General features: G+C 55.3%; 44 protein-coding genes and 1 other RNA gene. 41 read left to right on the top strand and 4 right to left on the bottom strand.

Annotation, left to right across the window (positions count from 1 at the left end; genetic code table 11):
- Positions 1–124: 124 nt before the first annotated feature.
- From DWZ54_RS11085 to DWZ54_RS11015, 15 genes are all read left to right on the top strand, one after another.
- Complete coding sequence (locus DWZ54_RS11085; protein WP_118476341.1) at positions 125–3,271, top strand: glycoside hydrolase family 2 TIM barrel-domain containing protein; 3,147 nt, start codon at positions 125–127, stop codon at positions 3,269–3,271.
- Positions 3,272–3,319: 48 nt separating this feature from the next.
- A complete protein-coding gene (locus tag DWZ54_RS11080) occupies positions 3,320–5,569 on the top strand; it encodes an alpha-galactosidase (RefSeq protein WP_118476339.1) in 2,250 nt (749 codons plus the stop codon).
- A gap of 213 nt (positions 5,570–5,782) precedes the next feature.
- Positions 5,783–6,658, top strand: a complete 876-nt coding sequence (gene galU / locus DWZ54_RS11075; RefSeq protein WP_118476337.1) for a UTP--glucose-1-phosphate uridylyltransferase GalU — start codon at positions 5,783–5,785, stop codon at positions 6,656–6,658.
- A gap of 10 nt (positions 6,659–6,668) precedes the next feature.
- Positions 6,669–7,907: a DUF445 domain-containing protein gene (locus tag DWZ54_RS11070; RefSeq protein ID WP_118476335.1), complete on the top strand. Its 1,239-nt coding sequence runs from the start codon at positions 6,669–6,671 to the stop codon at positions 7,905–7,907.
- Positions 7,904–9,211, top strand: coding sequence for a DUF445 domain-containing protein (locus DWZ54_RS11065; protein ID WP_118476333.1), 1,308 nt, complete (start codon positions 7,904–7,906; stop codon positions 9,209–9,211). Before DWZ54_RS11070 ends, DWZ54_RS11065 begins: the two co-directional genes overlap by 4 nt.
- A 261-nt stretch (positions 9,212–9,472) precedes the next feature.
- Positions 9,473–9,810: a transfer-messenger RNA gene (gene ssrA, locus DWZ54_RS11060) on the top strand.
- A 105-nt stretch (positions 9,811–9,915) separates the two neighbouring features.
- Entirely contained in the window at positions 9,916–10,689 is a 774-nt protein-coding gene (locus DWZ54_RS11055) for a 5'-methylthioadenosine/S-adenosylhomocysteine nucleosidase (protein WP_118476331.1), read from the top strand.
- 115 nt (positions 10,690–10,804) lie between these two features.
- The gene (gene cbiM, locus DWZ54_RS11050; RefSeq protein WP_118014895.1) at positions 10,805–11,818 is read left to right on the top strand and encodes a cobalt transporter CbiM; all 1,014 of its coding nucleotides are present in this window, start codon (positions 10,805–10,807) and stop codon (positions 11,816–11,818) included.
- 46 nt (positions 11,819–11,864) lie between these two features.
- Positions 11,865–12,671: an energy-coupling factor transporter transmembrane protein EcfT gene (locus tag DWZ54_RS11045; RefSeq protein WP_199663365.1), complete on the top strand. Its 807-nt coding sequence runs from the start codon at positions 11,865–11,867 to the stop codon at positions 12,669–12,671.
- Positions 12,671–13,357, top strand: a complete 687-nt coding sequence (locus tag DWZ54_RS11040) for an energy-coupling factor ABC transporter ATP-binding protein (protein WP_233541698.1) — start codon at positions 12,671–12,673, stop codon at positions 13,355–13,357. The genes DWZ54_RS11045 and DWZ54_RS11040 overlap by 1 nt, the downstream gene beginning before the upstream one ends.
- Positions 13,358–13,617: 260 nt before the next feature.
- A complete protein-coding gene (locus DWZ54_RS11035; protein ID WP_118014894.1) occupies positions 13,618–14,571 on the top strand; it encodes a magnesium transporter CorA family protein in 954 nt (317 codons plus the stop codon).
- 9 nt (positions 14,572–14,580) lie between these two features.
- On the top strand, positions 14,581–14,808 hold the full coding sequence (locus tag DWZ54_RS11030; RefSeq protein ID WP_118476329.1) for a hypothetical protein: 228 nt from the start codon (positions 14,581–14,583) through the stop codon (positions 14,806–14,808).
- A 39-nt stretch (positions 14,809–14,847) separates the two neighbouring features.
- Positions 14,848–15,741, top strand: a complete 894-nt coding sequence (locus tag DWZ54_RS11025; RefSeq protein WP_118476327.1) for a LysR family transcriptional regulator — start codon at positions 14,848–14,850, stop codon at positions 15,739–15,741.
- Positions 15,742–15,877: 136 nt separating this feature from the next.
- Positions 15,878–17,017, top strand: a complete 1,140-nt coding sequence (locus DWZ54_RS11020) for an alpha/beta hydrolase (protein WP_118476325.1) — start codon at positions 15,878–15,880, stop codon at positions 17,015–17,017.
- A 165-nt stretch (positions 17,018–17,182) separates the two neighbouring features.
- Positions 17,183–17,845, top strand: a complete 663-nt coding sequence (locus DWZ54_RS11015; RefSeq protein ID WP_118476323.1) for a response regulator transcription factor — start codon at positions 17,183–17,185, stop codon at positions 17,843–17,845.
- Here DWZ54_RS11015 and DWZ54_RS11010 read toward each other — a convergent pair whose 3' ends face one another.
- Entirely contained in the window at positions 17,846–19,000 is a 1,155-nt protein-coding gene (locus DWZ54_RS11010) for a hypothetical protein (RefSeq protein ID WP_199663363.1), read from the bottom strand.
- Between the two features lie 146 nt (positions 19,001–19,146).
- Here DWZ54_RS11010 and DWZ54_RS11005 point away from each other — a divergent pair, with 146 nt between their 5' ends.
- From DWZ54_RS11005 to DWZ54_RS10960, 10 genes are all read left to right on the top strand, one after another.
- The gene (locus DWZ54_RS11005; protein WP_118476321.1) at positions 19,147–20,685 is read left to right on the top strand and encodes a hypothetical protein; all 1,539 of its coding nucleotides are present in this window, start codon (positions 19,147–19,149) and stop codon (positions 20,683–20,685) included.
- Positions 20,682–22,037, top strand: coding sequence for a sensor histidine kinase (locus DWZ54_RS11000; protein WP_158573656.1), 1,356 nt, complete (start codon positions 20,682–20,684; stop codon positions 22,035–22,037). Before DWZ54_RS11005 ends, DWZ54_RS11000 begins: the two co-directional genes overlap by 4 nt.
- 190 nt (positions 22,038–22,227) lie before the next feature.
- Complete coding sequence (locus DWZ54_RS10995; RefSeq protein ID WP_118476318.1) at positions 22,228–23,589, top strand: SPFH domain-containing protein; 1,362 nt, start codon at positions 22,228–22,230, stop codon at positions 23,587–23,589.
- Between the two features lie 17 nt (positions 23,590–23,606).
- Positions 23,607–24,716, top strand: coding sequence for a hypothetical protein (locus DWZ54_RS10990; RefSeq protein WP_118476316.1), 1,110 nt, complete (start codon positions 23,607–23,609; stop codon positions 24,714–24,716).
- A gap of 12 nt (positions 24,717–24,728) precedes the next feature.
- Entirely contained in the window at positions 24,729–24,941 is a 213-nt protein-coding gene (locus DWZ54_RS10985; RefSeq protein ID WP_118476315.1) for a hypothetical protein, read from the top strand.
- A 44-nt stretch (positions 24,942–24,985) separates the two neighbouring features.
- The gene (locus DWZ54_RS10980) at positions 24,986–25,990 is read left to right on the top strand and encodes a hypothetical protein (protein ID WP_147369919.1); all 1,005 of its coding nucleotides are present in this window, start codon (positions 24,986–24,988) and stop codon (positions 25,988–25,990) included.
- 14 nt (positions 25,991–26,004) lie between these two features.
- Entirely contained in the window at positions 26,005–26,712 is a 708-nt protein-coding gene (locus DWZ54_RS10975; protein ID WP_147369918.1) for a transmembrane domain-containing protein, read from the top strand.
- A gap of 139 nt (positions 26,713–26,851) precedes the next feature.
- The gene (locus DWZ54_RS10970; RefSeq protein WP_118476310.1) at positions 26,852–27,514 is read left to right on the top strand and encodes a Flp family type IVb pilin; all 663 of its coding nucleotides are present in this window, start codon (positions 26,852–26,854) and stop codon (positions 27,512–27,514) included.
- 391 nt (positions 27,515–27,905) lie between these two features.
- Positions 27,906–28,364 carry a DoxX family protein gene (locus tag DWZ54_RS10965; protein WP_118476308.1) on the top strand — a complete coding sequence of 153 codons (459 nt, stop codon included), beginning with the start codon at positions 27,906–27,908 and terminating at the stop codon, positions 28,362–28,364.
- A gap of 145 nt (positions 28,365–28,509) precedes the next feature.
- On the top strand, positions 28,510–29,619 hold the full coding sequence (locus DWZ54_RS10960; RefSeq protein WP_118476343.1) for an MBL fold metallo-hydrolase: 1,110 nt from the start codon (positions 28,510–28,512) through the stop codon (positions 29,617–29,619).
- Positions 29,620–29,641: 22 nt separating this feature from the next.
- Here DWZ54_RS10960 and DWZ54_RS10955 read toward each other — a convergent pair whose 3' ends face one another.
- Entirely contained in the window at positions 29,642–30,529 is an 888-nt protein-coding gene (locus DWZ54_RS10955) for a LysR family transcriptional regulator (protein WP_118476306.1), read from the bottom strand.
- A gap of 169 nt (positions 30,530–30,698) precedes the next feature.
- Here DWZ54_RS10955 and DWZ54_RS10950 point away from each other — a divergent pair, with 169 nt between their 5' ends.
- The 7 genes from DWZ54_RS10950 to DWZ54_RS10925 all read left to right on the top strand — a co-directional run bounded on the left by DWZ54_RS10950 (position 30,699) and on the right by DWZ54_RS10925 (position 35,756).
- Complete coding sequence (locus tag DWZ54_RS10950) at positions 30,699–31,691, top strand: aldo/keto reductase (protein WP_118476304.1); 993 nt, start codon at positions 30,699–30,701, stop codon at positions 31,689–31,691.
- Between the two features lie 43 nt (positions 31,692–31,734).
- Complete coding sequence (locus DWZ54_RS10945; RefSeq protein WP_118476302.1) at positions 31,735–32,562, top strand: SDR family oxidoreductase; 828 nt, start codon at positions 31,735–31,737, stop codon at positions 32,560–32,562.
- 26 nt (positions 32,563–32,588) lie between these two features.
- The gene (locus tag DWZ54_RS10940) at positions 32,589–33,533 is read left to right on the top strand and encodes an alpha/beta fold hydrolase (protein ID WP_233541697.1); all 945 of its coding nucleotides are present in this window, start codon (positions 32,589–32,591) and stop codon (positions 33,531–33,533) included.
- 15 nt (positions 33,534–33,548) lie between these two features.
- Positions 33,549–33,722 (top strand): hypothetical protein, encoded by a 174-nt coding sequence (locus tag DWZ54_RS12070; protein ID WP_233541696.1) that lies wholly within the window; start codon positions 33,549–33,551, stop codon positions 33,720–33,722.
- 59 nt (positions 33,723–33,781) lie between these two features.
- A complete protein-coding gene (locus DWZ54_RS10935) occupies positions 33,782–34,297 on the top strand; it encodes a flavodoxin (RefSeq protein ID WP_118476300.1) in 516 nt (171 codons plus the stop codon).
- 328 nt (positions 34,298–34,625) lie between these two features.
- Positions 34,626–35,363 carry a carboxymuconolactone decarboxylase family protein gene (locus DWZ54_RS10930; RefSeq protein ID WP_118476298.1) on the top strand — a complete coding sequence of 246 codons (738 nt, stop codon included), beginning with the start codon at positions 34,626–34,628 and terminating at the stop codon, positions 35,361–35,363.
- 45 nt (positions 35,364–35,408) lie between these two features.
- The gene (locus tag DWZ54_RS10925; RefSeq protein ID WP_118476296.1) at positions 35,409–35,756 is read left to right on the top strand and encodes a flavin reductase; all 348 of its coding nucleotides are present in this window, start codon (positions 35,409–35,411) and stop codon (positions 35,754–35,756) included.
- Positions 35,757–35,846: 90 nt separating this feature from the next.
- On the opposite strand, the gene DWZ54_RS10920 is transcribed toward DWZ54_RS10925, so the two are convergent.
- Positions 35,847–36,545 (bottom strand): TetR/AcrR family transcriptional regulator, encoded by a 699-nt coding sequence (locus DWZ54_RS10920; protein WP_233541695.1) that lies wholly within the window; start codon positions 36,543–36,545, stop codon positions 35,847–35,849.
- 29 nt (positions 36,546–36,574) lie between these two features.
- Here DWZ54_RS10920 and DWZ54_RS10915 point away from each other — a divergent pair, with 29 nt between their 5' ends.
- The 4 genes from DWZ54_RS10915 to DWZ54_RS10900 all read left to right on the top strand — a co-directional run bounded on the left by DWZ54_RS10915 (position 36,575) and on the right by DWZ54_RS10900 (position 39,560).
- Positions 36,575–37,267, top strand: a complete 693-nt coding sequence (locus DWZ54_RS10915) for a DsbA family protein (protein ID WP_118476292.1) — start codon at positions 36,575–36,577, stop codon at positions 37,265–37,267.
- Between the two features lie 14 nt (positions 37,268–37,281).
- Complete coding sequence (locus tag DWZ54_RS10910; RefSeq protein ID WP_118476290.1) at positions 37,282–37,920, top strand: MBL fold metallo-hydrolase; 639 nt, start codon at positions 37,282–37,284, stop codon at positions 37,918–37,920.
- 22 nt (positions 37,921–37,942) lie between these two features.
- Positions 37,943–38,953: an NADH:flavin oxidoreductase gene (locus DWZ54_RS10905; protein WP_233541694.1), complete on the top strand. Its 1,011-nt coding sequence runs from the start codon at positions 37,943–37,945 to the stop codon at positions 38,951–38,953.
- A 103-nt stretch (positions 38,954–39,056) separates the two neighbouring features.
- Entirely contained in the window at positions 39,057–39,560 is a 504-nt protein-coding gene (locus tag DWZ54_RS10900; RefSeq protein WP_199663361.1) for a recombinase, read from the top strand.
- Positions 39,561–39,567: 7 nt separating this feature from the next.
- Here the strand turns inward: DWZ54_RS10900 and DWZ54_RS10895 are convergent, their stop codons facing one another.
- On the bottom strand, positions 39,568–40,485 hold the full coding sequence (locus DWZ54_RS10895) for a LysR family transcriptional regulator (RefSeq protein ID WP_118476284.1): 918 nt from the start codon (positions 40,483–40,485) through the stop codon (positions 39,568–39,570).
- A 202-nt stretch (positions 40,486–40,687) separates the two neighbouring features.
- Here DWZ54_RS10895 and acgA point away from each other — a divergent pair, with 202 nt between their 5' ends.
- The 5 genes from acgA to DWZ54_RS10870 all read left to right on the top strand — a co-directional run.
- Positions 40,688–40,870, top strand: coding sequence for an ACGX-repeat peptide (gene acgA, locus DWZ54_RS10890; protein WP_158573655.1), 183 nt, complete (start codon positions 40,688–40,690; stop codon positions 40,868–40,870).
- A gap of 39 nt (positions 40,871–40,909) precedes the next feature.
- On the top strand, positions 40,910–41,944 hold the full coding sequence (gene acgM, locus DWZ54_RS10885) for a radical SAM/SPASM domain protein, ACGX system (protein WP_118476280.1): 1,035 nt from the start codon (positions 40,910–40,912) through the stop codon (positions 41,942–41,944).
- A gap of 5 nt (positions 41,945–41,949) precedes the next feature.
- Positions 41,950–42,528, top strand: coding sequence for a nitroreductase family protein (locus tag DWZ54_RS10880; RefSeq protein WP_118476278.1), 579 nt, complete (start codon positions 41,950–41,952; stop codon positions 42,526–42,528).
- Positions 42,529–42,548: 20 nt separating this feature from the next.
- Positions 42,549–42,944: a VOC family protein gene (locus tag DWZ54_RS10875; protein ID WP_118476276.1), complete on the top strand. Its 396-nt coding sequence runs from the start codon at positions 42,549–42,551 to the stop codon at positions 42,942–42,944.
- A gap of 12 nt (positions 42,945–42,956) precedes the next feature.
- On the top strand, positions 42,957–43,506 hold a 550-nt coding region (locus tag DWZ54_RS10870; protein ID WP_147369917.1), incomplete at its 3' end, for a radical SAM protein.

Genomic DNA, 43,506 nt, shown 5'->3' with positions numbered 1-43,506 from the left:
AAAAGGCCAATGCCTTGAAGTGCAGGCTTATCTGGAGATTCAATAAGATTTATTGGTTTAAATGTGCTTAATAGTTCATATTCGAGTACGTTTGTCTATATTTTTTAGAAGGAGGAGTTTTTTGATGTTTACTGTCGATCGTTTAGCAGACCCTTCGTTCTTTGCCGAAAATCGCCTGCCGGCACACAGCGACCACATCGCATATGCCGATGCCATGGAGATGGCCGATGGTGTTTCGAGCCTGCGCCGCAGTCTGAACGGACTCTGGTATTTCCACTATGCGCGCAATCTCGCCGCACGTCCCGAGGGTTTTGAACAGCCGTCGTACGATGTCAGCGGCTGGGAGACAATCCGCGTGCCGGCACATTGGCAGATGGAAGGCCACGGCGTGCCGCAGTACACGAACCAGACGTATCCGTGGGATGGCCATGAGGTCGTGCATCCTGGTGAGGTACCGCAGCGCGAGAACCCGGTCGGTTCCTACGTCAAGGATTTCATCCTGCCGCAGGGATGGGACAATGCCGTGCTTTCCCTGCAGGGTGTGGAGTCGGCTGTCGCCGTCTACCTCAATGGCCAGTACGTCGGCTACAGCGAGGATTCCTTCACGCCGTCGGACTTTGACCTGACGCCGTATCTCAAGCAGGGTACGAACCGCCTGGCCCTGCAGGTCTTCCGCTTCAGCTCGGGCAGCTGGCTCGAAGACCAGGATTTCTGGCGTTTTTCGGGCATCTTCCGCGAGGTCGTGCTCTATACGAAGCCGCAGGTGCATCTTGAAGACCTGCGCGTCACAGCCAAGCCCGTCCACGAGTACCAGGATGGCCAGCTGTTCTTTGACATGAAGTGGAACCGCGGCGATGCGCATACGGTACACGTCGAGCTCTTTGACCACGAAGGGAAAGCCGTTCTCGACGAGGTGCAGCAGGTCGAAGGCCAGACTTCGTCGTTCGAGGCAGAAATACAGGATGTCAGACTCTGGAGCGCGGAGAAGCCGCATCTCTACCGCGCCGTCATCACGGTCCGCGACGCGGCAGGCCATCTGCAGGAGGTCATCCCGCAGGACATCGGCTTCCGTGAATTCCGCATGGACGGCACGATCATGAAGCTCAACGGCAAGCGCATCGTCTTCAAGGGCGTGAACCGTCATGAATTCGACTGCTACAGCGGCCGCGCCATGGATCCGTCTCTCATCGAGCGCGATATCATCACCATGAAGCAGCACAACATCAATGCCCTGCGCTGCTCGCATTACCCCAATTCCAGTTATCTCTATGCGCTCTGTGACCGCTACGGGCTCTACGTCATCGATGAGACGAATCTGGAGACGCATGGCACCTGGATGCGCAACGGCAAATGTGACATCGTCGCCGAGACGCTGCCGAATGACCATGAGAAATGGCAGGACATCATCCTCGACCGTGCGAAATCCATGCTCGAGCGCGACAAGAATCACGCATCCATCCTGATCTGGTCCTGCGGCAACGAGTCGTGCGGCGGCAAGGATCTCTATGTGATGAGCGAGTATTTCCGCCAGGCAGACCCGACGCGTCTCGTGCATTATGAGAATATTTTCTGGGACCGCCGCTACAACGGGACGAGCGATATGGAGAGCCAGATGTATCCGCCTGTCGCTGACATCCGGAAATTCCTCGCCGAGCATCGCGACAAGCCGTTCATCTGCTGCGAGTACACGCATGCGATGGGCAACAGCATCGGCGGCATGCACAAGTATACGGAACTCACGGATGAGGATCCGCTCTATCAGGGCGGCTTCATCTGGGATTTCGTCGACCAGGCCATCTGGCACAAGGACCGTTATGGCAAGGATGCCTATGCATATGGCGGCGACTTCGGCGACCGCCCGAACGACGGCAATTTCAGCGGTGACGGTATCCTGTTTGCAAACCGCAGCCTGACGACGAAGATGCAGGATGTCAAGTTCAACTATCAGAACTTCGATCTCGCTGTTACGGCTGAAGGCGTGACCATCACGAACAAGAGCCTGTTCACGGATACGGCTGCTTACGAGCTGCATCTTGAGATCCTGCTCGATGGCCGCAAGGTCTGGGAGGAGACGATCACAGCACCTTCCATTGCACCGGGCAGCAAGGGGATGGTTTCCTTTGAGAACCTGCCGCTCACCAATGCCGGCGAGGAGACGATCACGGCCTCGCTCTGCCTCAAGGAGGATACGCTCTGGGCCAAGCGCGGCTTTGAAGTCGCCTTCGGTCAGGGAACCTGGCAGGTCGATGAGATCGAGGTGCCGGATGAGGAGGAGACGGTGGAAGCAACCGATTTTGCCCGCGCAGCGCGCTGCCGTCACTATCAGGCCGATATGGAACTGGAGACGAAGGCGGAGAAGCCATTGCACATTGTTCACGGCGACATCACGCTCGGCGTCCGCGGCGAAGGCTTCGAGATCCTGTTTTCCAGTGCCTCCGGCAATCTGAGTTCGTACAAATACAATGGCGTGGAACTCGTGGAAGAGATGCCAAAACCGTCGTTCTGGCGCGCGCCGGTCGACAATGATTACGGCAGCCGCCGCGACTTCATGACGGCGCAGTGGAAGCTTGCAAGCCTCTACCGCCGCTGCGTCAAGAAGGAACTGCTCGATGAGATGGGCAGCTGGCGGGAGTTCGACTGGTTCGGCCAGCTCGGCCAGCAGGAATACGAGGCGAAAAGCCTCTCTGTCCGCTTCACGTATGAACTGGCCACGCAGCCGCTTTCTTCCTGCTGCATCACGTACACGGTCGAAGAGGACGGCGCCATCAGGACAGCACTCGATTACGAGGCCGTCGAGGGCCTGTCGGAAATCCCGGATTTTGCCATGATCTTCACGCTGCCGGCTGATTACGATCAGATCCGCTTCTACGGTTACGGCCCGCTCGACAATTACGTCGACCGCAGTCAGGGAGCCAAGCTCGGCATCTACGAAACGACGGCAAAGGCAGAAGTGGAGCCGTACCTGCTGCCGCAGGAGACGGGCAATCACGGCGGCATTCGCTGGTTCGAAGCAGTCGACAAGCGCGGCCGCGGCGTGCGCCTCTCGATGGATGAGGAGCCGTTTGAAGCTTCGGCCCTGCCGTACACGGCACACGAGCTTGAGAATGCGCGCCATCCGTACGACCTGCCGGAGGTCCATCACACGTTCCTGCGCGCTTCGCTCGGCCAGTGCGGCGTGGGCGGCGACAATACCTGGGGGGCACCGGTTCTGCCGGAATACACGGTCAAGAATACGTCGAAGCATCTCTCCTTCTACTTCAAGGGAATCTGAGTGCCTCGTGTCCTTTGTTCGGATAGGAAATCCAGAAAGGAAATCAACATGATCCAATACGATGAAAAGACGGGCGTCTTTCACCTGCGCAACGAGCAGATGAGCTATGTGCTGCAGGTGGTGCGCGGCCGCTATCTCATGCACCGCTACTGGGGCAGACCTCTGCACGCCTTCCGCGACAGCCGCCCGTTCCAGCAGATTGACCGTTCCTTCTCGCCGCAGCCGGCGGCCTATGAGAATGATCGCACGTTCTCGCTCGACGTGCTGCCGCAGGAATATCCATCTTACGGCCACACGGACTACCGCATCCCGGCATATGAAGTGCGCCTCAAGGATGGCACGACGACGACGGAACTCTTCTACAAGAGTTACGAGATTCAGCAGGGCAAGCCGGCTCTTTCCGGCCTGCCGGCCTCGTATGCGGGGGACGACGAAGCCGAGACGCTTCTCATCCATCTCGAGGATTCCAAGGGCAAGCTGGCCATTTGTCTTTCGTATACGATTTTTGCCGGGGTGAACGTCATCGCGCGCAGTGCAAAGATAGAGAACAGCGGCACGGAAGCACTGGAGCTTCTGAATGCCGCGAGCTTTGCGCTCGATCTGCCTGATCACGATTACGACCGCATCAACCTCTGGGGCGGCCATGCGTCGGAACGCAATATGGAACGCGTGCCGCTCATGCATGGCATCGAGGAGAGCGCGAGCCGCCGCGGCGCGAGCTCGCATCAGACGTCGCCGTTCCTCGCTCTTTTGCGCAGGGATGCGGGGGAGACGCAGGGCGATGTGTATGGCTTTGCTCTCGTCTGGAGCGGCGAGTTCTCGCTGAAGACCGAGGTCGAGCAGTTCGGTACGACGCGTGTCGTCGGAGGCATCAATCCGTTTGAATTCCGCTGGCATCTGGAGCCCGGCGAATCCTTCCAGACGCCGGAAGCCCTGCTCGTCTACAGTCCGGAGGGCCTGAACGGCATGAGCCAGTCCTTCCATGAGATCGTGCGTCACCACATCGTGCGCGGCAAGTACCGCGACGCCGTGCGCCCGATCCTCGTCAACAACTGGGAGGCAACGTACTTCGACTTCGATGACGCCAAGATGGACAATCTCGCGGCCTGTGCCAAGGACCTCGGCATCGAGCTCCTCGTGCTCGACGACGGATGGTTTGGCAAGCGCGAGGATGACAATTCCTCGCTGGGCGACTGGGTTGTCAATACCGGGAAGCTCAAGAAAGGCCTGCAGGGGGTGGCCGAGAGCGCACACAAGCGCGGCCTCAAGTTCGGGCTCTGGTTTGAGCCGGAGATGGTATCGGTGGATTCCGACCTCTACCGCGCGCATCCGGACTGGGTGCTCAAGGCACCGTCGTATCCGGTCAGTTTCGGCCGTCATCAGCTCGTGCTCGACCTCTCGCGCGCGGATGTCCGCGATTACATCGTCGACTCCGTCTGCAAGATCCTCGACACGGCGCCCATTGATTACGTCAAATGGGATTTCAACCGCCATCTGACGGATGCCTTCTCGGCAAAACTGCCGCCGGAGCGTCAGGGGGAAGTCCGCACGCGCTTCGTGCTCGGCCTCTACGACGTCCTCGAGCGCATCACGCAGTCGCATCCCGATATCCTCTTTGAGAGCTGCTCGGGGGGCGGCGGCCGCTTCGATGCCGGCATGCTCCACTACATGCCGCAGACCTGGACGAGCGACGACACGGATGCCATCTGCCGCCTCTCCATCCAGAGCGGTACGAGCCTCGTCTTCCCGCCCATCACGATGGGCGCTCACGTCTCCGTGACGCCGAACCATCAGGTCGGCCGCGTCACGCCGATGCAGACGCGTGCATTTGCAGCCATGATGGGCTGCTACGGCTATGAGATGGACATCACGCGCATGAGCGAGGAGGAGAAGACAGAAGTACGCAGCCACATCGCCCTCTACAAGAAGATTCGTCCGACGATGCAGCTCGGCCGGTTCTACCGTCTGCTGACGCCGTTTTCCGGCACGGGCAATGAGACGGCCTGGGAGTTTGTCTCAAGGGATGGGCAGGAAATCGTGCTCATCTACTTCAAGACGCTAGCGACACCTGCTGCGGAACTGCGCACGCTGAAGCTTGAGCAGCTCGACGCGGCGGCAGAGTACGAAGTGACGTCGTACAGCCCCGCACGGGGACTCTCGCACGACGGCGCCGGCAATAAGAGTCTGAGCCTTGAGGGCAAGTCCTTCTACGGTGATGAACTCATGTATAGCGGCATCGAAGTGCCGAAGATCGACACGGACTTTGCCGCCTACATGTGGGTGCTTGAGCGCAAGTAAGAAGCGGCAGGCAAAGGATGATATACGGCTCCCGGATAAGGCAAGGAAAAACTCTGCCTTATCCGGGAGCCGCTTTTTCTGAGGAAAGCACGGGAATCTTTGTTCCCATGCAGAAATTGCAGCAGGAAAAATCATATTTCATGTATAATATAAGTATTGTGACTTTATGGCAGGCAGGGGACCTGCCAAATACAGATGTTAGGGGAATCCATCATGCAGAAAATCAGAAAAGCAGTCATACCGGCTGCAGGCTACGGGACGCGGTTCCTGCCGGCTACGAAGGCGACACCGAAGGAAATGCTGCCGATTGTCGACAAGCCGACCATCCAGTATATCGTCGAGGAGGCGCTCGCGAGCGGCATCGAAGAGATCCTCATCGTCAGTGGTCATGGCAAGCGCGCCATCGAGGACCATTTTGACTCGGCGCCGACGCTCGAGGCAGAGCTCAAGAAGAAGGGGAAGCTCGACCTCCTGAAGATGGTGCAGGATACGGCCAACATCCGTATCCATTACATCCGGCAGCGTTACATGCGCGGCCTTGGCGATGCCATACTTTGCGCCAAGGCATTCATGGGGGATGAGCCCTTTGCCGTGCTCCTCGGCGATGATGTCGTCTACAGCCCGGAGAAGCCAGCGCTCAAGCAGCTCATCGATGTGTATGACAAGACCGGCGGCTCGGTACTCGGCTGCCAGATTGTGCCGGCCGAGAAGGTTTCTTCTTATGGTATTGTCGCAGGGGATGAAACGGAGAATCCGCGGCTGATGCGCGTGCGCGATATGATCGAGAAGCCGAGTCTCGAGGAGGCGCCGAGCCGCATGGCGGTGCTCGGCCGCTATATCATCCGTCCGGAAATCTTTGGCATCCTGGAGCATACGGCACCTGGCAAGGGCGGCGAGATCCAGCTCACGGATGCGCTGAAGGAGCTTGCCCGCCAGCAGGCCGTTTATGCGTATGACTTTGAAGGCAAGCGCTACGACCTCGGCGACAAGCTCGGCTTCCTCAAGGCGACGGTGGAGTTTGCGCTGCGCCGTGAGGATCTGGGCGGGCCGTTCCGGAACTATCTCAAGGATCTCGTTGCCAGAATCTGAGGTGTAAAGGTTGCAGAAGAAAAATAAGGCAAATCTGGCGCTGGGCATCAGTGCCGCGGGCTTCCTCGGCACGTTTGCAGCGGGCGGCTCCAGCTTTGCCGTGGGACTCTTTCATCATGGCTTCCTGGCCGCCACGATTGGCGGCCTGGCCGACTGGTTTGCCGTTACGGCACTCTTTCACAAGCCGCTCGGCATTTCCTATCGTACGGATGTCCTGCGCCGCAATCGTCAGCGGCTCATGGATGCCATCGTGACGTTTGCGAGCGAGGATCTCCTGAGCACGCAGAATATCATGAGCGTCATCCGCACACAGGATACGGCCGGGCTGCTCGTCGATTATCTGGAGCATCGCGGCGGGCGCGAGGGCGTCGTCGAGGTGGTCGATGCCGTTGTCCTCAAGATCGTCAATGATCTTGACAGCAAGAGCATCGCGAAAGAACTGGCACCGGCTGTGCGGGAAGGCCTCGGCGGCCTCGCCCTTGAAAACATCCTGCTGGAACTCGTGCGCATGCTCGGCGAGGAACGTCATGCCAAAAGGATTCTGCACAGTGTCCTGAGCATCGGGGAACAGGTCCTGGCATCCCCGGCCATGCAGCAGGTCCTGCTCGATAACATCAAAGTCCTGCGCAAGGAATACGAAGGGGAATCCGCCGGCCGTGCGTTCGTGCTTTCGGCCCTGGGCCTTGACGACAAGGAACTCCTGAACATCTTCAATGAAAAGGCCCGTCAGGGCCTTTCGGGCCTCTTGAGCGAGCAGACGGAAAGCTATGGGCGGCTCAAGGCGGGCTTCGAGAGCATGGCCGTGGCGTTCAGCCGGGATGAATCTCTGCGCCATGTCCTTGCGGCATGGAAGGAGCATTGTCTGCAGGAAGTCAATATCGAAGGCCTGTTGGAGCGGTGGATCGATACGAGCCTCAAGGGAGAAAATCCCTTCTGGCTCCCGAGCCTTCACGCCTTCGTGGAAAAGCGCATTGATGATTTTGTTGCTTCAAAAGCTTGGCAGCATCGTTTTGACAAGCTCATGAAGGACTTTCTCGAAAGCGAGCTCACGAAGCACCATGAGCTCATCCCGGGACTCATCCGCGAACGGCTCGATGAGTTCAGCGATGATGATCTCGTGCACTTCGTGGAGGACAAGGTGCAGGATGATCTGCAGATGATCCGCATCAACGGTTCCATCGTCGGCTCGCTCGTCGGCATGGGGCTCTATCTCCTGGTCTGGGCTGCAGAAAGGGTGTGGGGCATATGATCGAGCGCATCAAATCGTGGAATCAGGCGGACCGCGTGCTGCTGATGGCTTTTGTGGTCTTTCTCATCGCCCTGTATTGTCATTTGCAGCAGCCGTCTTCCATAGTCGTGTCCGGCTTCCTCTTCTGTGCGGAAGCGGCGCTGGTGGGCGGCATTGCCGACTGGTTTGCCGTCACGGCACTTTTCCGCAAGCCCCTGGGCTTTCCGTATCATACGGCCATCCTGCCGCGCCGCCGCCAGTCCTTCATCAAGGCGTCGGTGACGATGGTGCAGAAAGAATTCTTTTCGCGCCGCAAGGTGTTTCATCATCTGGAACGCCTGCATCTGATGCCGATGCTCATGAAGTGGCTCGGCGAGCCCGATACGCGTGCGAAGGTATCGCATCATCTCTATCATTATGCGCGGGGCTTCCTGCTCCGCAAGGACAGTGAGCAGAAGGCAGCGGAATTCGCTCAGCACATCCGCGCGCATCTTAGTACGATGGAGCCGGAGGACCTTTTTGCCAATGTCGGGCGTTGGCTTCAGAAGAGCGGCCGCGATAAGGAATTCCTGGCGAAAGTAGCCGCATACCTGCGGGAAAAGGCTATGCAGCCGGAAACGGCTCAGGCCATCGAGAAGATGCTGGAGCGCTACGAGAAGGAAAAGGCCAAGAGCACGCTGGCTCTGTTTTTGACGGGACTGGCCGAAGCCATGGATCTCGTCAATCTCGAGGACGCGGCCAAGATCATGCAGAAGCAGCTTGTGGCGATGCTGACTGAGCTCGGTACGAAGGACTCTGACCTGCAGAAGGACATGCTGGACCTTTTCTATGAGAAGGCCGCTGTTCTCAATGCGGAACCGGAATTCCATCAGCTCGTGCATGAGCTGCGCGACAGCCTCGTGGCGGAACTGCCGATTGAAGAGGTCGTGAGCCGTGCTGCTGCGCATATGCGGGAGCATTTCGATGCCGATGCCGCGCGTCAGGTCGATGCCGTTGAGGAGCATCTGCCGGTCCTGCGCAGCCGCCTGGCCATGATCATCGAGGAAGAGTATGACAGGGGCCTGCATCTGATGCAGGAAGATGAGGAGCTGCGCCGCACGGTCGGCCGCTTCCTCTATGATCTCATCGCCCGCTCTGCCCTGCATGCCCAGACGCTTGTCGGCGTCATCGTTCAGAGCGTACTGTCGCGCCTGACGGATGAGCAGCTCAATCATCTCGTTTACGATAAGGTCGAGCCGGATCTCCTGTGGATCCGCATGAACGGCTCCATCGTCGGTGCGGGCATCGGTCTGGTTCTTTATTGTCTTTTGCAGCTTGTTTCGTAAAAAATCCTATCTCTTGGGAGCGAAATCGTGCTATACTGAAAGCATGATGTACGTGTCTTACTTACGGCTCCCGTGAGTATGTGGATTGAAATTGTAACATTGAATAGTATCTGGCGTAAAAGAGGCTGTGGATAAAAAGATTTTATCTTTTGTTCACAGCCTCTTTTCGATGATTGACGGGATGGCAAAGCTGTGGTATCATAAAGAATACCGAATGTGGAGCAGTCCACACTGGCGCATCCTGCGGGATGTGATGCATGTGGGGATGTAAAGGTTTCGACGGGGTATTGAAGCCACGAAGTTCGCAGGCCAATGGTCATGAATGCCTGAAGCTTGACCGCTAAATTCAACTGACGAAGCTGAATACGCATACGCTGCCTGAGCCTAGCTCAGATAGCCCCTCTGGAAGTACGAACCGTCAGCCAACCCGGAGGCTTTAAATAAAGACGGCAGTTTCCTGTTTTGTACAAAACAGGTGGTGGAGAACTCTGAATCCCAGAGTTCCGCTCCTATGATGCCCGCATTCTCGGGCTATTGCGATAATGCTTTGTGATGTGGATGTATTTCGGACAGGAGTTCGATTCTCCTCATCTCCACCATTTAGAACCCATTGCCGCATGGCGGCTTAGATAAGGCTCGGAGTCACTGGCTTCCGGGCCTTTTTTATATCGTGGACCTCGCTTTTTTAGAAGGAGTGTTTTGTTATGGAGGAGCAGCGGCCCGTCGTCATACAGGGGGCCATGGAAGTGGAAACACAGCACATCATCGAGCAGATGACGGAGGTGCGGGAGGAGCCCTTCGGGCCGTTCCGCTGCGTGCGGGGCCTCTATGAGGGGCGGCCGCTCGTCATCAGCGAGACACAGTGGGGCATGGCCAATGCGTCGGCGCTGGCAGCGCTCGCCATTGCGCGGTACAAGCCGAAGGCCGTCATCAGCCAGGGGACGGCGGGCGCGCATGATCCGTCGCTCGATGTTTACGATATCGTGCTCGGTGCGCGCACGGCCAATTCCTCGGCCTGGCAGAGCCATTACCGGGCGGCGGGTTCGGGCGTGGATTACCGCGGCTTGAAGAAGCTCGGCGTCTTTGCCTGGGACGAGCGGAAGCAGGCCTTTACGCAGGAGGTCTACCATTTCGGTGATGCTGCGCTGCTCGCGGCTGCGCGTCAGGCTGCTGCTTCCTACCGGCATGGCCGCGTGGTCGAAGGGACGATTACGACCTGTGACAGCTGGAACTGTGAGGTGGACCGCATTGCCTTCCTGCGGGAATTCTACGGTTCCCTGGCGGAGGAGATGGAGGGGGATGCCGTGGCGCAGATCTGCCAGTCCTTTGCCGTGCCGTTCCTGGCCGTGCGCATCATCTCCAACAGCATCCTGCGGAACCAGGACCCCTGGGATCTCGGCACGGGGCCTGCCTGCCAGGACTTCGTGCTCGCCCTTTTGCGCGCCTATTGGCAGCAGGACTCTGGAACGGGACTTTGATTTTGCAAGTTCTATCCCCCTGGGAGGCTTACGGAGTTTATGGATATGACGTATAATGATAAGCGTCAACAATTGTGTCGTAATCATTTTATCGTATCTTGGGGAGATGAAATTCATGCACATTCCGGAAAATTACCTGAGTCCATCGACCTGCGCGGTGCTTGGCGCAGCCATGGTGCCAGTATGGCTCGTGGCCGTCTCGAAGGTGCGCCGTCACGTGCCGCAGGAGAAGCTGCCGCTTCTGGGGATTGCCGCGGCACTCTCATTCCTTGGCATGATGTTCAACGTGCCGCTGCCGGGCGGCACGACGGGGCATGCGGTCGGCGGCACGCTCATTGCCATCTTGTTCGGGCCGTATGCGGCCTGCCTGGCCGTCAGCGTGGCACTTCTCATCCAGGCGCTGTTCTTCGGTGACGGCGGCATCCTGGCGCTCGGTGCCAACTGCTTCAATATGGCATTCCTGCTGCCGTTTAGCGGCTATGCCGTTTATTCGCTGCTGCAAAAACGCCTGACTTCGCCGGGCGGCCGTTACGTGGCGGCGGGCCTCGGCGCCTATGTCGGCATCAATCTGGCGGCTCTTGCTGCAGCCGTCGAGTTTGGCATCCAGCCGCTGCTCTTCACGGATGCGGCGGGACAGGCACTCTACTGCCCGTATCCGCTCTGGATTTCTGTGCCGGCCATGATGATCGGCCATCTGACGCTTTTTGGCCTGGCGGAAGTCGTGTTCACGACGGCCATTCTCTCGTATCTTGTGAAAACGTCACCGGAGCTCTTCGGTGAGGTGCAGATGAAGACGGGCAAATCCCTGTATGCACTGCTGACGGGGCTGATCCTCTGCACGCCGCTCGGCTTGCTGGCTGCCGGCACGGCCTGGGGGGAATGGGACCCTGAGGAGCTCGCGGGTCAGGATTTCCTCGGCACGGCACTCGGTTATACGCCGGCCGGCATGGAGCAGGGGTTCTCGTTTGATGCGCTGTTTCCGGATTATGCCGTGGCGGGCCTGCCCGATGCCTTCGGCTACATCCTCTCGGCCGTCATCGGCACGGCGCTTTTGGTGTTGCTCTTCAAGATGGCGGCACCGCTGCTGCGGACGCGTACGGATTACGGTGAATCGGTGTCGAATCACTGAGCCGCAGTATGATTCTTGAATTGTGATAGGTTATGAGGTGTTCTTCATGATGGATTTGCCTGCATGGGCAAAGCGGGAAGAAAACTACAGACCAGACAGGGACCGGGATGCATTCATCTCCCGGTCTCTTTTGCGTCTCCTCGGCGTGCTGCAGGTGCTGCGCGCCCAGGCAGCGCGGGGCCATCACGGCCATGCACCATTCTGCCTTTTCCTGCTCGTTTTGCTCATCCTGTTCATTGCCACGGCGCGTACATCAGCCTTTCTATGGCTCGTGCTCGGCGGAGAACTCGTGCTGCTTTGCTTCCTGCCGGGGGATGTACTGCGCAAGAATCTTCTGGGCGCGCTGACGGCGGGGCTGCTGTCGCTCGTGCTCATCCTGCCGGCTCTCCTGATCTGGGGCGGCGGACCGTATCTTTTGCTTCCCTTCAAGACGGTGCTCTGTGTCATCGCACTGAACCTCCTGCAGGAATACTTTTCCTGGCACGAGATCACGGGGGCTCTGCGTACCTTCCGCCTGCCTTCCGAAGCCGTCTTCATCCTCGATACGACCCTGCGCTACCTTGTCCTGCTCGGTGATCAGGCCGGTGCGCTGCTCACGGCGCTCAAGCTGCGTTCCGTCGGGCACAACCGCCGCAAGCACCAGGCGATGGCCGGCATCATGGGTATCCTCATGCAGCGCTCGCAGCGCATGTCGGTGGAGATGGTCGAGGCCATGCGCTGCCGCGGCTTTACGGGAGAGTACACGGCTCTGGCAAAGAACGGTCAGTCATCCTGGCGGGGCCTCTTCGTGCCATTGGTGCTGGTCCTTTTCTATACCTGCTTTTACTTGCGACTGGAGGGATTCCCTTGGTGATGGAACTTGATGACATCTGCTGTGCCTTTGACCGTGAACCGGTGCTGCGCCATGTGAGCTGCCGGGTGGAGAAGGGAGAGACGGTGCTTTTGACGGGGCCGAATGGCTCGGGCAAGACGACCTTGCTGCGCCTGCTGAACGGTCTTGTTTTCCCGGAGCTCGGCCATTACCGCTTCGAAGGAACGGAAATCACAGCAAAGCGCATGCGCGAGCACCGGTATGCCAAATGGTTCCATCAGCGGCTCGGCTACGTCTGGCAGAATCCCGATGCCCAGCTCTTCTGCGCGAGTGTCGAGGAGGAGCTTGCGTTCGGGCCGCTGCAGATGGGACTTGCCGATGAAGCGGTGCGCGAGCGCGTCGAGGATGCCATCGCGTATTTCTCGCTCGCAGCACTGCGCAGGAAACCGCCGTATTACCTTTCGGGCGGCGAGAAGAAGCGTGTCTCTCTTGCCTCAATCTTCACGATGAATCCGGCCGTCTGGACGCTCGACGAACCGGAGAATTTCCTTGATGCCAGGGGACAGCAGCAGCTTATCGGTTTTCTGCAGGCGCTGAAGCAGGCGGGCAAGACCATCGTGCTGACCTCGCATCATCCGGCTATCATCCGGAAGCTTGCCGACCGTGAACTGTCCCTTTCGGCAGAGCATGCTCTCATTTCTTCCGCAGCTCCTGAAAGAATGGCATAAAAAAAGCAGTATTTCTATAGACAAGATTGACACGTTGGTAATATAATGAAGTGCGGAATTGATTCCCCGCCCTCGGCGGGGGAAATGGATCAGGCAGAACAGAAAGGACGGTGGGGAGAATGGACGATCACCCTAGTACGATAGATCCCAAGCGATATGAATATCCACCGGGGGAAACGACCGTCCGTTCCCGCACCTTATCCTGCTAGTGGAACCCGGCTGCTTTCCTTTCGGAACCGTGGAAAGGAGACTCCCAACCCATGCTGCAAATCTACAAATCCCTGGAGAGCGGCCCTCTCCAGGAGCTGACGCTCAAGACACTTGAAAAAGGGGCTTGGATCAACATCGTCGATCCGACGCCCTATGAGCTCAAGGTCGTCAGCAATCTGACCGAAGTTGACCCCGATTTTCTGCGCTCCGCACTCGATGATGAGGAACGCTCGCATACCGATGTGGAAGAGAACTCGGTCATGGTCCTGACGAATGTGCCGGTCTGCCGCGGCAAGGACAGCTACGATGCCCTGCCGCTCGCCATCATCGTGACGGACGAATACATCATCACCGTCTGCCTCGAAGAAACGCCAGTCATCACGGAATTCAACGAACGCACATCGCGCCTTTTCCGCACGTACAAGAAGACGCGTTTTCTGTTTCAGATCCTGTACAAATCGGCCACGTACTTCCTGCGTTACCTGCGCCAGATCTCGAAGCTTTCCGACGAGATTGAGGACCAGCTGCGCCATGACATGAAGAACAGTGAGATCATGCGCCTGCTGGAACTTCAGAAGGGCCTGACATACTTCAATGCCGCCATCCGCTCGAACGGTGCCGTGCTCGACAAGCTGCTGCGCATGCGCAACAATCAGAGCCTGACGCCAATCCTCAAGGCCTATGAGGAAGATGAGGACCTCCTCGAAGACGTCATCATCGAGAACAAGCAGGCGAAGGAAATGGTCGAGATGTACAGCAAGATTCTCGGGCGTCTCGCCGATACGTTCTCGTCAATCATCTCGAACAATCAGAACCTCGTCATGAAATTCTTGGCGGCGATGACGATCATCCTGGCCATCCCGACGGTTGTCTCGAGTTTTTTCGGCATGAATGTGCCGGTGCCGTTTGCCGACAATGCGCACGGCTTTCTCTATGTCATCTGCATCGCGCTGAGCATCAGCATCGTCAGTGCTTACGTGCTCTGGCACCGCGATATGTTTTGAGGTACGCATATGGTCCTTGCAGAATCGAAGCTGCGGGTCGGCGTCATTTACGGCGACCCTGAAAATAACGAATACGTCTACATGCCGGGCAGCGAGCTCGGTGTCAAAGAACCCCTCTGCGTCTACGAGGCGGAGGGCATGCGGGCAGATGTGGATATGCATGAAGCCCTGCGCCTCATAAGGGTGCGAAGTTTAAAGCCTGCCCGTCATCCCGTCTGGGGAGAGAGTTCCTGCTGAAGGGGCTCTTTTTTTGTATATGAATTCAGGAGGAAGATCATGGAACTGCGAGTCTTGAAATATTTCCTGGCCGTCGCGCGTCACCGCAACATCACGCGGGCGGCGGAGGAGCTCCACCTGACGCAGCCGACGCTCTCACGGCAGCTGCAGGATCTCGAGGCGGAGCTCGGCACGCCGCTCTTCACGCGCGAGAAGCGCCGCATGGAGCTGACGGAAGCCGGACTCTTCCTCAAGGCGCGCGCCGAGGAGATGACGGCCATCGAGACAAAGACGCTCGACCAGTTCGCCCATCTCGAGGACTTCATCGCGGGCGACGTTTATCTCGGCTGCGGCGAGACACAGGCCGTGCGGCTCGTCGTGCAGGCCCTGACGCCGCTCGGCCGCGCCTACCCGCAGATCCACTTCCACTTCGTCAGCGGCAATGACGAGCAGACTTTCGACGCCCTGCAAAAGGGCGTGCTGGACTTCGGCCTCTTGTGTCAGCAGATGCCGCCGGCGGACTTCGTCTACCGTCAGGTCCCGTTCGACGACGAGTGGGGCCTCTATCTGCGCAGGGACCATCCGCTGGCGCAGAAGGCTGCGATTGCACCATGTGATCTCTACGAGGAGCAGGTCATCCTCTCGCGCCAGCTCCTGCGCGACCACGTCTTTGCGCACTGGCTGGGCAAGGACCCCGAAGAGCTCGACATCCGGGCGACCTACAACCTCGTCTACAACGCCGCCTTCCTCGCCGAGCAGCGCCTGGGGCTGCTGCTGTCCTTCAAAGGCCTGGTTCCCATCGAAGGGCCTGAGCATCCCGACCTGACCTTCCGGCCGTTTGCACCGGTGCTTTCCTCCCACAACTATCTGATCTGGAAGAAAGAGCAGGTCTTCTCGCGCGCCGCCGCCATCGTGCGCGCCCGCCTCGAAGAAGTCTTCGGTTCACATGATTGATGAATGAGTCAATGCCTGGTAGGCATGAAATTGGATTTAAACCAAGTATTGGTAATACAAGCACTTTTTGCCGTATAATAAAACCAGTTCAAGGAACGTGTTGAAATGGTTTTCAGAAAGCAAGAGGTGCTTTATTATGACAAAAAAACTCTGGAAGAAGATGGCAGCGATGGCCGTACTTGGCACTGCTTTTGCCCTTGGCGGCCACGCCATGGCAGCAGAGGCAGCGGCGAATCCGGCAGCTGCGGCAAACGAGACGAAGACTGTTGTGGAGCAGAAAGGGGCAGAGAAATTGCATCTGACAAATGAGTGGGATAAGACGTTCCCCGAGAGCAAGGAAGTCAATCATCGGAAGGTCACCTTCCACAACCGCTACGGCATCGAGCTCGCGGCGGATCTCTATGAGCCGAAGAACGCCAAGAAGGGCAGCCTTGCGGCCATCGCTGTCAGCGGCCCGTTCGGTGCAGTCAAGGAGCAGGCATCTGGCCTCTACGCGCAGGAGCTCGCGAAGCGCGGCTTCCTGACGATTGCCTTTGACCCGTCTTATACGGGTGAGAGCGGCGGCGTGAACGGCGTGCGCAATGTCGCTTCGCCGGATATCAACACGGAGGACTTCTCGGCAGCCGTTGACTTCCTTTCGACGGAGTCAGACGTCAACCCGGACCGCATCGGCATCCTCGGCATCTGCGGCTTCGGCGGCATGGCGCTCAATGCAGCGGCCATCGACACGCGCATCAAGGCGACCGTCACCTCGACGATGTACGACATGAGCCGTGTGATTGCCAACGGCTACTTCGACTATGAGAAAGATGCGGGGACGCTCTCCAAAGAGCGTATGGCAAACCGCAAGGCCTTGAACGCCCAGCGCACGGAAGATTACCGCACGGGCACCTATAAGCGTGCGGGCGGCGTCGTCGACCCGCTGCCGGCCGATGCTCCGCAGTTCGTCAAGGATTACTACGCCTACTACAAGACGAAGCGCGGCTATCATCCGCGTTCCGTGAACTCCAACGAGGGCTGGAACGCGACGAGCGCGCTCTCGTTCATGAACATGCCGCTGCTCTCTTACGCCGGTGAGATTGAGAGTCCCGTTCTCGTCATCCACGGCGAGAAAGCCCATTCGCGCTACTTCAGCGAGGGTGCTTTCAAGAAGCTCAAGGGCGCGAACAAAGAGCTCATGATCATCCCGGGGGCCAACCACACGGACCTCTACGACAATATGGAGAAGATTCCGTTTGACAAGATCACGGCCTTTTTCCAGAAATACCTGAAGTGATTGTATTTTCTATATCAACAAACCAGCCTGTCGAATAATCGTCAGGCTGGTTTTGTCGTATTTTTGTCGTATTCTTGTTCGCTTCCGGTTCCGCTTGAACGGTTCCTATGGTACAATTAAAAATGAGAGACAAAGAAAAACAGTAAGAGGAAATGGGGGAGCGAGATGACGGATATCCTGCTCGTGGACGACCAGAAGATCCTGCTCGAGGGATTGAAGAAGCTTTTCGAACCGGCAACTGATATTACCGTCTGTGCGACATGTGCCCTGGCGGAACTCGCCGAAGAAGCGTGCTTGCGCTACCGGCCGGATCTCGTACTCATGGATATCTGCATGGAGAGCCGCACGAGCGGCATCCGCGTCTGCCGCAGGCTCAAGGAACGCTTTCCGCAGCTTCGCGTTGTCATGATGACGGGCATGTCGGAGCTGGCCTTTATCGGCTGGGCCAGGGACGCTGGTGCGGACAGCTTCATTTATAAAGAAGCGTCCGGCGATGTATTTCTTGACTGCATTCGCCGGACGATGGCAGGGGAGCATATTTTCCCGCATATTAAGGGGCGAGATACGTTTGGCGCCTCAGAGGCCAATCTGACGGAACGTGAGCTGGAGATCCTGCAGCTCATCTGCCGCAGCATGTCGCGCGAAGAAATCGCAGAACGTCTGGATATCTCAAAACGCACTGTTGGCTTTCACATTGGCAATATGCTTGCCAAAACAGGCTATAAGAGCATTGTCGGACTGGCTGTGGAAGCGGCCGAGAAAGGCCTGACGAGCATGGAGGCACAGAAAGAACGCGAGCGCGAAGGCAACGACACCCTGGCTCCCTGATCAGAAATAGGCCGTGATGCTCGTGCCGAGGACGTACTGATGCATATGGCTGAGCAGTGTGCTTTCCTTGCGGTTTTCGAGCCGGAAGCCTTCGATGGCACAGGAAAGGCCGGGCGTGATGACGTAGTCCGTGCGTACACCGAGGCCGCGAAAGCCCTGACGGCGAAAAAAGCCGACGTCGGCATCCATCGTGTGCCAGAGTACTGAGGCAGATGGCTGGTCGTAATAGCGGATCCAGCTGGAAAAACTCCCGGCCTCTTTTTCGTTGAGCTGGCCATACTGCAGGCAGGCGACGAAGCCGCGTTCATTTTCCCGGTAATCGTCCGCTTCATGGCGGCTCTGGGCCTGCAGGAGCTCGAGTCCCAAGGTCCAGTCTTCCCGCGGATGATACCTGATGGCCGCAGAGAAGATGCGCTGGTGGTCATAGCCATGGCCGGCGCGTCCAGCTGTCAGGCCCAGCTGACGGAGCTGCGGGTAATTCTTTGGCAGTTTTTCACGCTGGTGGAAGTCCAGGTAGGCCGTATGGAAGCCGAGCTTGCCGGTCCGTTTTTTCCAGAGCAGTGAGAATCCATCTTTCTGAGACGAGGCGGTTCCCGTCGTGCGTCCGGCAAAAACAGTCAGACTGCCGTGCGGCCAGTCCTCACCACCCGTGCGGAAGCGCAGCCCGTCTATCCGCTTATCGATAATGTTGCCATCCATGAGATAGTAATTGAAACGGCCGGCTTCGAGTTTGGTGTGGGGATTCTCATGCTGCAGATAGAGTCGGGAGAGCGTCAGATGCCGGTTGCGCGTTTCATCCTTGCTGTCGCGCTTATCCTCGAGCATCGTGCGGATGCTGGTCTCTTTGCTCGTCTCAATGAAAGGGAACAGGCGCAGACGGCGTTCGGCACGGAAGACGGACTGATCGATGCGAGGGGACTTGCCTGTCCGCCAATCGGGCGTTTCGGCGTTGAACCGTCCCTTGCCGTAGAGAAAACGGTAGTCGCCGTGCAGCGTGAGACGCGGGTAGCGGATATCCTCGTGTTTTTCTTCGGCCTTGAGATGAGCCTGTACATCGTCTTCATGTACCTCTGCTGCGGGAAAATCCTCCGTGGTTTCCGCGGCCGCGACGGGGAGTGCCGGCATGAGGAGCAGGGAGAGGAAATTTAAGAGCATACGTTTCTTTAGCATAACAATGTGCATGGAATCGCCCCGTTTCTATTCTTTTTGGTCGTCATGAATCTTGTTCGATTTTATTTTTAAACCCTTTTTGATATTATAAGAAATGATAAAAGAAAACACAAGTGAATGGAAGTGGATCCATGGGACTCTCTTTGCTGCGTTACCTTGCTTATGCGCTGATCCCCGCCGTTACCGTACTCTGGGGGGAATCGCTGCGGGGGCGTCTGCTGTATCGCGGCGGGCGCCGGGCCATCCGCCTGCTGATTGCAGCTTTGCTCATGTGGCAGCTGGTGCGCCTGATGAAATATATGTTTGAACCAGTGGCAGATGCTTCACCGGAGCATGCTTTCTGGTATCTTTTTTATGTGTTCCGGGCGGCACTGCCGGTCGCACTGCTCTGGATTGCCCATGTCGCAGACGCAGATGCCGCGGTACAGAAATTGCCGCGCCATCTGCTGTTGCTGCTGCTCATGAATCTTTTCCTGGCTTTTTGTATTCTCACGAACGACTGGCATGAGCAGTTCTTTTCGTTTCTTCCGGAGCGCGAGGGGGAGCTTTGGGAGGAACAACTCGAATGGGGGGCCTATGCCTACTGGGTCATCTGGTTCCTGGAAGTTTTTGCGTCTTTGGCGATCTTTTGGATCAAGGCAGGCCTGCAGCAGAGCTGGCGTCTGCGGATGATCCTGCCTTTCCTGCTCTGTTTGGTATTCCTCCTGTACACGGTGTTCTACAATATCTCTCCGGTACTGCGCATCGATGTCACCTTTACCACGACCGTTTTTTTCCTTCTTTTCCTGGAGTTGTGCCTGCGCACGGGACTCATCTTATCGAATCATGAGTATGAAGGATTTTTCCGCCAGGCCTCTTTGGGCCTCAGGCTGACGGATCCATCCGGCAAGATCCGGCTGTCATCCAGGGCTGTGCCGGATTTCGGCGGTCAAATGAAGGAATATCGTATTTCCAGGATGAGATTATCCGGTGGCAGTACCCTGATCTGGTATGAAGATATGCATATGCTCCATGAGCAGCAGCGCTCGCTGGCACAGGCGAATCGTGCTCTGCAGCGTCGCCGTCTGTACTTGAAGCGGGCTGCCAACAGGCAAAGGAAGCAGGTAGCAGCTGAAACGCAGAATCACCTGCACCGGGAAGTAGAAGGGATTCTCGACTCCTTGCGCCCGTATTTCCGCAAGTTCCGCACCAGGATTCTGCAGTCGCACGGGAATGAACGGGAGCAGGCCGTCCGTGACCTCAATCTCTTGGCGACATATACCAAGAAGCGTTGTGTGCTTTTTTTGAAGAGTGAAGAAAACGGAACGATTGCACTCGATGAATTGGAAATGGCTGCTTCCGAACTTTGTGAGGCTGCGCGTAAACTCCAGCTGCATGTGGCCATATCCTGGCAGCTGCCACAAGCGACACCGGCACAGACCGCTTTGACAGCATTCGACTCTTTGACTTCGTTCCTGGCAGAAGCCGTGCATGAACGGGCAGCGATGACAGTCCATGTGACCATGGCCGCGGCACGCGTGACGTTCCTGCTGGAGGGGGATGTTCCCTGGCTCGGTAGGTGGCAGCAGAGATGGCTGCAGGATCATATGGACAGCCGCTTCACTTGCAAAGACCTCGGCTTTGCGCTGTCCATTGCTTGCGTCTTGCAGCAGGAGGAGGGAGAGCGATGATGGAGTATCTTGTCATCATAGGCTGTCTGGTACTTGATTTTTTCACCGTCATCGGTACAGCGTATGCTTTGCGCGCTTCGTATGTGCGCCGGGGGCGGGATCGCGCAGCAGTCTGGGGCGAGGCAGCTGCCCTGCTGCTCGCCTGTGCCATCTTGTTTCAATGCGTCAGGATACGCATGGCTTTCACCTATGATACCGGGCTGTTTTTCCGGGATGGCTGGCAGCTCTTGCCTGCTGTTATCGCCGCTATCATGGCCGTCTGCCTGCGGCATGATATCTGGCGCTCTTTGCTGCTCTCAAGTGCTGCTTTCCTGATGGCTGCCAGTACGTGGCCCGGATTTTTCCCCTGGTGCCTCCTCCTGGCTGTCTTGCTGCTGCTGGTGCGCATGGGGATTTTCCTGTACCGTGCGCATCCGGAAGAACACGAGTGGATCCACGAGGGCCTTGATATGCTGCCGGAGGGCATCCTCTTTGCGCAGCGGGATGGACATATCATCCTGGCCAATCTCTGCATGCTTGAATTCATGGAGGGCGTTGCAGGCATGCATTATCGCAATGCGGAAAGCTTCTGGCACCATCTTGAAGCCTTGGCGGAAGAAGGGCATCATATCTATAAGAAAGAGAATCAGACGCTGCTTTTCCGCTTTCTGCACAGTGCCTGGCTGCTGCAGCGCAAGGAGATGCCGGGGCAAAGAGGGGGCGCTTTTGAGATTACGGCCTCGAACGTGACAGAACTCGATTACGTCACGCGGGAACTTGAAAAGAAGAATCACCTGCTCGCCGAGCAAGTGGAGGAGACGAAGCGCCTGCTGCAGCATGCCGTTGAGCAGGAACGCCGCAAGACACTGGAGAAGGTGCGCGTCCGCGTACACGACATCATGGGCAGCCGCATCAGCATGCTGCAGCGCCTGCTGACGGCACCGGATCCTCTGGAGGCAGTCCGGCTCATCCCCACGGTGGACCGGATGCTGGAAGAACTCTGGACAGGGGAGGAATCACCGCAAGGTCTCTTGGACGAACTCATCCGGGCTTATGAGACGTTCGGCATACAGGTACAGGTTGACGGGCAGCTGCCGCAGCAGCGTGCCATAGCACTATCCTTTGTGGAAATCCTGCGCGAAGCGGCGACAAATGCCATCTGTCATGGACATGCGGATACCATCGCGGTGACGATGGATGAACAGAGGATCCGGATCTCTGACAATGGTTGTGGCGCCTCGCCTGATTTTCACATGGGCGGCGGTCTTTCCGCCATAGCCCGGCGTGCGAAAACGATGGGGGCACGCCTGCTGATCAGCGCGAGTCCGTCTTTCACAGTGGAAGTCTCTATGGGGCGGCGGCAAAATCTTTAACATACAGGCAGATCATTATGCAGGGGACACTTTGGAAGCTGAGCAATCGGCTTCTTTTTTTTGCCTACCTGTCCTTATGCACAGTACGGTGTCCTCATTGGCTGCGGTATACTGATGATGAAAAGGAATCGTAGTGATGGAAAGGCGATGAGCCTTTCAACATCACTGTGCAGGATAAAGGAGGGGTATTATGGGACTCATCAAAGCAGCACTCGGCGCAGCTGACGGTGTCATGGCCGATCAGTGGAAGGAATTCTTCTATTGCGACAGCCTCGACAAGGATACGCTGGCCGCCAAAGGACAGAAACGCACGAGTTCGCGGGGACGGAGTTCCAATACGTCCGGCGAAGACAATATCATCACGAAAGGCTCCGTCATCGTCGTTAACGAAGGCCAGTGCATGATGATTGTCGAGCAGGGCAAGGTCGTCGAGATCTGTGCGGAACCGGGAGAATTCATTTATGACAGCTCGACGGAGCCGACGGTCTTCGGCGGGAATCTCTCGCAGGATCTCAAATCGGTGTTCAAGAATATGGCCAAACGCTTCACCTTCGGCGGTGATGCGCCGAAAAATCAGTGCGTTTATTATTTCAATACGAAGGAGATCATGGGCAATAAATACGGCACGCCACAGTCAATCCAGTTTGAATCGATGATCGGCCCCTACATGCTCAACGTTAATATCCGCTGCTTCGGGGAATACAGCTACCGCATCGCCAATCCAATCCTGTTCTACACGAATGTCTGTAGCAATTTCGATTCGGTCTATGAACGCTCGGAAATCGATTCGCAGCTCAAGAGTGAGCTTTTGACTGCTCTGCAGCCGGCTTTTGGACGCATTGCGGCCAAAGGGATCCGTTACACTCAGCTCATCAATTATACGAAAGATATCCGCCAGGAGCTTTCGGCGGAGCTTTCGGAAGATTGGGGCAAGAAACGCGGAATCGAGATTGTCTCGTTCGGTGTCTCGTCCGTCAAGGCAGATGAAGAGGATGAACGCCGCATCAAGGAAATCCAGGACAGTGCCATCATGAGCAATCCCGATATGCGAGCCGGGCGTCTGGCGACGGCAACGGCTGATGCGATGCGCACCGCGGCCGGCAATGAGGCGGGCATGGGCGGGGCCTTCGGCTTCATGGGCATGGGCATGGCCGGACAGATGGGCGCTGGTGCCATGGGCGCATTTGGGCAGGGGGGAGCCTCGCAGGGCAATCCGCTCGCCACGCCGCAGGCATCACCTCCGCCATCTCCTGCACCGGCAGCGGCTGCATCTGCTGCAGGCTGGACCTGTTCGTGCGGCCATGCGGGCAATACGGGCAAGTTCTGTGAAGAATGCGGGAACATGCAGCCCAAACCTGCTGCAGAGGGCTGGACCTGCAGCTGCGGTACGGTCAACAAAGGGAAGTTCTGCATGGAATGCGGCGCGAAGAAGCCGGAGAATGAGCCGCTGTACCGCTGCGACAAGTGCGGCTGGGAACCGAGCGACCCGAAGCATCCGCCCAAATTCTGTCCGGAGTGCGGCGATCCCTTTGATGAGAGCGACAAAACGTAAAAGAGAAGGTGAGTAATGTGGCTGAAACTTCTGTAAGCTATAAATGCCCCAAATGCGGTGCGCCGCTCTCTTTTTTGCCGGGGCATGATAAGGTCACTTGCGAATACTGCGGTACGGAGTATGATGCGGCATCAATCGAGGAGATGTTTGCCCGTGAGCAGGACGCAGCCCGGCGCGCTGCTGAAGCGAAAGAAGCCGATTTCAAGGCCGCAGAGGCGGGCAGTGCGTGGTCGACGGAGGAATGCGCTGCCATGACGATGCAGACTTGTTCCTCCTGCGGAGCAGAACTCGTCTCAGACGGCAACACCATGGCAACCGAATGTGCTTATTGCGGCAGCCCCAACATGATGCCGGCCAAATTCGACGGCATGATGAAGCCCGACTACATCATCCCCTACAAAAAGACAAAGAAAGAAGCACAGGCTGCCCTGCAGGCCTTCTACAAGGGCAAATATCTGCTGCCCGACGGCTTTGCCAGTGACAACCGCACGAAGGACATCCAGGCGATGTACGTGCCGTTTTGGCTCTTCGATGCCGATGTTTTTTCACGGGCCAATTTCCGCGCAGAAAATGATGTGCGCCACGAAACGGAAACAGAGATCATCACGGAGACGAGTGTCTATCAATGTGAACGGGCCGGTTCCATGCATTTTGAGCGGATTCCTGTCGATGGCAGCGAGCGCATGGATGATGCCTACATGGACAGCATTGAGCCCTTTGATTATGGGGAACTCATTCCGTTCTCGGCGGCCTATCTCACGGGACATCTGGCCGATAAATACGACGTTGATGCAGAAGCGAGCATTCCGCGAGCCGATGCGCGCATGCGCACGACGGCCGTCGACGCTCTGCAGAAAACTGTCAAGGGATATGACCGTTGTTCCATCGATGGCGAGCCGTCTTTCCTGCGCGAGAGTGCGGGAATCTCCTATGCGATGATGCCCGTCTGGATCCTGACGACGCGTTATGAAGGCAAGCCGTATACGTTCATGATGAATGGGCAGACTGGGAAATTTGTCGGCAGCCTGCCCATCGACAAGCGCAAGTCATGGCTTTATCCTGCCATTGCACTCACTGCGTTCTGGCCGGTTTTCTACTTTATTGTCCAGTATCTCATGACATCGTAAGGGGGGATTTCCATGACGGCCAAGATTCTCGGGATATCCTTTGTACTGGCACTCGGCGCTGCATTTCTGGTGCGCTATTTCCTGATTGCCAGCATGAGCAATGTACATACAGCCTCCAAGGCCGATGCCTATCTCGATGAAGAGAGCTTCTCACTCGTCGAGAGCCACGATACGTTCCTCTACACACAGATCAAGCGTCAGCCCAAGGCAAAAAAGGAAAAATAGTTTTATCAGGAAGGAGCATCGACATGAAACGGGGAATGCTGTATATGATCGTATTGACAGGCTTGCTGGCAGCTGGCTTGGTGCTCGGCTGCGATAGCGAGAAGCCGCAGCCGGCTGAACCGCAACAGCCGCCCAAGGTTTCGCTGCCGTTCGAGAAGATCAAGATGGACCAGGGCACGGAACTGGGCATCATCAAACTGAACAACGTGGATAAGATCTTCATCGCCGGTAAGTTCTCGCGCACGGGAGCCCTGACGAAGATGGGCGATGTCATCTACATCGGGAACACCAATACGAAGACCATCTCGGAGGCCAAGCTTGACGGCGAAGATCTCAAGATCACGAAGGCTGATGTCGTCAAGGATGTACCCGAAGACTCCTTTATCTCAAACGATGGCAAGAACCTGATCTATCGCAATGCGGACGGCAAGATCGATGCGCTCGCGGCCGATGGTACGGTCACTGCCTTCTCGGATAAGAAGATAAAAGGAATGGTCGGTGTCCCGGGCAAGGCGGAAGTCCTCTCGTTTGCGTTCGGCACGGCAGTCATGCGCTATGGAGTGGCGGACGGGAAGGTCGGCAGCGAGATGAATGTCGTGATTCCGCAAGAACGCGACAAGCTGCTGCAGGATCCGAATGGCATCACGTGTGACGGCACGAATGTCTACATGTATGGCACTACGCTGGACGGCAAGATGAGCGTCGGTGCGGTGGCAGTCTACAGCCTCGATGGCGCGAAGCAGTACGTGCTCGGCAACAAATATGACAAGGATCGGAGTCCCGGCTTCTTGGCCAGTGCCTTTGACGTCGCTGTCACGGAGGATTACATCGTTGTCTTTGACGGCAATATCCGCAGGATCGATATCTTCAACAAGAAAGATGGTTCGATTGTCGATACCATGAAGGCCGATAAAATGTTTGACGGCCAGACGGGCGTCCAGCTGTTGGCCATGGAGGACAATGAGGTGCTCGCCATCGTGAGGCCGGGTTCGAAGAGCGAACACGAGTCAGGGGACAAGGTGTTCATGCTGAAGATGTATAAATCGTGAAGGAAGTGAGTCAGGTGAGGCGATGGTTTTTGATTTTGCTGCTGGTCGCATGTTCTCTGGCAGCTGCAGGCTGTATCAAAGCGGAAGAGACGGTGACCATCAAGGAAGATGGCTCCAGCACCATGGTGACGCGGATGGTCGGCAATGTGTTTGCGGCAGAAGCCCTGAAGTCATCGAAGGATGCGTTCGTCAAGGAGAATCCCGATGCCGTTGCCAAGGAAGTCCAAGACGGCGATATGACGGGCTATGAGATCGCGGTGTCCTATCCGGACATCGAGACACTGGCCGCCAAGGGCGGCGACATGTTCACAGCAGTGGAAGGCCGCAATGCGGGCGCTGCGGTGGCAAAGTCGTGGTTCTATGATACTTACATCTTTGATTTGTTCGTCGCGGGAGAGAAAATGGATACGGGCGCGCAGGATCCCGAGAGCCAGGCGATGGTGCAGGGCATGCTCGCTGAGGTCCAGTACAACTTCACGCTGAACCTGCCCGTCAAGCCGGAAACGCAGAATGCAGACAGTGTTGCTGGCGATGGCAAGAGCCTGACCTGGAATCTCAAGACGACAATCACAGAAGGAAAGGATGCGAAAATCCAGGCGAGATACCGCATCTACAATCAGACGCATATCGCCATGACCGTTGGCGGCATTGTGCTGATTTTGCTGATTGCGGGCGGCTTCCTCTATATGCGGCGCAGGAAGCAGAACGATGAAACCGCTTAAAATGGATCATGAAAAATCTCTTGCTCCTCGCTGATTGAGCAAGAGATTTTTTCATGGAGAAGGCGCGAAAAAAATTTACAAGTATCGTTCTTGTGATAAAATAAAAATAAACAAAGGATGAATTAGGAGATGCAAACACATGAGAAAACAGAAAGGTCAGGGCATCGTTGAATATGCATTGATATTGGCCTTCGTGGTGGGCGTGGGAGGCCTGCTCTTTGCCAATGTGAACGGAAGCCTGGCAGACTCCATCCGCTCTGTTTTCAGCAATGTCGGTACCCTGCTGGAAGAAGCATCAAAGCAGCCGCTTACGCCGGTCACTACAGCAAAAGACATCATTGAACGGCTTAGGCAGGGAAGGTATGAGGACCTGGCGGATGTGCTTCAGGGGAAACCAGATAAAACGCTGGTGATTTCTTCGGACAGTGCAGAAGGACAGAACCTGGCTCGGAAATTGAATATCCAGACAAAAGAGGGAGATGCCTGGTTTGCCAGAGTCCAAACTGATGGGATAACCGTGTTTTCGTATTACTCGGCAGAGGCCAACAATGGTATGACATACAAGCAGCTGGTAGCGGATTACAATAAAGATTCCAGCAAATATTATCTGCCGGGAATAAAGGACGCTGCTGGGAATAACAATAAATTTGTAATAATTGATGAAGGGTTGTTCAACAATAACGGAAAAAGTGCCGTGGGCTCGGGACAGACCTACTTTTCAAATGTCCGGGGCTATGTGGGGCCATCCCCCGGTGGAACAGGACTCATCATCGATCCCACGCCCACGAACAATCTTAAATAGGCTCCGATTGGCGGAGGGGACCCGCTGCGAGACATCGGAAATCGCAAAAAGGCACATACTGCCATCATATGAATTGCGGTATGTGCTTTTTTGCGTGTCACTCCTAGAACTTTTATTTATCCAGGAATTTTTTCAGGACTTCGCTGACGGTTCCGGCTGTTCGTTTGGCAATCGTTTGTCATCATGACATGGAGCTGCTTAGATTTCCATTAGTAGGGCAGGAATGACCGAGATGAATGCGGTCATATTGCTTTATGTACCAGCAATACGCAAGTATTTAATACCTAGTCAATGAAAAAATCGTTCTTGTCGATACTGCATAATTTGTATATTATATAAACAGATAATAAATATTTGTTAAATATACAAATTGAAGTAAGGAGAGATCCCTATGAAATCATTGCAGTACATCAACGGTATCATCGCGTCAAAGAAAGACATCGGTCTGCTCGTCTTCCGCATCTTGATTGGCCTGGCCTTCATCTGGCACGGCGTGCCAAAGCTCTTGAGCGGTCCGGAAGGCTGGAACGCACTTGGCTCGATGATGGGCGCGCTCGACATCCATATATTCCCGACGTTCTTCGGCCTGCTCTCTGGCATGGCGGAGACATTCGGCGGACTCTTCATCCTGCTCGGCCTGTTCTACCGTCCAATGGCCCTCTTCCTCGTCGGCAATCTCATGATGGCGACCTCCATCGAGCTCGCCTCCGGCGCACCGCTTCTTCAGGCCTCGCGTCCGTTTGAGGAAGGCGTATTCTTCCTCGGCGTCATCTTCGCCGGCCCTGGCCGCTACAGCCTCGACTACCTGCTTCACAATGAAGTCGGTGAAGAAGAGCACAGCTTGATCTGACATCGGCTTTTTGATGTAAGCTTCTTGCTTGTGCTATGCGTAAAAAAATAGCAGATGATTTTCGATAAGCATTTCACAGGAAATGCTTATTTTGCTATCATGGAAAGGATGAAATAACAGAAACAGAGACGGAAGGGAGAAAATGATGAACCGACGGACTTTTATACTGGGGGGCTTGGGCGTGCTCGGAGCGGCTGCGGTCGGCGGGGCGGGGTATCTGCACTCCGCGCGTTTTGGGCGGCCGTTCCGGCCGGAACGCCTGGCACGCATGCAGGCATCGCCTCATTACATCAATGGGCGCTTTGAATGCCTTGAACCTGTGCGCATTATGGAGGACGAGAACCAGAATCTCGTGACAGGCTGGCTGAACTATTTGACGGAGGACAAGACGGGCTCGGTGCCGGATGCACCGCTGCCCAGTGCGAAGACGGACCTCTGGGCACAGGACGCGAGCGAGGACTTCGTCGTCTGGATGGGCCATTCGACGTTCTACTTGCAGCTCGCCGGCCGGCGCATCCTCATCGATCCGGTCTTCAGCAGCTATGCCTCGCCGGTGTTTTTCCTCAATCGCGCCTTTCCGGGCAGCAACGTCTACAGGGCGGCGGACATCCCTGCCGTCGACCTCCTGATCATGAGCCACGACCACTGGGACCATCTCGACTATCCGACCATCATGGCGCTCAAGGACAAGATTGGGGAAATCGTCTGCCCCCTGGGCGTCGGGGAGTACTTTGAGGCCTGGGAATTTGACCCCGCGCATCTCCATGAGGAGGACTGGGATACGGACATCGAGGTCTTCCCGGACTTCCACGTCCACGTGCTGCCATCTCAGCACTTCTCCGGCCGCCTGCTCGAGCAGAATGCGACGCAGTGGGCATCTTTTGCCATCGTGACACCGGATCACAAGGTCTACTACAGCGGTGACGGCGGTTACGGCGCGCACTTCCGCGCCATCGGCGAGCAGTTCGGCGGTTTCGACCTGGCCCTGATGGAAAACGGCCAGTACGACCGCCGGTGGCACCGCATCCACATGCTGCCAGATGAGACAGCGCAGGCGGCAACGGACCTGCGGGCGCGCTATGTCATGCCCGCTCACAATTCAAAGTTTGCGCTGGCCAAGCACACCTGGCAGGCCCCGATGCAGGATCTGACCGCCGCCGGCACAGGAGCTCCGTGGCAGCTCTTGACGCCCGAGATCGGGGATAAGGTCGCCCTGTGGTCGCCAGACACCTTCCTTGCGTGGTGGGTTTCCTGAGAGAAAGCTCACCGGCTGTGCGTCAGACGGTAAAATCTGGATGCTGTCTGTATATCTGTTGCAGCAGTTGAACGAATTCCATAATAGCAGGACGATGGTCATTCTTATGCGTGTAGAGCGCGCAGGGAATGGCCGTTTTTGTTTGGAACAGTGTCCAGGAGAATTCACCATTGTGGTCATTGAGGAAGCCCGGCGCGAGGCAGATGCCGCGGCCTGCGGCGACATTCGTAAGCGTGGTCGCATGGTCGTGGCTGTTGAAGTAATCGAGATGGTAGTTGGCAATCAGCTCCTGTTGCAGCCTGCGCAGGGCCGGTGGCGAGCCGCCGCCGACCATCAGCGTGCGGCCGATGAGGTCTTCGGGCAGCAACGGTGTCTTATTGGCCAGCGTGTCGTCTTTCTGGCTGATCAGGTAGATGCGGCTGTCGAAGAGGGGATGGGTGACAAGGTCGGGGATCTGCCGGATCTCGTATGTCATGGCGAACAGGATATCCTGTTCTTGGCGCAGGAAGGCATCCTTGCCATGATACCAGTCAAAGGCCGGCTGGATGAGAATTTCCGGATGCATCTCGGCAAAGGTGCGGATGGCCTGCGGCAGGAAATAGAGCGCCGACCGGATGGGCAGCACGATGCGGATACTGTCCTGGTATTTGGCGCTGAAGTTCTGCCCCTGCTCGATAGCTGCTTGCAATGCCTGCTGGATGGTCTGGAGTGTCGTGATGAATTGTGCCCCGGCCGGCGTCAGGGAGGCGCCGCGGGCGGAACGCGAAAAAATCGCAAAGCCGATTTCGTCTTCGGCAGCCTTGAGCTGATAAGTCAGCGTCGGCTGTGAGATGAAGAGATTTTCGGCAGCTCGATTGAAATTCTGCGTTCGGGCCAGTTCCAGGATGCAGCGGATCTGTTTCGTGTTCATGGTGAGTTTCACTCCTTCAATCAAATAATTAAATCGGTAATATAATATATCGATTAGAAAAATAAAACAACAGGCCGTATAATAAAAGCATCAAACAGCGCTGCTGTGATGAGGTGGAACGAAAGACAGGAGCCCCGCACAAGGCGGGAGCAGGAGGAGTGGATTTTTGATGGAATATGTAAAATTCGGCAATACGGGCATGGATGTCTCGCGCATCTGCCTCGGCATGATGAGCTTTGGCAAAACGGGCAAGGAGAACGGCGTCTTCCCTTGGGCGAAGGATTACGAGGAAGGCAAAGCGATTTTCAAGAAGGCAATTGACCTCGGCATCAATTACTTCGACACGGCCAATGTCTACCAGATGGGCACGAGCGAGGAGATCACGGGCCGCTACATCAAGGATTTCGGTCTGGACCGCGATGAGATCGTCGTCGCGACGAAGGTCAATTTCGAGATGCGCCCGGGCCGTCCGAATGGTGGCGGTCTGTCGCGCAAGAACATCATGGCGGAAATCGATCACAGCCTCGAGCGCCTGGGACTCGATTACGTTGATGTGTACCAGATTCACCGCCTTGACCCGCATACGCCGATGGAAGAGATCATGGAGGCTCTGCACGATGTCGTGAAGAGCGGCAAGGCACGCTACATCGGCGCTTCGACCATCTTCGCCTGGCAGCTGGAACGTTTGCAGCAGATTGCCGAGCAGCATGGCTGGACGAAGTTCGCCTCCCTGCAGCCGCAGTACAATCTCATCTATCGCGAGGAGGAGCGCGAGATCCTGCCGCTCTGCGCGGACCGGAAGATGGCCGTCGTTCCTTGGAGCCCTCTGGCCGGCGGACGCTGCGCGCATCCGTGGGGTACCGTGACAGAACGGGATAAGGTAGACGATGTATCGCCTATGGTCTGGGATGCCACCAATGACGTGGACAAGGTGGTCGTGGACAATCTGGAGAAGATTGCCAAGGAACATGGCCGCACCATGGCGCAGGAGTCCCTGGCCTGGATGCTCTCGAAATCATACATCACTGCGCCAATCGTCGGTACGACCAGCGTGCAGCATGTGGAAGAAGCTGTCGCTGCCCTTGACATCAAGCTGGACGAAGACGAAATCGAGGCCTTGGAAGCACCGTATGTCCCCCATGTCAAGACGGGTGCGTATTGAGGAATTGGAGAAAGCGAACTGAAAAAAAGGAAGAGGTATTGTCATGAAAAAAGATGTGATGCTTGTAACAGGTGCCGGACAGCTTTCGATGGCGATTGCACGTCGCATGGGGTATGGGAAGAAAATCATTCTCGGCGATAAGAATCTGGGCCATGCCAAAGCAATTGCCAAGATCATGAATCAGGCAGGTTTCGATGTGGAACCCATGGAGATGGATCTGTCCTCGCGTGAGGATATCCGGGCCATGATTGCCAAAGCGCAGACGTATGGAGATATCAAGGCGCTCGTCAATGGCGCCGGTGTTTCACCCTCTCAGGCGCCCATCGAGCTCATCCTGAAGGTCGATCTCTATGGTACAGCAATCCTGCTAGAGGAGGTCGGAAAAGTCATCGCGGAAGGCGGCGTCGGTGTGACGATCTCCAGCCAGTCCGGCCACCGCATGCCGGCGCTCACGCCGGAGCAGGACAGGGCGCTCGCGATGACGCCCACGGAAGAACTCCTGAGCCTTGACTTCCTGCAGCCGGACAAGATCCGCGATACGCTGCATGCCTACCAGCTGGCGAAGCGCTGCAACGAGAAGCGCACGATGTACGAAGCCGTCCGTTGGGGCGAGCGAGACGCGCGCATCAACGACATCGCTCCGGGCATCATCGTGACGCCGCTGGCAATCGACGAGTTCAATGGCCCGCGCGGTGACTTCTACAAAAACATGTTTGCGAAATGCCCCGCTGGCAGACCGGGCACTGCTGATGAGGTAGCTGATGTGGCAGAGCTCTTGATGAGTGAACGCGCGCAATTCATCACGGGCGCGACCTTCCTCGTGGACGGCGGTGCAACGGCATCCTTCTACTATGGCCCGCTGCAGCCGTAAACCACGAGAACAGGAGAACATGTACAATGAAGAGGATGAGCAAGAAGGCGTGGCAGTCCGTAGCATTGGGACTTGCCTTGTCACTGGGGATGTACGCAGCGACGCCGACAGAAGCGGCGGCAGCCCAGAAGCCGCTGGCCATTGAGGAACAGGGCTCCTTTACCGTAGGCGGCACCTATAAAGAAAAACCGGGGAAGTTCACGCAGGAGAATTTCGTAGCCGAAGACGGTCAGCGTGCCTATGGCGATTTTGCCTATGTGGAATACCAGAAGCCAGTGAAGTCCAAGAAACTGCCGCTGATCTTCCAGCATGGCGGAGCTCAGTCAAAACGCACCTGGGAATCCGGCCCTGATGGTAGGGAAGGCTTCAATACGATGTTTGTCCGAGCCGGTTACTCTGTATATCTCGTAGATCAGCCCCGCAGCGGCGAGGCCAATCTTTCTACGGAAGCTGTGACGCCCGATACTCCTTGGGCAACGAACCCCATATACGGCGACAAGACACTCTATGTGCTGTCCCGCGTCGGCCATTATGATGAGGCTGGCAATCCTGTTCCCAACGCGCAGTTCCCTGCTGGCGAAAAAAACTATCAGGCATTTGAGCAGAGCTGGACGATTGGCTCAGGACCGCTTGATAACGACCTCAATGCCGATGTGCTCGCAAAGCTGGTGAACCAGCAAAAGGACGGCGCCATTCTCGTCACACATTCCATGGGCGGCACGATTGGCTGGCGTACGGCCATCCGTTCCGACAAAGTAAAAGCCATCATTGCCTATGAACCGGGCGGCACCCCCTTTATCTTCCCTCAAACGGAAATGCCGAAAATCACAGAAGCGCGGTTCAAAGCGCTATCCGCCTCTGCCATGGGCGTACCGATGGAAGATTTCTTGAAACTCACAAGGATCCCGATTGTCCTCTATTATGGGGATTACATCAAGATCGGTTCGGAAAATGTCGGCGAGGATAAATGAGGCACAGAGTTTGCCATGGCCCAGCAGTTCGTAGAGGCCATCAACCGCCACGGCGGCGATGCAACACTCGTGCATCTGCCAGATATTGGCATCAAGGGCAATTCCCACTTTCTCATGCAGGAGAAAAACAACAAGGAGATCCTGAAGCTGGCACTGGACTGGCTCCATGAAAAGGGGGTGGACAAGTAAGCCAGTGCGAAAGGAGAGCGGCATTCTGTGAAGGTGTTATTGGTCAATGGAGGAAGAATATGTCAAAAATACTGATTGCTTATTATTCCCGCAAGGGACAGAACTATATAAACGGCAGCATCAAGAATCTAGCCAAAGGCAATACGGAGCGGGTCGCGGAGTTCATCCAGCAGGCCGTCGGGGGAGATTTGTTTGAGATTCAGACGGTCAAGGAATATGCCGCAGATTACACGCAGTGCACGCTGGAGGCTAAGGCGGAGCTGCGGGCTAAGGCAAGGCCGCAGCTGAAGGAATATCCGGACAGCCTGGATGGCTACGACACGATTTTTCTAGGCTATCCCAACTGGTGGGGCACCATGCCCATGGCCTGCTACACCTTCCTGGAGAAGTATGATTGGAGCGGCAAGACCATGATTCCCTTCTGCACCCATGAAGGCAGCGGCATGGGAGGCAGCGAGCGGGAGATAAAGAAGACCTGCCCGGAAGCTGTGTTGAAAAAAGGCCTGCCGATTCATGGGGCTGAAGCTGCCGCATCTGAAGCTGAGGTCGCTGCTTGGGCCAAGGGCAGCATCTGATGAGACGCAGAGAGGAAAGAACGGGACTATGCTGTGACGGCTTGTGGCAGCAATACCGTCCCAAAGGGGCTGGAAGGAAAGCGTGTACAGGAACAGCCGGATACCGTTCGTCCCCAGGTAGACAAGTGGCTGGCATCATTAGGATACCAAAAATAATGGACGTGATTTTCCAGTGCAATGCGTGCTGATCTATACGTTTAAGGAATATCAGATGATTTTCGATAAGCATTTCAAATGAAATGCTTATCTTGCTATTATAAAGGAAAAGGAAAACAACTGTGCCGAAGTTGGCGGCACGGGATATACGAGAAAGAAGGATGTATCTATCATGGAGAAACAGACAGCAGGACGCAAGGCATTGGGCGATTTTGCACCGCAGTTCGCGGCGCTCAACGACGATGTGCTCTTCGGCGAGGTATGGGCGAGGGAAGCGGAGCTCTCGCCAAAGCTTCGCAGCATCGCGACGGTCTCGGCGCTCGTCGGCAAGGGAACCGCTGGCGATGCACTGCGCTACCATCTGCAGACGGCGCGGCAGCACGGTGTCACGAAAGAGGAGATGGCCGCACTGCTCACGCATCTGGCCTTTTACGCCGGCTGGCCGAACGCCTGGGCGGCGTTCCCCGTGGCCAAGGAGGTCTACGCCGATGCCGCTGATGCGGAGGGCCGCGGCGGCTTCTTCGGTCTCGGCGAGCCCAACGATGCCTATGCCAAGTACTTCACGGGCCAGTCGTACCTCAAGGTCCTCTCGAAGAAGGGCGACCCGCTGACCATCTGCAACGTCACGTTCGAGCCGGGCTGCCGCAACTTCTGGCATATCCACCACGCCAAGCAGGGCGGCGGCCAGGTCATCATCTGCGTCGACGGCGAGGGCTGGTATCAGGAAGAGGGCAAAGCGCTGCAGAGCCTGACCCCAGGCGATATCGTCGAGATCCCGGCAGGCGTCAAGCACTGGCACGGCGCCAAGAAAGCGAGCTGGTTCTCCCATCTCGCCTTCGAGATCCCGGGCACGGAGACGAGCAACGAATGGTGCGAGCCCGTCACGGATGGCGAATATCCGCAGGACTGATCATAAAAAGCAACAAAAACCATTGCGCTGGTCAATCGGGAACTCATGGGAGCGGCAGATTATTTCGGCTCGGTATCCGGCTACAGAGAGCCGGGGAAATTTGTCAGAACCGGATTGAAGGCGGTCAAGAGCAGCCATGTGGATGCCCCCATCATTGAGGGAAGCCCTTTGGTCATAGAGTGCGAGCTGAAAGAATTTGTCAGGACGATGAACTTCAGCACGGTCATCGGAGCCATTGTCGATGTAGCGGCAGATGAGTCTGTATTGGACGAGGCCGGGAAATTGGATGCTTCGAAAATAGGGCTGTTGCTCTATGATTCCTTCAGCAACAGCTATCGGTCACTAGGTGAGGTTGTTGGCAAAGCGTGGAGCGAGGGAAGGAGGTTTATGTAAATTCGACATACATAGAATAGATAAAATTCTTGTCGTGGGGGTGCAAATGCACCCTCTTCTCTTTTTGCCGAAGCATTATCCCGCAAGGCTTCAAGCTATCTCATAATTAACATATGCTCGTAAAATTCTTCGCACCATATCCTCCAGTAAAGTTTCACCATCACTTAAACACCATTCAAAAATACAGCCTTTAACTATAGTGCAAATATCCGCACTGACTTTATGAGCGTCAGTATTTTCTTTCAGATAACCGGCTCTCTGTGCCGCTACAAGCTCCATCTCGCATCTGGCCATAACCGTGTCCTCGGCAAATTTGCCATTCGTTTCCCCCATATAGTTATGGAGTGCCTGATTGCCGGGGGTGTAGAAACTCTTCATGAACTTCACGCCCAATGCGGTGTACTTGCAAATGAGATGCAGATAAAGTTCCGTGATACGTCCGGCAATATCGGATAAGGGGGTATTTAACTCAATTTCGGAAAAGGATGTCCCACGGACGAAGTGTATCAAGAGTTCGTCCTTGTTCTTGAAATGGTAATAAAATGTACCCGTGGCAACATCTGCTCTCTCGCAAACTCTCCGCACCGTGATATAGTCTGCGCCATGTTCCTCGATGAGAGCGATTGCGGCGGTCATGACTTTTTCTTTGTTTTCCTCCGGGTTATCCTTCTTGGGTGGGCGTCCGCACTTTTTCATAGGCTCACTATCTCCCTTGCAAATATTTTTAGAACACGCTCGATTTCTATTGACATTATATACTGCTTTGTGTATAATTGCAATATCGAACATATTCTATATTTCTTAGGGAGGACTAGAAGATGAAAATTGAATTGTGGTCGGATTATGCCTGTCCCTTCTGCTATATTGGCGAGAAACGGTTGGAAAAGGCACTTGCCGAGATTGACGGCGGCGATAAAGTAGAAGTCGAATTTAAGAGTTTTGAGCTTGACCCTTATGCCAGCCGCGAGGTTGTTTCGTCCACGTTAGACCGCTTTGCCGTGAAGTATCATCTCAGCAAGGAGGAGGCGGCAGAACGCATTGAGGCCATATCCCGCATGGGCAGAAATGAAGGCATCGACTTCCGCTATATTTCTACTCGTTACACGAATACCTTTGATTCCCTGCGCCTTACGAAATATGCTCAAGCAAAGGGGAAAAGCGAAATCATTACGCAGTTGTTTGATGCCTACTTTACCAAGAATTTGGAACTGGCCGACCATGATGTGCTGAAAAACATCGCTGGTCAATGCGGCTTGGATAGCGAGGAGGTGTCGGCGGTGCTGGCAAGCGACCGTTACGCTGCCGAGGTACGCACCGATGAGCAGGAAGCGATGGAGCGTGACATTCATGGTGTGCCGTATTTCCTGATTAACGGTAAATACACAGCCTCCGGCGCACAGCCGACGGCTATGTTGAAGGAAGCCATCGAAAAGATACTCGCTGAAGAAGCATCGGCGGCATCCTTGGAAGGCATGGTATGTGGGGCTAATGGTTGTAATTTTGCACAATAAGGTAGGCGAGCATCATGATTTTATCGTTGCCCGTGACAGGCGTTTTTACCACCAATGCCTACTTTTACATTGATGATGTCACCGTACATGGTTTTTTGCTTGATCCGGGTGCGGAGGCTAACACGCTTTTAGCCGTTATTCGTCAAAAAGGATTCACCATAGAGAAGATACTGCTCACGCATGGACATTTCGACCATATGGAAGCCGCAACGGAAATCAGCGATGCACTCTCTGTTCCTATCTGTATGCACGAAAAAGGGCGCGATTATGCGGAGAATCCTCGTTGGAATCTCTCGGAAGGCTGTGGGCTATATATCAAATTGGATGATGTAAATTACTTGCCGGACGGGAGCGAGATTGCCCTCGAGGCAAACCAAGCATTTTCTTTGGCCATGCATCATGTTCCCGGCCATACAACGGATAGCGTGTTCTATTATAGTGCCAAGGACAATGTGGCCTTTGTCGGCGATTCCATTTTCAAAAACAGCTTCGGTTTGACACATTTTCCCGGTGGGGATGAGGGAACATTGATGCAAAGTGTAACCGGGAAAATCCTGAATCTGCCGGAGAAGACCATCTTGCTGTCCGGGCATACAGAACCAACTACCGTGGGAGCGGAGCGGAAACGGTCATGGTATGCACCATTTTTGTGATGATTTTGGGGAGGAAGATAGAGTGGAGGCAAAATACAAATTGTCGCTGAAGCCGATAGCCATAGGTAATGTGATACTTAAAAACCGTATCGTCATGCCGCCCATTGCAACATATCAAAGCACAGATGACGGAAAAGTAACGAACAAAATGTTGGATTATTATGGAGCGCGGGCAACTGGCAATCTCGCCATGATAATCACGGAACACAGTTACATCGACATTTGTGGCAAAGCGCGGCAGAATCAGCTTTCCATCTCATCCGATGGAGACATTGAGGGCTTGAAACGGCTGGTGGATGCCATTCACAAAAGCGGGACAAGGGCAGTGGCTCAATTAAACCACGCCGGCAGTGCTGCTCCTTCTGATGTCACGGGAGAAATAGCAAAAGCTCCGAGCAGCGTGATTCTTCCTGTCTCGCCGATGATGGGAGACGGAACTGCACCGCAAGAATTGACTGTGCCGCAAATTGCTGAGATTGTAGAGCAATTCGCCCGTGCTGCCGAAAGAGCGAAAACGGCCGGCTATGACGGTGTTGAAATCCATTCTGCTCATGCTTATTTATTGAACCAGTTTTATTCGCCGCTCACCAATCATCGAGAGGATAACTACGGTGGTAACATTGATAAGCGACTGCGTATACACCGGGAGGTCATTCGCGCCGTTCGTGATGCCGTTGGCAAGGATTTTATGATTTCTCTTCGATTAGGTGGCTGTGACTACTCAGAGGGCGGTAGCGTTATTGAAGACAGCGTGTATGCCAGCAAGGTGCTTGCCGATGCTGGAATTGATATGCTTAACATCACCGGAGGAATGTGCCGTTACACACGGAAAGGACATAACGAGCCGGGATATTTTCAGGATATGTCGAGTGCCATAAAGAAAGCTGTTTCAATTCCCGTCATGCTGACAGGTGGAGTAAAGACTTTGGAGGACGCAGAAACGCTGTTAAAAAATGAAGCCGCAGATTTGATTGGAGTTGGCAGAGAGATTATGAAAAATCCATATTGGCTAAACGAACAACTCGAAGGCTAACGAAAAAAACCAAGTTATATTCATAGGAGGTGCAAAATCCCTGTCGAGGGGGTGCAAATGCACCCCCTTCTCTACATCCCATGTGACCGAGGAGGAAGTTAAGGTGACCTTCGTTACGGCATTCAACAAGCTGGTGACGGAGCGGGAGGAGATTGTTGCCAACGCTGAGATGGTTCGGCAGACGCTTTGCGATACCACGGAGTTGGAGCAGGAGAAAGCCACCTTGGGGCAGGAATTGGCGGTGCTGGTGGAGATGACGCAGAACTGCATCGCCGAGAACGCCCGTATCGCCCAAGATCAAGGGGCGTATCAGAAATACTACAACGGCTTGGTGGAGCGGTACGAGGCGGCGAAGTCACGCTTCGACGAGGTGACGGAGGCCATCGCAGAGCGGTCAGCCAAGAGCGAGAGGCTGGCGGGGTTCATCAAAACGCTCCGAGCACAGGAGGCGCCGTTGGCAAACTTTGACGAGCGGCTGTGGGGCTGTATGGTGGACTATGTGACGGTGGGCGTGGATGGCGGCATGACGGTGGTGTTCCGGGATGGGACGGAGACACGGGAAAATATGGCACAAAACCGACTTAAAAATAGCAAACATGACGATTGATAAATTCTCAAGGGGATTTGGAGGATAAGATAGAACGAGCTTCTATAATGAATTTGCAGATGGCAGAGTTATTGTCATGGTGAGCTTCCCCGCGACAATAAATGCCCATAGGTGCATGAGGAGATTCGTTCCACGGTAAAAAAGCCAATTCCTTATGCGGTAACGCCAGATGTTCGGGGATAAGCGCAAAACCCGCTCCTGCCAGAGTTAAATTGTAGGCTTCGCTGATGGTGGCGCAGAGTATGTTATCCAGTTCGTCGTTGACGGGGATGATGCGATGCCCACGGGAAAAGGTGTGCTTCAAAAGATACGGCGGAATGGCGATAATTTGGCGGTGAGGCCACAAATCTGGGGAAGAGACGCATTTTTTGCGTCTCTTTTTGCATTGAAGGGCAAGTTCATGCGCTTTGCTTACGATACAAACAAAACCCTCATCCCTAAGTTTCACGAAATCAATGGCTTCATCGGAAAATTTGGCATCCTTCATGCCGATTACCAAGTCAAGCTGATTGACGGACAGTCGGCGCAGATTGGCGTCGGTCTGGTCAAGGATAAGCTCCGGCGCAATATTTTTCTGCGTTGCCAGAATCGGAGCAAGTATTTTGCTGATGAGCCAGTTGGCATGGGAATCGGCATAGCCAATGCGCAGGATGCTCCGCTCACTTTTGTGAAAGCTCTCCATCCATTCCCGTGAACGATAGTAGATGGAAAGGATTTGACGGGCATCGGGCAGGAACTGCCAGCCGACCTGCGTCATCGTCACCGAGCGGGTGGTGCGCTGAAAAAGCTGGACACCTAGCTCGTTTTCCAGACTCTTGATTTGCCGGGAAACGGCGGGCTGTGTCATGGAGAGTTGCTCGGCGGCCTTAGCGTAGTTCAGCGTCTTGGCAAGGGTGGCAAAACACTCCAGTTGTTGCGTGTTCATAAGTTTACCTCGTAAGGTCTCAAGAATATGAATTCTCCATTTATCATATCACATAACAGGGGACGAAGAAACAGGTCATAAAAATTATTGATACGCTAGGCGTATCAATAATGCGATATTGGCATTTCACAAAGATAGGTTTTCCTGCTACTATAGGCTTGTCGTTAGAAATTGTACCGATAATGAAGAGAGGATGATTGACATGGCACTGAAGAATTTGGCAGCTTGGAACAAGAAGACGACAATGGTTTTGGCAAGCCCCTCTTGCGGCTCCGGGGATAAGGCGATTGGAACCGCCTGTGGCTCCGGCGACAAGGTTCTTGCTACTGCCTGCGGTTCCGGTGACAAAGTGATGCCGACTGCTTGCGGCTCCGGCGACAAGTAATTTTGGGTAGGTAAAAGAAGTGTAAGGAGGGCGACCAAAGTGAAACCGTATTTTTCATTCCAGTGGCATATCACCGATGACTGCGACCAACGTTGCAAGCACTGCTATATTTTTGCGGAAAGCAAGCAAAAATGTATCGACAGCATGACGCGGGAAGATATGCAGACAGTGTTGAAAAACTGCGAGGATTTTTGCGAAACCTTCGGCCGCCAGCCTTACTTCTACCTGACAGGAGGGGATCCAATCCTGCACCCTGATTTCTGGTGGTTGCTGGAAAGATTCAAGGAAAAGCACATCCCCTTTACCATCATGGGAAACCCTTTCCATCTGACCGATGAAGTATGCAGACGTTTGAAGGATTGCGGTTGTATCCGCTATCAGATGTCCATTGACGGACTGGAGGAAACCCACGATTGGTTCCGAAAGCCCGATTCTTACAAAACCACTCTGGATAAGGTTGCCATGCTGAATGGCGCGGGTATTCGCTCCATTATCATGACCACAGTTTCCGATAAAAATATAGACGAAGTGCCGCAGATTATTGATGCGGTAGTGGTGGCAGGAGCCAAGGTCTACGCCTTTGCCCGTTACTGCCCTACCAGCGAGGAAAAGAATACGAACATTACGCCACAGCGTTATCGGGAGCTCTTAGCCGAGTGCGACAGAAAATTCCGCGCCTATGAGGAAGCCGGATGCGAGACCTATTTCAATCGCAAAGACCACCTCTGGACGCTCTATGATTATGAAGAAGGACGATTCACTATACCAGAGGACGCAGAGCCGGACATGATTTACGGCGGTTGCAACTGCGGCAACGGGCATCTGACGATACTGCCCACTGGTGAGGTCTATGCCTGCCGCCGGGTGCAAAACAGCCGTGTGGGAAATGCGCTCAATGACCGCTTGGCGGATTTGTGGGTAAACGAGATGGAAGCCTATCGGGACTATGATAAATTTGTGAGGTGCAGCAAGTGCGAGCTAAAGGCTTGGTGTCGCGGCTGTCCCGCTGTAGCCGCCGCCAACTCTGACGGTGATTTTTATGCTGCCGACCCGCAATGCTGGAAGGAGATTTGAGATAGATGGATATACTCATGTTGATGAAGGAGCGCCGCTCCATACGCAAATACCAAGAAAAGCAAGTACCGCGGGAACTGGTGGACAAGATTGTAGAAGCCGGGCTTTATGCCCCAAATGCCGGAGGTGGTCAGCGCAGTATGATTGTCACTCTGCACAATGCGGAGCTGGCGAAGAAACTTGGCAAGCTGAACTTCTCCACCTTTGACCGCAGCAAACTGATCGGCGGCCATGTATCCGATGAGCAGCCATCGGTCATTGATGACCCGAACATCAAAAATGGCTTTTACGATGCTCCCACGGTCTGTGTGATTTTCGGGCAGAAGGATTTTCTCTTCAATGTGGCGGATGCTTTCTGTATAGCGGAGAATATGATTTTGGCGGCTCATGCGCTGGGCGTTGATTCCTGCATCGTTTCCCGCGCCGAGGAAACCTTTGCCCTGCCGGAAGGAAAGGCGTTTATGCAGGAATGGGGCGTGCCGGACACGATGGAGGCAAAGGCATTTGTGACATTAGGCTACCATGCGGGAGGTTATCCTCACAGCAAGCCTCGCAAGAAATGTCGGAATATAGTTGTTGAGTAGTTTATGGGGAGTGGCTGTCGATGAGTTTGCTGAAGGGATTGCACCATGCGGCCTTGCGTTGCTGTGGCAAGGCGGAAATGGACGATGTCATCACGTTTTATTGTGACGTGTTGGGTATGAAGAGACTAAGGAGTTGGGGCGAGGGCGTTGAAGCCGGCGCAATGCTTGACACGGGGAGCGGTGTGATTGAGCTGTTTGCCAATGCCGAACCCGGTCGCAAGCCCGGCCAGGTTGACCACATCGCTCTGGCTACCAATCAAGTGGACGAGTGCATGGCGGCCTGTGCCAAGGAAGGGCTGAAAATCATCATGCCTCCCAAAGATATCGTTGTGCCATGTGAAACGCCTTATCCCCTTCGTATTGCCTTTGTGGAGGGAAAAGCCGGGGAAATTATTGAGTTTTTCGATGAAAAATAGGAGGTTATTGATATGCATTTTTCCAGTGGCATCAACCGGCCTCCTTATGAGGCCAATGATGCATTTTTGCAGATTACATCGGGATGCAGTCATGGGAGCTGCAAGTTTTGCACCTTTTACAAGGACAGTCCCTTTTCCCTGTCGCCGATGGAGGAAATCGAGGCGGATATCAAGGAACTGGCTTATTCGGGGTGGAGCTTTGACCGGATTTATTTGCAGGGGGCAGATCCTTTTATCCGAAAGACAGAGGACTTGCTGAAAATCGCCGAGATGATTTACCATTATCTGCCCCAAGTGAAGTCCATCGGTGGCTACGCACGGGTGGACAACCTGAAAAACAAGACCGTGGAGCAGGTGCGGCAGCTCAAGGATGCTGGCTATAACTATTTCTACTTCGGTGTGGAAAGCGGCGACGATAAACTGCTCGACCGTATGAACAAAGGCTATCATGCCGATTATGTACTCAATGAGTGCCGCAAAATGGACGAGGCAGGAATGCCTTGGATTGCCAATTTCCTTGGCGGTTGTTCGCGTCGGGTGAAATTCGCCAAATTGCGTCGGT

The organism is Mitsuokella sp. AF33-22, assembly GCF_003475755.1.
Classification (GTDB): domain Bacteria; phylum Bacillota; class Negativicutes; order Selenomonadales; family Selenomonadaceae; genus Mitsuokella.
This window is presented reverse-complemented; position numbering and strand designations above follow the sequence as displayed.

What these genes read in the sequence shown, in the direction of transcription:
- DWZ54_RS10940 (WP_233541697.1), top strand. Translation starts at nt 32,589, where the DNA reads ATGAAGAGGATGAGCAAGAAGGCGTGGCAGTCCGTAGCATTGGGACTT.
- DWZ54_RS11010 (WP_199663363.1), bottom strand. Translation starts at nt 19,000, where the DNA reads ATGCTCTTAAATTTCCTCTCCCTGCTCCTCATGCCGGCACTCCCCGTC.
- DWZ54_RS10875 (WP_118476276.1), top strand. Translation starts at nt 42,549, where the DNA reads ATGAGTTTGCTGAAGGGATTGCACCATGCGGCCTTGCGTTGCTGTGGC.
- DWZ54_RS10935 (WP_118476300.1), top strand. Translation starts at nt 33,782, where the DNA reads ATGTCAAAAATACTGATTGCTTATTATTCCCGCAAGGGACAGAACTAT.
- DWZ54_RS11065 (WP_118476333.1), top strand. Translation starts at nt 7,904, where the DNA reads ATGATCGAGCGCATCAAATCGTGGAATCAGGCGGACCGCGTGCTGCTG.
- DWZ54_RS10895 (WP_118476284.1), bottom strand. Translation starts at nt 40,485, where the DNA reads ATGAACACGCAACAACTGGAGTGTTTTGCCACCCTTGCCAAGACGCTG.
- DWZ54_RS11035 (WP_118014894.1), top strand. Translation starts at nt 13,618, where the DNA reads ATGCTGCAAATCTACAAATCCCTGGAGAGCGGCCCTCTCCAGGAGCTG.
- DWZ54_RS10915 (WP_118476292.1), top strand. Translation starts at nt 36,575, where the DNA reads ATGAAAATTGAATTGTGGTCGGATTATGCCTGTCCCTTCTGCTATATT.
- DWZ54_RS11000 (WP_158573656.1), top strand. Translation starts at nt 20,682, where the DNA reads ATGATGGAGTATCTTGTCATCATAGGCTGTCTGGTACTTGATTTTTTC.
- DWZ54_RS10880 (WP_118476278.1), top strand. Translation starts at nt 41,950, where the DNA reads ATGGATATACTCATGTTGATGAAGGAGCGCCGCTCCATACGCAAATAC.
- DWZ54_RS11055 (WP_118476331.1), top strand. Translation starts at nt 9,916, where the DNA reads ATGGAGGAGCAGCGGCCCGTCGTCATACAGGGGGCCATGGAAGTGGAA.
- DWZ54_RS10995 (WP_118476318.1), top strand. Translation starts at nt 22,228, where the DNA reads ATGGGACTCATCAAAGCAGCACTCGGCGCAGCTGACGGTGTCATGGCC.
- DWZ54_RS10920 (WP_233541695.1), bottom strand. Translation starts at nt 36,545, where the DNA reads ATGTTCGATATTGCAATTATACACAAAGCAGTATATAATGTCAATAGA.
- DWZ54_RS11025 (WP_118476327.1), top strand. Translation starts at nt 14,848, where the DNA reads ATGGAACTGCGAGTCTTGAAATATTTCCTGGCCGTCGCGCGTCACCGC.
- DWZ54_RS10970 (WP_118476310.1), top strand. Translation starts at nt 26,852, where the DNA reads ATGAGAAAACAGAAAGGTCAGGGCATCGTTGAATATGCATTGATATTG.
- DWZ54_RS11005 (WP_118476321.1), top strand. Translation starts at nt 19,147, where the DNA reads ATGGGACTCTCTTTGCTGCGTTACCTTGCTTATGCGCTGATCCCCGCC.
- cbiM (WP_118014895.1), top strand. Translation starts at nt 10,805, where the DNA reads ATGCACATTCCGGAAAATTACCTGAGTCCATCGACCTGCGCGGTGCTT.
- DWZ54_RS11040 (WP_233541698.1), top strand. Translation starts at nt 12,671, where the DNA reads ATGGAACTTGATGACATCTGCTGTGCCTTTGACCGTGAACCGGTGCTG.
- DWZ54_RS10950 (WP_118476304.1), top strand. Translation starts at nt 30,699, where the DNA reads ATGGAATATGTAAAATTCGGCAATACGGGCATGGATGTCTCGCGCATC.
- DWZ54_RS10955 (WP_118476306.1), bottom strand. Translation starts at nt 30,529, where the DNA reads ATGAACACGAAACAGATCCGCTGCATCCTGGAACTGGCCCGAACGCAG.
- DWZ54_RS10965 (WP_118476308.1), top strand. Translation starts at nt 27,906, where the DNA reads ATGAAATCATTGCAGTACATCAACGGTATCATCGCGTCAAAGAAAGAC.
- DWZ54_RS11080 (WP_118476339.1), top strand. Translation starts at nt 3,320, where the DNA reads ATGATCCAATACGATGAAAAGACGGGCGTCTTTCACCTGCGCAACGAG.
- DWZ54_RS12070 (WP_233541696.1), top strand. Translation starts at nt 33,549, where the DNA reads ATGGCCCAGCAGTTCGTAGAGGCCATCAACCGCCACGGCGGCGATGCA.
- DWZ54_RS10985 (WP_118476315.1), top strand. Translation starts at nt 24,729, where the DNA reads ATGACGGCCAAGATTCTCGGGATATCCTTTGTACTGGCACTCGGCGCT.
- DWZ54_RS11030 (WP_118476329.1), top strand. Translation starts at nt 14,581, where the DNA reads ATGGTCCTTGCAGAATCGAAGCTGCGGGTCGGCGTCATTTACGGCGAC.
- DWZ54_RS11020 (WP_118476325.1), top strand. Translation starts at nt 15,878, where the DNA reads ATGACAAAAAAACTCTGGAAGAAGATGGCAGCGATGGCCGTACTTGGC.
- DWZ54_RS10980 (WP_147369919.1), top strand. Translation starts at nt 24,986, where the DNA reads ATGATCGTATTGACAGGCTTGCTGGCAGCTGGCTTGGTGCTCGGCTGC.
- DWZ54_RS10960 (WP_118476343.1), top strand. Translation starts at nt 28,510, where the DNA reads ATGAACCGACGGACTTTTATACTGGGGGGCTTGGGCGTGCTCGGAGCG.
- DWZ54_RS11085 (WP_118476341.1), top strand. Translation starts at nt 125, where the DNA reads ATGTTTACTGTCGATCGTTTAGCAGACCCTTCGTTCTTTGCCGAAAAT.
- DWZ54_RS11015 (WP_118476323.1), top strand. Translation starts at nt 17,183, where the DNA reads ATGACGGATATCCTGCTCGTGGACGACCAGAAGATCCTGCTCGAGGGA.
- DWZ54_RS11045 (WP_199663365.1), top strand. Translation starts at nt 11,865, where the DNA reads ATGATGGATTTGCCTGCATGGGCAAAGCGGGAAGAAAACTACAGACCA.
- DWZ54_RS10910 (WP_118476290.1), top strand. Translation starts at nt 37,282, where the DNA reads ATGATTTTATCGTTGCCCGTGACAGGCGTTTTTACCACCAATGCCTAC.
- acgA (WP_158573655.1), top strand. Translation starts at nt 40,688, where the DNA reads ATGGCACTGAAGAATTTGGCAGCTTGGAACAAGAAGACGACAATGGTT.
- galU (WP_118476337.1), top strand. Translation starts at nt 5,783, where the DNA reads ATGCAGAAAATCAGAAAAGCAGTCATACCGGCTGCAGGCTACGGGACG.
- DWZ54_RS10945 (WP_118476302.1), top strand. Translation starts at nt 31,735, where the DNA reads ATGAAAAAAGATGTGATGCTTGTAACAGGTGCCGGACAGCTTTCGATG.
- DWZ54_RS10925 (WP_118476296.1), top strand. Translation starts at nt 35,409, where the DNA reads ATGGGAGCGGCAGATTATTTCGGCTCGGTATCCGGCTACAGAGAGCCG.
- DWZ54_RS10930 (WP_118476298.1), top strand. Translation starts at nt 34,626, where the DNA reads ATGGAGAAACAGACAGCAGGACGCAAGGCATTGGGCGATTTTGCACCG.